This window comes from Paraburkholderia sp. BR10954, assembly GCF_040965775.1.
Lineage (GTDB): Bacteria > Pseudomonadota > Gammaproteobacteria > Burkholderiales > Burkholderiaceae > Paraburkholderia > Paraburkholderia youngii.
The window spans coordinates 1-56,781 of record NZ_JBFRCK010000008.1 but is presented as its reverse complement, the minus strand read 5'-3'; the positions used below and the strand labels follow the sequence as shown (position 1 = coordinate 56,781).

The window sequence follows — 56,781 nt, the reverse complement described above, 5'->3', positions numbered from 1 at the left end:
ATCAGCCCATAAAGCTGCACGCTCGACTGCGCGTGCGCGCCGCTTGCCCCGAGTGCGCTGACCGCGACGGCCAGCGAAAGATATTTCGCCTTCAAGATGTCTCCTCAGACTACTGCGTTGAAATTGTGTTTTCCCTGCACACGGCTGCGTGCGTCTCAAGGTCCCTGCAACCGGTTCGGTATGCGAATGCTGGCCATGCTAGTCATCCCAATCCTTCACGTTCCTTTCCCGTGTCATTTATGCAACACAGTGGCTCTACTGATGTACACAACGACGCTTGCACCGATTATTCGGATTCCTCTTGTGATACGGCGAGGACGCCCTCGACCTCTTTCGAGCTCACTAACTCGTTCGTATACGTTCTTGCCCCAACTCCAGGTGAGCTTCGTGACACTGCCCACCATGATCGTGATCTGCCGCTCTCCGCGGCTGCCGCGTGCTGCGAGGCAAGGCTGAACAACAGGCTGGAAGCCACCGCAATGACGAGACAGACTTAACTTCGATTGCGTCGGTGGCGGGATTGTCGGAGCGCCAACCCTTCTCCCGGCTTTCACGGTCAGGACCTGCATTTAGGGGATTTCCATGAAATGGCCTGCGAATTTGCTCATGGAAAACCCCCATCGGAACGTGCAGTGGCTGAAAGCGTTCAGAAGGTTCCGCGCTCCTAGAATTGCATCTTCGATTGCGGGGACTCCATCGTGATTTCAACGCCGGAACGCGATGCTGGATGAGCCCACGCAATCACAATGCTTACACCTGCTACCTGACGACGCGCATGCCGCGATAGCCGCAACATGACTAACGATGGCATCGAACACCACCTGATCCGCGGCGTGACGTCGCAGCGCAAGCTCTTCCGGCCAGGCGACTGGGCCGAGCGCCTCGCGGGAGTCGTTGCATTGTTCGTAGGCGAACGCTGCGCAGGCAACCCTATAGCCAGCGCACGGCTCGCGATGCCGGTCATGGAGCAGGACATCAAATGCCTACGTATCTCGAACGAATTGCGACGTATCTGTCCGGACGGATTTGATTTTGTGATGCGCTTCGCCAGCGACAACGACCTGATGGTCGATATCTGCCGCGCGCTGGACGATAAGCCCGGGCGAGATCCGCAACCTGAGCGGCAGACAAGGCTGATGGAGACACTCGCTGGAGTACGTTTCACCTACGCATGCGCAGCATGCGGATACCGCGGGAGCGTAGTTCGTCCGGACGCGTCGCATGCGAGGAAGCTGGCCATTTTGCGCGCGGTGCGACGGACAGGTGTGGCTCAGCGTTGATGACGCGACCGCCCGGGAGCAAGCTTCGGCAGTCTTCTCACCGCGAAGACATCATCAGACCCAAGACGCGGACGATGCAGAAGCTCTGCATTGCAAATAATTCCGAGTTGATCCGTTGTTCGATCCGGTATGGCGTATTGCCTGGGTAAGCGCGCGTGCGCCTTTCAGCCTGGGGCTTTTTGTCATTCCGGTTCCGCTCACTCATCGGATACCACTTCGACCGTATCGAAACGCGACGCCGGCATACATTCCCGGCATCAAATCAAGGAGTCGTATTTTGTCCATCACCTCACCTACGCCGAAGCACTCACCGGCGGCGGCCGCGCAGCGGCCCGACAACGTCACGCGATTCTGGCCCGAAGGCTGGTGGAAGCTGATGGAATACAGAATCGGCATCATCCCGCTGCCGGTCTATTTCATTCTGCTCGCGCTAATTACCGGGTTCGCGGTGACGGGCAAGATCCCGGGTGAGATTTCAATGGCGATCGCCGTGCTGGCGTTCTTCGGCTTCACCTGCGCGGAACTTGGCAAGCGCCTGCCGCTTCTGCGCAATATCGGCGCGGCCGCGATCTGCGCGACGTTCGTGCCTTCCGCACTGACTTACTATCACCTGTTGCCCAAGCCAATTCTCGGCCTCACGACCGAGTTCACGAAGCAGAGCAATTTCCTTTATCTGTTCATCGCGTCGATCATCGTCGGCAGTATTCTCAGCATGGACCGGCGCGTGCTGATCAAGGGCTTTCTCAAGATCTTCGTGCCGCTCGCACTGGGTTCGCTGGCCGCATGCATCGTCGGTATCGCGGTCGGCTCGGCATTCGGACTGGGCGTGCGTCATACGCTGCTGTATATCGTCGTGCCGATCATGGCGGGGGGTGTCGGTGAAGGCGCCATTCCGCTGTCGGTGGGCTATTCCGAAATCATGCATCTGCCGCAGGGCGAGCTGTTTGCACAAGTGTTGCCGCCGGTGATGCTCGGCAGCCTCACCGCCATCGTGCTCGCCGGCGCACTCGACATGCTCGGCAAGCGCTTTCCCCATCTCACCGGCGAGGGGCGCCTGCAACCTGGAGAGACAGACGAAATGGACCCGGAAGAGGAGGAGATTCGCGGTCATATCGACGTGACGCATATCGCGGCGGCCGGCATCACGGCGATCACGCTGTACCTGCTTGGCTTGATGTGCCGCAACCTGTTCGGTCTGCCCGCACCGGTTGCCATGCTGTTCCTCGCGGTGCTGGTCAAGCTGGCGCGTGCGGTCTCGCCGCAGTTGCAGGAAGGCGCATTCGTCGTCTACAAGTTCTTTTCGACCGCGGTGACATATCCGCTGCTGTTCGCGATCGGCGTCGCCATGACCCCATGGGACAAGTTGATCGCCGCGTTCACGTTGGCCAATCTCGTGACGATCGTCGCGACCGTGGCGACACTGATGGGCACCGGCTTTCTGGTTGCGCGCCGGCTCAAGCTCTACCCGATCGACACGGCGATCGTGAATGCATGCCATAGCGGCCAGGGCGGCACAGGCGACGTCGCGATCCTGACCGCGGCGAACCGGATGCAACTGATGCCCTTCGCGCAGATCGCCACGCGAATCGGCGGCGCTATCGTCGTCACGCTGACGCTGATCGTGCTCGCACATATCGGATGACGCGTTACTGGCCATGGCCCCGCGATGGTCGCGCAACGCGCATCGCGCGGGGTCCGGGGTCACACCGACCGCGCGCCGGGCGGCTCGGCTAGCGGCGCACATCCCTGCGGAGATACGCAGCGACCGCGCCCGTCACCGCGAAGCCGGGCAATTCCTGCGGCGACGCCAGATGCACGGCGACGATCTCGCGATGATCCAGCCGCAGTTCGGGTAAGTGATCGATGCGCATTTCGAAGAAATGCACCCGGTCCCTTCGCCCATCCCACTCGCCGGCTGCGCTGCCTGCCGGGAGTAACGGGTGAAACGCGAGCCCGATCTCCTCGGCCATCTCGCGCAGCGCCGCGGCAGCAGGTGTTTCACCGGCCCGGACGCTGCCGCCCGGGAACCCCCATTCGGCACGGTACGATGACTTCAGCAGCAACAGCGACTGGCCGACGTAGATAGCGACTAGCGCGCCCTCATGGCGAGGCCGGCGCAAGTGCCACCACGCGCGGGCGAGCGGAAATCCGAGGCGAAACGCGATGCGCCAGACAGAGTCGATCAGCGCAGTCAGCCGCGTGCGCTCAGAATTCGGCATCGGGTCTGTCCTTTCCTGTCATTGTCGAAAGATCTTCCGTTGCGCGTCACCTGTCCGGAGCTACCGGATTGTACGTGCCGGCTCGCACCGGACGCTTTCGACTTAGAATCGCTCCGTGCGTCGGTCCTGCCGCCAGTTTCGATTTCAGTTGGCTCGGAAATCCGGTTGCACGACCCTGAGGCCAGGCGCGCGCGTTTTGCCGGGGCCGCCCTGGCTGAAGCGATCATCTGCGGTAACGCATTGGACGGAGATATGACGATGTCGGCGATGACAAAGATTCGAGGATTCGTTGTAGCGCTAGCGCTGCTTGGCTCGGCAGCGCAAGCGCAGACCACCGACTTCTGGGGAACGCGTCTTCCCGATCAGCCGACGCAGTTCATTTTCGGCTACGGATCGCTCATCAACACGCCATCGCGTGCCGCCACGGCCGGCAAGCCGGTTGCGGCGATTCCGGTGCGCGTCTCGGCGGCGTTCGGCTATGTGCGCAGCTGGAGCGACCGCGCATCCTCCGGGTTCACGGCGCTCGGCCTGCGGCGTCCGTTCGAGGGCGAGACGCCGATGACGATCAATGGAGTGATCTATCCCGTTGCCGGCAACGACATGTCCGCGTTCGACGAGCGCGAGAAGGGATACGTGCGCGTCGAGGTGCCGCGGGCGCTTATCGAGGCGGTGTCGTGGCAGCCGCTGCCGACGCAGGGAACTGTCTGGGTCTATGTGCCGAAGGCCCAGGGCAAAGCGCCGGGAGAAGGGCTTCCGCTGCCTGACGCGAAATTCCCGCTCGTCGAGTCGTATATCGACGTTGTTATCGAGGGCGCGCTAGAGTACGGGCCGGAATTCGCGCGCGAGGTCATCGAGACGACCCGAGACTGGAGTCCCTACTGGCTCGACGACCGCACGCTCGCACGCCGGCCATGGGTGTTCAACAAACAATATGCGCAGGTCGATGCCCTGCTCGCGAGCTCGGCGCCTTGCTTCGCGCAGCGGGCGTTCTCCGAGGACTATGCCGCCGCGATCGCCAAACGCAAAAGTCCCGTGTGCATTCTGGTGAATCACGGTCGCTAGACCGGGTACCGCCCTCCGGGCATCAATGCGACCAAATTGCTCAAACACAAAGCGTTGCCGTTCGCAGCGTTCGTCGTCTGCCTTGGCTATCAGGTCCCGGCTCAAGCCGACGCCACCTGGCCCGCGACCATCAACATCGGCATCCAGAAAGGCGATCCGCTCGTCGCGTTGCGTGCATCCGGCGAATTCGAAAAAGCTTTTGCGCAACACGGTGTCGCGGTCAAGTGGATGGAGTTCGTATGTTCTCGAGCTGCCATGTCGATACCCGCGTTCCGCACGATGTGTCCCGAATCCCGGGCGAGACTCTCTACTTTCAGGCATCGAAAGCGCGGCTGATGGACGCCGCGGCACGCATCTTGCGCATCGTTTCCGCAATGTGACCGCGAACTTGTCATGAATGAATCGTTCTTCGAGCCGGGACGCAACTGCGCGAGCGTGCGTCATGCGAATCGCTTCACCCTGCTGATCGACGGAGCCGATTATTTTCGCGTGCTGCGCGAGGCGATCACGCGTGCAGAGCGCACGGTGTTCATCCTCGGCTGGGATATCGACAGCCGCATGAAGCTGACGCCCGAAGGTTCGAACGATGGCTTTCCTGAAGCGCTCGGCGATTTTCTGCACGCAGTCGCCGCGCAAAAGCGCCTGCTGCGCGTCTACATTCTCGCGTGGGACTTCGCGATGCTCTACGCGTTCGAACGCGAATGGCTACCGGTGTTCAGGATGGGTTGGCGCACGCACCGGCGCATCGCGTTTCAGATGGACGGCAAGCATCCGTTGGGCGGCTCGCACCACCAGAAAATCGTCGTAATTGATGATTGTCTCGCGTTCGTCGGCGGTCTCGATCTCACGCGGTCGCGCTGGGACACGCAACAGCATCAGGCCGATAATCCTCTGCGCCGTGATGCAAACGGCGCGCCGTATCAGCCGTCTCACGATGTCCATTCGATGTTCGATGGCGAGGCCGCACGCGAAATCGGCATGCTCGCGCGCGAGCGGTGGGCACGCGCGTGCAAGAGAAAGCACGCAATCCACGCGCAACCCGTGCCGCCGACGCAGGACCCGTGGCCGCCGTCGCGCAGCGTCGATTTGGAAAATGTCGACATTGCCATCTCGCTCACGGAGCCCGCATACCTGGGCCGCGAAAGTAAGCAGCAAATCCGCACCCAGTATCTCGATGCCATCGCGCGTGCGCGCCGCAGCATTTATATCGAGAACCAGTACTTCACGTCGGCATCGATTGGCGCGGCGCTGAGCGAATCGCTCGCGCGGGAGGATGGTCCGGAGCTGACGATCGTCGTGCCTCGCAATCAGACCGGCTGGCTGCAGAAAGTGACGATGGGCGTGCTGCGTGCGCGCCTGCACGGCATTCTCAAGGATGCGGACCAGTACGGCCGTTATCGCCTGCTGAGTCCCGACGTGCCCGGCCTGGGCGAATCCATCGTCAACGTGCACAGCAAGCTGATGATCGTCGACGACGAATTGCTGATCGTCGGTTCCGCGAACCTGAACAATCGCTCGATGGTGCTCGACAGCGAGTGCAATGTGTCGATCGATGCGGGTGCCGATGCACGCATCCGCCGTGCGATCGCGAAGATGCGCGATACCTTGCTCGCCGAGCATCTCGGCTGCGAAGTCGCGGACTTCGTGCGCGAGCGCGATGCGCGCGGCAGCGTGACAGCGGCGATTCATGCGTTGCAGCGCGATCGCGCGAAGCATCGAACGCTCGCCGATCTCGATCCGCAGGTCTCAGCCGAGCTCGATCGACTGATTCCGCCCGATGCGCTCATCGATCCCGAAACACCCATCGCCGCGAACGAGCTCATCGATCAGCTCGTGCCCGCCGAGAAAGCGCGGCCGCTGATTGGACGATATGCGTTGCTCGGCGTGCTCGCGTTGCTGGTCGTCGGGCTCGCGGCGGCGTGGCACTGGTCGCCGCTCGCCAGCTACCTCAACCTGAAATCGTTCGCGAATGCGACGCGGCAGATCGAGGCGCTGCCGCTTGCGCCGCTGTGGATCGTGCTCGCCTATGTCGCCGCGGCCGTCGTCGCCGCCCCCGTGACCTTGCTGATCGCGACGATGGGAGTCGTGTTCGGCGCGGCGTGGGGCGGCCTGTATGCGTTCATCGGCACCACCGTGGCCGCCGCGACGTCGTTCTGGATAGGCCACCGGCTCGGGCGCGATGCGGTCCGCAAACTCGCGGGCGCACGCGTGAACCGGCTGTCGGAGCGTGTGGCTAAGCGCGGAATCGTCGCGGTCGTCGTGTTGCGGCTCCTGCCGGTCGCACCGTTCGCCATCGTCAATCTCGTTGCGGGTGCATCACACGTGCGCATGCGCGACTTCATCATCGGCACGATGCTCGGCATGGGTCCGGGCATCTTCCTGACGGTTGCATTCGCGCATCAGTTGGTCGCTTCGTTGCGGCGCCCGACGGCCGGCTCGTTCGCCGTGCTGATCGGCATTGGCGCGGTGCTGATCGGATTGTCGGTGCTGTTGCAGCGTTTTCTCGGCAGATCGCGCGGGAGCGATGCGCACGAAGGCGCCCCGAGCGATGCTGACAAGCCGCGCGCGAGCGATGAAGCCGAACGCGCGCAGCGTTTGCGCGACCACAGCGGGATGCCTCGCGATACATCGGGCAAAACGTCATCACGATGTCAGGACGAGGCCAGCCCATGACACTGATGCACGACCCTGGCATCGAACGGCCGCGCATGACGCTTGCGCGCGAACGCGAACTGCGCATCGGGACTTACAACCTGCATGGCGCGGTGGGGATCGACGGCAAGTTCGCGCCGGAACGCATTGGCGATGTGCTCGCTGAAATCGATGCGGATATTCTCGCGCTGCAGGAAGTGCCATTGGGCGGTGCGAGTTCGCCCGACGTGCTTGCAGTTCTGCAACGCATGACGGGCCTGGACGCCGTCCCCGGAGCAACCTTCGACACGCCCGCGCGACGCTATGGCAACGCCGTGCTGACGCGCTATCCGGTGCGCGCGGTGCGTACGCTAGACCTGTCTTTCAGAAGCCGCGAGCCGCGCGGCGCGCTGGACGCCGATATCGATTGCAACGGCGAACTGTGGCGCGTGGTAGCGACGCATCTCGGCCTTGCCTCCAGCGAACGGCGCGCGCAAGTGGAGCAGGTGTTGCAGAGCTTCGACACGCCCGCGCTGCCCGTCATCCTGCTCGGCGATCTGAATGAGTGGTTCGTCTACGGCCGTACGCTCAGGCGGCTCGTCACACACTTCCATCGCGCGACCGCGCTGCGTACGTTTCCTACGCGCTTTCCGCTGTTCGCGCTGGACCGCATCTGGGTGCATCCGGGCGAACGGCTGTTGCGTGTCGTCGTGCATCGCACGGCGCTTTCGCGAATCGCGTCGGATCACTATCCGTTGATCGCGCATATCAGCGCGTCGGTTAATGAATGATCCGCGCGCGGCTTCCGGCTATTTGTGCAATTCGCTGCGCAACGTCGCGACGTCGTTGGCGGTGACGGGCTGCGCATTGTTGCCCCAGGCGCCGCGGATGTACGTCAACACCTGGGCGATCCCGACGTCGGCGAGGGTCGTCGCGAACGCCGGCATCGACTGACGTGGCGGGCCGCTTTCGGTCGTCGGACTGTTGCCGCCTTCGATCAGCAGCCGGATCAGCGAGGTCGTATTTTCCGCGATTACAGACGGGTTGCCGGCGAGCGCGGGAAACGCGTTCGGCACGCCGCGTCCGTCCGCGTGATGGCAACTCGCGCAGAACGACTGGTAGACGTTGAAGCCGACGCTCAGCGCGTCGGCCACGCGGCTGCCGTTCACACTCGAACGCGCGGGATCGGCGCCGCCCGCATAGGTGCCCGACGGCTGCTGGGCGGGCAGCGACTGCAGATAATGCGCGATCGCATGCAGGTCCTCGTCGGTCAGGTATTGCGAGCTGTCCTCGACCTGTTCGACCATGCTGCCGTACGCGACGACGCCCGCGCCGTGGCCGGTCTTCGAGGAGCCATGAGTCTGATGGTCCAGCGATATCGACGGTCCTGCGACGGAGAATCAGTTGAGCCGGGTTTCTCACGGCAGTGAGCTAGTCAGGGCACCAGCTTCACCTTGATCCAGCCAGGCTCCCGCCGGTCGAACTCGCGGTACGCCGCGATTGCATCGACTAGCGGCTCGCGCTGGGTCAACACCGCGAGCGGATCGAACGTGCCGTTGCGTACGAGTTCGATCAACCGCGGCGTCACCGCGCGATGGTTGCAGTTGCCCATCCGTAGCACCAGGTTGTGGTTCATCGCCTCGCCGATCGGAAACACCCGATCGGTCGGCGGATATACACCGATGATCGCCACCGTGCCCGCCTTGGCGACGGCGCGCACCGCCCACTGCAATACTTGCGACGGGCCACTCCCGGGCTGCCAGTTGTCCCCGTCGGGCCTGGTCTGCGGCGCGATCTCCCTGACCTCCTGATCGAACAGCTTCTGCTGGTCCTTCGCTTTCTGTGCGGCGGGTCCGTGCTCCGCGCGCACCGCATCGACGCCGACCGCATCGATCACGCGATCCACGCCGATGCCGCCGGTCAGTTGCAGGATCATGTCGACCGGGTCTTCGTCGTCGAAGTTGATCACTTCGGCCCCTTGTGCGCACGCCATGTCGAGCCGGGAAGCAACGCGATCGACCACCAACACCCGGCCCGCGCCCATCAGCTTCGCGCTTGCGATCGCGAATTGACCGACGGGTCCCGCGCCGAACACCGCGACCGTATCGCCGGTACGAATGCCCGCCAGTTGTGCGCCGAAATAGCCGGTCGGAAAAATATCCGACAGCATGATTGCGCGGTCGTCGTCGATCTCGTCGGGCAACCGGATCAGGCTCGCGTTGGCGAGCGGCGCGCGCGCGAACTGTGCCTGCAAACCCTGAAACGGCCCGGTCGATTTGGGACCGCCGAAAAATGCGGTGCCGGCCGCCGGCCCGTGCGGATTCGCGGTATCGCATTGGGCGGTATAACCGGCGCGGCAATACGAGCAGAAGCCGCACGAGATTGTTGACGGGATCAGCACGCGATCGCCCTGGCGCAGATTGCGCACCGAGCGCCCCACTTCCTCGACGATGCCGAGCCCCTCGTGCCCGAGGATCGTACCGGGCTCCATCTCGCCGAGCGTGCCGCGCACCATATGCAGGTCCGTGCCGCAAATCGCGCTCGACGTGAGTCGTACGAGCGCGTCGCTCGGCTGCTGCAGTTGCGGGTCCGGCACGTTGTCGAGCCGGATATCCCCGATCCCGTGAAATACCACTGCCTTCATCATTCACCTCCGATGCTCGATGGCGTTAGCGTCCGTCAGATCCTGTCCGACCGCGCGACTGCCCGGTGTTCTCGTGGTTCCGCTTGCAGCGACGAGTTCCGCTTCGTCGGAAGGGGAATCCGTTGTGCGGTCATTCATGGCGGCTCCGCGATCGACCAGGTTCTCCCGTCGAGCAAACCCCATACCGAGCCACTGGTCGCGCGGCTCGTTCCGATCTGCCGCACGGTCCGTGGATTGCGCAACTCACGTCAGGAGGTACGAGCACGGCGCGATCCCGCCCGCGTCGCCCCGTCGAGGTACGGTGGTTGCTACGTCGCTGGCTGACTAGCTGCCCCCCCCAGGCCAACCGGCGAACCCGATCTTCATGACTGACACCGACACCACGCGCGACACGTCTGCCCGTCTGAACGCGATGCGCAGGACGCTGCGCGAGGTGTTCGGTATCAGCCGGCTGCGCCCGGGCCAACGGGACATCGTCCGCAGCGTGCTCGAACAGCGCGACACGCTCGCCGTGATGCCGACGGGGGCCGGCAAATCGCTGTGCTACCAGTTGCCGGCGTTGCACCTCGACGGTTGGACGCTCGTCGTGTCGCCGCTGATCGCGTTGATGAAAGACCAGTTCGACAAGCTGTGCGAGGCCGGCATCGACGCCTGGCGGATCAATAGCGCGGTGCCGGCTGCCGAGCTGCGCGAGACTTACGAAGCGTTGCGCGACATACGCCGCGGCATCGTGTTCGTCACGCCCGAGCAGCTGACCCGGCCGGAGCTGATCCACGCATTGCAGGCGGGCTCGCGCCAGCGCATCAAACTCGTGGTCGTCGATGAGGCGCACTGCGTATCGCAGTGGGGCCACGATTTTCGCCCGGCGTTCCTGCGCATCGTCGATGCGGTCAAGGCGCTCGGCAAGCCGCCGATCCTCGCGCTGACCGCGACGGCGACGCCCGACATCCGCGAGGACATCGTGCGTTCGCTCGGCCTTCACGAGCCGCGCATCGTGAACACCGGCGTGTATCGCGACAACCTTCACTATCGAGTGACGCAGGTGTCGGTGGGTGGCGGACGACAGCGGGCATCGACGCGCGCGAGAGAGGCGAAGACGGCCGCGTTGCGCACGCTGCTCGCGAGCGAAGCCGGCCGAGGCATCGTCTACACGGCGACCGTGCGCGAAGCCGAACAACTCGCGGCAACGGTGCGCAGCTGGGAAGTTGCCGCCGCCTGCTATCACGGCCGTATGCCGGCGCGCGAGCGGCACGATGCGCAGGAGCGTTTCATGTCGGGCGACGTGCGCGTGATGATCGCAACCAACGCGTTCGGGATGGGCGTCGATATTCCCGACATCCGCTTCGTCGTCCATTACCAGATTCCCGGCAGCATCGATGCGTATTACCAGGAAAGCGGACGCGCGGGACGCGACGGCAAGGTCGCGCGCTGCGAGCTGCTGTTCGACCTGAACGATCGGCGGGTGCAGCAGTTTCTCGCGCTGGGCCGCTATCCCGATGCTGCGCTGCTGCGGCGGATCTGCGACGCGCTCGCGCAGCGCGCGAAAGCGCCCGGTCCTGGCGTAACGGCGCGCGAGCTGCTCGACGCGGTGCCGGACGTGGGCCGCAACAAGCTCGCCGTGGCGCTGAAGATGCTGACCGACTCGGGGCACGTATTGCGCAGCCGGCTGCAGCGGTATCGGCTACGCGAGCGTGGCCCCGAGCATGGCCGCGATGGCGCCGAGGACAGCGCGATCGAGGCCGCGGTCGAACGGTATGCGCAGCTCGCGACGCGCGATCGCGACGCACTCCAGCAGATCATCGACTACGCGCAAACCGGCGGCTGCCGATGGCGGGTGATGCTCGAATATTTCGGCGATGCGCAGGGATTCGAGCGCTGCGGCACTTGCGACAACTGCCTGAACCCGCTGGCGGCGACGCTAGAAGCGCAACGAGCCGCCGCCGACGATAAACGGCCGCCGCGCCACGCCAGCAGGAAAGCGCGCTTCGGCCGAGGCGATGCAGTCCGCGTGCGCAAATACGGCTCGGGCCATGTGGTGTTTTCAACCGACGAACAGGTCGCGGTGCTGTTTCCCGACGGCACGACCCGCACCTTCATGGCGACGTTCGTGAAGGCCGAGATCGCGTGATGCGCGGGAACGCGACGGACAGCTCTACACGCGAGACGCTGTGCGCATCGTCATTGGCCGCCCTTTTCCTGCGATGGCTTCACTTCGGACAGGTCTTCTTCTTTGACTTCTGCTTGCCGCACGCTCGTGCCGTCCTCGCCGGATTCGGAAATGTCCGTTTCGAACGTGCCTTCGTTGCCCGTGTCGGCGTCAGCAGGTTTCGGCGTTTTCGGCTGCTGTTGCTGGGTCGTCATGATTTGCTCCTTGCAATGTCACACGGCGCGTGATGCCGCGCGTGAACATCACTCAGCATGGACGATGCCCGGGAGCGCAAGACGTTTCATCGCGACGAAGTTCGCACTCGAAAGCAGGCGAGAATTGCCTGTCGTCTGCGCCATATGGCTGCAACTCGTATGGGCCGTACCGGATTCGAACCAGTAACCAACGGATTAAAAGTCCGCTGCTCTGCCAATTGAGCTAACGGCCCAGCCAGCCAGATCGTCACCCGCTGCCGGGTAATTCTGGCGTCGGTGCTAGCCGATGTCGATGGTTCGTTCAGTCGGTACTCACCTCGATGCGGCGCGGTCGCGCTTCGTCGCGGCGCGGTATCGTCAGCTTCAATACGCCGTCCTTCAGATTGGCTTCGATTTTCGACGCATCGAAGTCGGCGCTCATCGAGAACGCCCGCGCGAAGTGAGGCTGCCGGATCTCCGCATGCTGCAGGCGCAGTTCCGCCGGTGTCGGCACCACCGCTTCTGCTTCGATGTACAGGTTGCCATCGTGGACCTTGACGTCCAGCCGCTCCCTGGTCACGCCCGGAAGATCCGCCCACAGCGTGATGCCGTGGCTGTCCTCGAAGATGTCTACCGGCGGTGTCAACGTGATCCGGCGTTGCGACGCATCACCGTCGCGCTGGGCCACCGCCGTTTGGTCCTTTCTGGCGAGTTCAGTCGTGTCGTTCATGATGTCCTCCGTAGTTCTGCCAGCCGCTCACTGAACGGTGATCGCCCGCGGCTTTGACGCCTCGCTTTTGCCGATGCTCACCATCAGGCATCCATTGGTGTACCGCGCGCTGACCTTGCCAGGGTCCGCGTTTTGCGGGAGCTCGACCACGCGCCGGAACGTGCCAACGAATCGCTCCTGCGCATAGGTGCGCACATCGTCGCCGCGGGTTTCCGGTTGCGAGCTCGCGCGCTCGCCGCTGATGGTCAGCAACCCCTTGTCTAGCGATACGTCGAGCTTGGCCGGATCGACCCCCGGCGCGAACGCGACGATCTCGATCGAGTCGTCGGTCGAACCGATGTTGATCTGCGGGAAGGCGCCAGCGCGGCCTGAACGGATACTGGAAGGGAAGCCGCCGAAGAGGCTCGCCATCTGCCGTTGCAGACGGTCGAACTCACTGAACAGGTCGGTCCCGAAGTAAAGGTCACTCATGATCGTTTCCTCCTTGGATGCAGCACGGAAACGAACCGGCCTACGCGCTCCAGTCCGCCTGCCGGGCTGCGGCAAACAAATCGAAACACGCAGCGCGCCGCATGGCGGGCGCGACTGCCTGAGCGGAATTTAGAATAGTATGCACGGAGAAAATTTCAAGGTGGGTAGCGCAAAATTTTGTTCTTGAAATCGGCTCGCTGAGCACTATTTTTACGACACTCCGACGAACCATGCGAGGTCTTCATGGAATTCGAACATGACTGGCTCACCCTTGGGCGCCACCGAATCCGGTTGCGCTCGACGAAAGGTTTTCCAACCGAGACGATGCGCTCTGCGGCCGAAGTCATCCAATTGGCGATCGACAACAATATGAGCGCCCGCGCGCGGCTGGTCGAAGTGGTATTCCGGCAGGAATCGGCTTACGAAATCTCGGTCGGCACCACTTTCGCGGACGATCGGCTTTGCGCGCCGCAGCTGGAAGCGGCGATCGCCACGGTGTTGGGTTTGCAGCTGGACCAGATCAATATCTTCGTGACGGTGGTGACGCAGGAAGAGGTCGCTCTGCACTTCGGCGTTTATGAAAGAATGCTGGCCGAAAAGCTCGGCGTCGTGCCGCCGATCCAGTAGGGAGAGATGGATGATCGAACCAGTCGAATTTCTCACCACGATAGATACCGCTTGCGACGGTTACCGAAATGAAGTCCTGACGACCGTCAATGATCACGACGTCCATATTAGCGTGATGAATGCGCCATATTTTTGGCACATCCATCCCGACTCCGACGAAACGTTCATCGCGATCGACGGAACATTGATCATTGACTTCGACGACGGCCAGGTCGAGTTGCGGCGAGGCCAAATGCTCACGATTCCGGCCGGCATGCGCCACCGTACCCGTCCTGCCACGGAACGCTCGATCAATCTGACGGTAGAAAGAACCAACGCCACGACGGTCCGCTGCGACTCACCTGCCGACTAGCTCGTTCGGGGCGGGCATGGCGGTTGCGACCCGGCTGATACCAGCAGAAACGAGGGAGGACATCATGACGAGGCTTGATCCAAATCGAACGACCGGCGAAGCGGGCGCGCGGATAGTTGGCGGTGGCGTAGGAGAAGGACCGGGGCCGGATGTAATGTCCGCCGACACACTGGACGGCAACAAGGTAATCACCACCGACGGCGAACATGTCGGCAAGATTTCCGACATCATGCTCGACGTCCGGGGTGGTCGCGTCGCCTACGCCGTCCTGTCGGAAGGAGGTTTCCTCGGCATGGGCGACACGCTGCACGCGATTCCGTGGAATGCACTCACTCTCGACACGGCGGAAAAATGCTTCCGTGTCGACATCACCGCGCAACGGATCAAGGACGACCCAGGGTTCGACAAGGATCACTGGCCGTCCATGGCAGATCCAGCATGGGGAACCGAGTTGCATAAGTACTACAACCGGCGACCATACTGGTCGGCGCCTGACACCGGAGACTTACCGCTTGGGCCGATGGACGTATGAGGACATAAGCGGAGGCGGCTGCCCGCGAACATCAGCGGGCACCGGCCCCATCACAAGCGTCGGTCAGATGAGTTCACGGAGCTTGTAATACCACATGCCCAGAACCAAAGCCTGTGTGCGTAGCCTCTTGCCGCCCGGGAACCGTCGATGCCTGATGCGGCTAAACACGTCGAAGCGGGACGCATCGCCGCCGATCGCGTCCGCCAGAATCTTGCCGGCCATTCCCGCGAACACCAGCCCATGTCCGGAGAAGCCTTGCACATAGTAGAGGTTGTCGCCGATACGACCGAGATCCGGCGCGCGGTTCATCGTGATGTCGACATAGCCGCCCCATGCATATTCAATGTTCACGTCGGCGAGTTGCGGAAAAACGCCCATCATGCGTCTGCGCATGCGGTCGATCAGATCGCGCGGGGTGGTGGCGTCATACGATTCGCCTGCACCGAACAGCAAACGATCATCCGCACTGAGCCGGAAGTAATCGAGTATCAGATTGTTGTCGGACGCCGCGGCGCGGCCCGGCATCAGCGCGTCGGCCCGCTCACCGGTAAGCGGTTCCGTCGCGATCATGTAGGTGCCCACGGGCATGATGCGGGCTTCGATCTCCGGTGCGGGATGATCGCCGAACTCTCCCAGATAAACGTTTCCAGCCATTACCACACGGTCACACGACACCTCTCCCTCGGCTGTCTTCACCACAGGCCGAGCGCCCCGATCGAGCCGCGACACGGCGGAATTTTCGAAAATCCTGACGCCCGCGCGACGCGCCGCCTCGCCCAGACCAAGGCAATAGAGAAGCGGATGAAGATGGCCAGACCCGGCGTCGTACACGCCCGCGGCGAACCGCTGCGACGCTATATGAGCGTCAAGCGCCGTGCGGCCCAGCCATTCGAGCGGGTAGTCGTACCTGTCGCGCGTGCGCCGCACCCAGTTCATCAGTTGTTCCGCCTTCCGATCGCTGACGGCAAGCGTCAGATATCCGCGCCGATAATGGCAATCGATGCCGAAGCGCACAAGCCGATCTTCCAACAGTCGCATACCCTCCAGCGACACATCCCACGCCCTTCGCGCGACCTCGCGGGAACATTGGTGCTCGATCGCATCTTCACCCTCGTCGCCGAAGCCGACAATCGCGTGCCCACCGTTACGCCCGGACGCCCCCCAGCCGATGCGCTGCGCCTCCAGCAATGCCACGTCGAAGCCACGCTCGGCTAGCTCCAGCGCGCACGAAAGCCCCGCATAGCCAGCGCCGATCACGCACACGTCCGCGTTGAGTTTCTCCTGCAACGGAGGATGAGACTGCGCACGGGTGACGCTCGCCTCGTAATACGAGTCCTCGACAACGCCCTGTTCCTTGTTCAACAGTGACGACATAAGCCGGTCTCCGAAGGTCTGCCCGCTATGGAACGCGTATGTTGAGAAATTGCCAGGGATCGTCGTCGCACGGCGAATCGTAAAGGAGCGAGCGTTGCGCGAGCGGCGTCCATGAATCATAGACGCCAATCATCTCGCCCAGATAGGGTCGCGCGACCCGCATCACGGTTTGATAGTCGATGTCGTCCGGCTCGACTACGCCGGCGTCCGGATTCTCGAGCGCCCATACGATGCCGGCCAGGATGCCGGCCACCACCTGCAGGCTCGTTGCGTCGTTATGCGGCGCGAGTCGACGGGCTTGCGGCGTGGTCAGACGGGAGCCGTACCAGTAGACTCCGCTGTCGTTTCCCATCAAAAGCACGCCGAGTTCGTCGGCGCCATCGACGATCTCATCGCGCATGATCCGCTTTTGGTCCTGCAGGCGCCAGCCTCGTCCGGCGAACTGGTCGATCGAAAGAAACGCATCGTCGCAAGGCCGATAAGCATAGTGCACCGTCGGACGGTAGATCACTTCGCCATCCTTGCGAAGTGTCAGATGGTCGGCGATGGAGATCGACTCTCCGTGCGTAATGAGGAACCCATGATAACTACCGGCGAGCGGCGTCCAACTGCGTACGCGGGTCGCGAGTCCCGGGCGTTGCAGGTAGATCGCCGCATCACTGCCGAATCCGTGCCGACGCGCGTCCACAGGCCAATGCCGTTCATGCGTACCCCATCCAAGTTCCGCCGGTTGCATGCCCTCTTCCACGAAAGCGTCGACGGACCACGTATTGACGAACTCGTTTCGCGCCTTGCGGCACTTGGCGACCTGGAAGTCCCGCTCCGCTATGTGGATCGCCTTGATGTTCAGCCGGTGTGCGAGCGCGGCCCAGTCCTCGTAGCTGCGCGGCGCTGTTGCCTCGATGCCGCTGTTGGAGGCCATATCGAGCAGCGCCTGTTTTACGAACGCCGAAACCAGTCCGGGGTTCGCGCCTTGCGTGAGAATGGCGGTCGGACCGTCGCGCTTGTCGAGGCGAAAGGCCAGCAAAGCTTCGCGAAGCGCATAGTTGCTGCGCCTGGAGGCGGAACGATCGGGATCGGTCGACTCCCCTTCCCATGGTTCGATGGATGTGTCGAGATACAGCGCGCCACGAGACCAGCAGAAACGCACGAGCGATTCGCTCGACACGTTCACTGACAGATTCAGCACGAGGTCGCCTCTTTTGACGTAGCCAGCGAGCAGCGCCTCGAAGTTGTTCTCCGACAGCGCCTGCTCGACGACGCTCAGCCCGAATTCGCGAGCGATCGCCGTATCGTTGCCGGGCGGGCAAAACACGGTCACGTGTTTCGGGCAAACATCGATGTGCCTGAAAAGTATCGGTAGCAGCGAACTCGCGATGCTTCCTAGTCCAATGATCACGATATTGCCGTGACAAACGGCGTGCTTTGTCCAATTCACCTGCGCGCTCATCTCTGCTCCTAACCACAGCGCTTCGGTATGCGCGTGTTCTCGTGTTCGGTCTTTGTGATCCATCGTGACGGACCGTACCATCCGCCAGCATTCCGCATTCCGCATTCCGCATGCTGCATTCCGCATGCTGCTGCCCGCCTCGCGATTACGGCCGCGGCGGTTGGCCGGGAACGCGCGTTGCTAAACGTGCATCGTCAATACGAAACGCATAACGGAGACAGCCATGGGCTGCGCGCTTGTCGCGGCCGAACGGCGCGACCCGTTCAGTGGCGGGAGAAAAGCGATGTCCATTCAGGAATATGCGCCGTATCGCGGCTGCAATATCGAGGTCAACGTCACGCTATCGAAGACGCATTGGCTCGGCGGGAAATATCGCCGTTTTCGTGTGTCATGGACCGTGACCTTGCCCGGCAATCCGCACCAGGAAGTGGTCAGCTTTCCGGAACAGTTCGATTTTCTGACTGAGCGGGAGGCGTTCAGGTATGGAGAAAATCGGGCGCACACCTATATCGATTCGATGTTGTCGACGCCTTCTCAAAGGCGCAGGCTGCGCGAGCCGGTCGCGCAGCCCGGCACGCGCCATGAGGTTTGATGGCTCGAGCCGGCGCGCGCTATTTTGCTGAAGGCGGGCCAGCCGTCGCGCGAGGCGCAAGGTCACGCGGAAATCCGGTTGTAATATGCTAACCAGCAAATGCTCCGCGAGCAGCTCGGGCGACACCAATCGATCTCGACGGAGCCCCATGGAGGGACAGCATGAGAGGCTTCCTTCTGGCATTGGCATGCGCGTGTGAGCTGTCGGCGGCCACGGCGCAGGATTTATTACCTGCCCCTTCGACTTCAGCGCCGGTCGCCGCGACGGACTTTCTGGCCATGGCGAAGCGAGTGGTCGACGCCGCTTCGCGACCCGCTGCGCCCTGGAGCGGGCCGCGCAATGGCCCGCGCGCGCAATCCGGAAAGCATATCGCCGTGGTCGCAGAGGATTTGCGCAACGGCGGCATCCTCGGGGTGGTCGGTGGTGTGCTGGAGGCGGCCAAGGTCATAGGCTGGCGCGTGAGGATCTTCGATTCCGGCGGTACGGCCGAGCTCCGTCTGAAGATGCTCGCGAATGCGCTGGCAGGCCACCCCGACGGTCTGATCCTCGCCGGGGGCGACGCACATGCGCTGCTCCCCGCACTGCGGCAGTTTGCCGACGGCAACATCCCGATCGTCGGCTGGCACGTGGCGGCGCGGGCCGGACCCGTGCCAGGCACGCCCGTCGCGATGAACGTCTCGACGGATCCGCTCGAGGTTGCACGGGTGACCGCGCTCGCGGCCGTCGTGCAGTCTTCCGGACATGCGGGCGTCGTCATCTTCACCGATCCCGGTTTCCGGATCGCACAGGAAAAGGCGGACGCAATGGCTGCTCTCGTTCGCAAGTGCAGTGGCTGTACCCTGCTTGAAGTGCGCGACATGGCGATCTCACGCAGCGAGAAGCTGGTGCCAGAGGCGACACGCGCCCTGCTCGCGCGTTACGGCCCGCGCTGGACCTGTGCGCTGGGGATCAACGACATCTACTTCGACTACGCCGTGCCGGTATTGACGCAGGCGGGAATACCAAACGCCGCAATGATCATGCTGTCGGCCGGCGACGGCAGCGAGTCCGCCTTCCTGCGCATCCGCACGGGTACGTTCCAGACGGGGACCGTCGCCGAACCCCTGAATCTGCACGGCTGGCAGATGGTGGACGAACTGAACCGGCTTTTCGCCGGAGAAGGCGTAACGGGTTACGTGATCCCCGTGCATCTCGTCACGGCGGACAACATCGCCGCTGACGGCGGCGATCACCTGCTCTACGATCCCGACAACGGCTATCGCGACATTTATCGTCGGATCTGGCAACGCCCGTGAAACTGCCATTCCCACAATCGCTGACCGCTCAGTTTGCGCTCGTCGCCTCGTGCCTGGCCGCGCTGGTGGTCGTGATCGGCGCCACGTCGATCTACTCGTTGGCCACTTCGGCCTACTCGATCCGTCAGCTCGCCGAAGAGCGGCTCGCCCGCCTCGTGGATGCGCAGGATCTCGTGCAGCACACGCTGACGATCGAACGCCTCGCCTTGCAGCTGTCTAGCGACGATACGGTTGAAGCCGTGCGCGAGACGCATCGGCAGGTGCTCGAACAGTTGGCATCCTTCGACGGCCTGGTCAGCCGGCTGGCCTCGGCGACCACGAGCGAAGACCCGGGCGTCGACCCGCTGACACTTTATCGGTCGAGCCAACGCTTTCGCAACATCGTCAACATCGAGGCGCAGGTGCGCGAGACCGCGCTCGCCCGCGGGGGTGCCTCGGCGTCGGTGCAACCGGCAGGCGTGTCGCTGGCCAGCCTCGACGCGGATCTGCGCGGCGCGGCCGACGCGCTCGCCGCCGCGGCGCACCGGCAGTCGGATGATTTGACGAGCGAATACCGTGAAGCAGTCCAGGATCTGGCCGCTCGCGCAGATCGCACTCGTAAATGGGTGGCAGCCGGGCTCGCTGTCAGCCTGTTGCTCACCTGGCTAATCGCCCGCGAATTCCTCGGGCGCCATGTGGTGGCGCGCCTGCGCCGTGTCAGCCATTTTCTGCGACATGGCGATGCCGGGAACCCGCAAGCCGGCGTCCCCGTGCACGGCGGCGACGAGATTGCCGATATGGCGCGTGCTGTCGAGCAGTTCCTCGAAGACCGGCGCCAACGCCGCCAGGCCGAGCAGGCGCTAAAAGAACTCAACGCCGGACTCGAGGCACGCGTCGCCCAGCGCACGGCGGAACTCAGTACGGCGCTCGCGGGTCAAGCCGCCGAAATCGCCGAACGTCAGCACGCCGAAGATGCGCTTCGGGAAAGCGAGAACTTTCTTAACAGCATCATCGAAAACATCCCGGACATGGTCTTCGTCAAGGAGGCCGAGACCTTCCATTTCGTGCGCTTGAACAAGGCGACGGAGCAACTACTCGGCTACCGGCGCGAGGAGCTCCTCGGCCGCTCCGTCCATGACCTGTTTCCCGTCGACGAGGCCAATTTCTTCGCGCTGAAGGATCGCGAGGTGCTGGAGTCGCGGCAAATGATCGACATACCGGACGAGCCGGTTCATACGCGCCATGGACTTCGCCTCGTGCACACGATGAAGATCCCGATCGTCGATGTGCGCGGCGAGCCCCGGTTCCTGCTCGGTATCTCGCGTGATATCACGGAGCAAAAGCATGCCGAAGCGGAGTTGCGGCGCTATCGCGAGCACCTCGAAGACATGATTCGCGAGCGGACAGCGGAACTAGCCGTTGCCAAGGAGCGTGCCGATGCGGCCAATCAGGCAAAGAGTCAGTTTCTGGCACACATGAGCCACGAACTGCGCACGCCGCTCAACGGAATTCTTGGGTACGCGCAAATCCTCAAGCGCGACACGACCCTCGATCAGCACCAGCTCGACGGGCTTGCAGTGATCCAGCGCAGCGGCGAACACCTGCTTACGCTGATCGACGACATCCTGGATATCGCCAAAATCGAGGCCGGGAGAATGGAACTCAATCTGTCCGACGTCCCGCTCGAACAGTTCGTCTCTTTTATCGCCGAGACGATACGGGTGAAGGCCACGGAAAAAGGCCTGGCCTTCGTTTGTGAGATGCCGCCGGATCTGCCCGCGTGTGTGCGGGTGGACGAAATACGGTTACGCCAGGCGCTGCTCAACCTGCTGTCGAACGCGATCAGATTTACCGAGCAGGGAAGCGTGCGTCTGCGCGTCGCTTTCACACCGCCGACGCGACTATGTTTTGAAGTCCGCGACACCGGCATCGGCATAGATCAAGGGCGTCTGGAGGAAATCTTCAGTCCTTTCGAGCAGGTCAGCGAGGACCATCATCGCTTTGGCGGTACGGGCCTCGGGCTAGCCATTAGCCGGCAACTCGTGCGCCTGATGGGAGGCGAGATCCGTGTCGAAAGTCGCCGCGATATAGGCAGCGCCTTTTCGATCGAGCTGGACGTCGAGGTGGTAGCGCCTTGCGCGGCTGTCGCCACGCCCGAACGAATCGTGAGCGGCTACAGAGGGCCGCGCAAGACTATCCTCGTTGTGGATGACGTGGCGGAGAACCGTGCCGTGATGGTCGATATGCTCGGTCCGCTCGGATTCGATATGGCGCAGGCGGGTAATGGATCTGAAGCAATGGAGAAAATCGAATCCCTGCATCCTGCGCTCGTCCTGATGGACGTGGTCATGCCCGGGACGGACGGCCTCGAAGCCACGCGTCGCTTGCGCCAGATGGCCGAGTTCCGGGAGCTCCCGATCGTCGCAGTCTCCGCACGCGCGTCGAGAACCGATGCGGCGCAAAGTCTGGAGGCAGGCGCAAATGCCTTTCTGGCCAAACCGATCGACTTCGGCCAGCTTTTGTCCGTCGTCGCGGCGCTCCTGAATGTCGAGTGGATCGATGCAGCTTCAGAGGCGCAAGTCACTGAAGCGGGACCATCTGCTGTACCCGCCGTCGCGCCTCTTCCGGACGACTTGAAGGCGCCCCCGCCGGAGGAAATTCAAGCGCTGCATTACCTCGCGCGACTCGGCGATATGCGTGCCATTGCGCAACACGCGCAACACTTGACCGAGCTCGACGAGCGCTATCGACCCTTCGCAGACCACCTCAGCAGGTTGGCGAAGGCTTACCGGTCCAAGTCGATTCTCAATTTCGTCGAGCAATATCTGGAAGGAAGACAAATCCGATGATTTGCGCCGCGGGAACGTGAATCGCTGGGCCTTACCTTCCAACAGCATCGAGCGGAATGTGAATCGAAACCATGGTGCCCGCGCCGGGCGCGCTGTCGATTGAAAGCGATCCGCCGATCAGCCGCGCGCGCTCGTTCATGCCGAGCAGGCCATATGAATAGTCGCGCCTCACGACTTGCTGATCGAAGCCTCGGCCGTCGTCACGCACCTGCAGCAGGAGCTTCGCCGCTGTCGAAATAAGCGTCACCTCGACATGTGTGGCGTCGGCGTGCCGCGCGACGTTCGTCAGCGACGCCTGTGCGATGCGAAACAGGGCCGTCGCATGGGCGTCGGACAACGCGGGGTCGCCGCCTTCGATGCGCAATTCACACGCAATCGCATGGCGGCGGTTGAACTCCTCGACAAGCCATTCGAGCGCAGACACGATTCCGAAGTTGAGCGCGGCAGGCCGCAAATGGCTCGCGACATTGCGCACCATCGAGATCGTGCCTTCGACCAGTTGACGCATATCATCGGCTTTCTTCGACGCTTCCGCGTCGTGCGCTATGCGCATCTTGAGCAACGACACGTCCATCTTGAGCGCAGTCAGCAATTGGCCCAGTTCGTCGTGAATCTCCATCGCAATGCGCTTTCTCTCTTCCTCGCGGATCGCCTCCATATACGCGGACAGTTCGCGCTGCTGCTCGCGTGATTCGACGAGTTCCTGTTCCATCTGCTTGCGACCCGTAATGTCGTTCAGGCCGACATAGATCGCGGGAGCATCGTCATAAGTCGCGACGCGCGCCGTCGCCATCGCCCAGAACCGTGTACCGTCCGCACGCCGGAACTGTATCTCCCTATCGCGCAAGCTGCCCTCCATGCGCAGATGCTCGATCAGACGCTCGCGCTCCCCGCGGTCGGCGTAGAAATCCGCGATATTGGCGGACAAGCGTTCGTCCATGCCGAACAGTTCGCGCAGCGGCTGATTCGTGTACAGGATGCGCCCGTCAGGCATCGACGTGATGCACAGCGGCACCGGGCTCGTTTCGACGATCGCGCGAAAGCGGGCCTCGCTTGCCTGCAAGCACGCGTTCGCGCGCGCCAGTTCTTCCGTACGCAACGCGACACGCCGCTCGAGATCGTCGCGCGCTTGCGATAACGCAGCCTCCGTTTCCTTGCGCATGGCCACTTCCGCCAGCAGTTGCCGGTTTTGCGCGAGAACCTGCTTGTGCATCACCCGCAGCTCGAGATGCACGCCGACGCGCGCGACCATCTCGTCGACGCGCAACGGCTTGGTCACATAGTCGACGCCACCTGCAAGAAAACCTTCGACGCGGTCCTCGTTGCCCGTCAGCGAGGTCATGAACAGGACGGGAATATCGCGCGTGCGCTCATCGAGCTTGAGGCGTCGACAGGTCTCGAAGCCGTCGATGCCCGGCATCTTCACGTCGAGCAGGATCACATCGGGCTGCGAGAAGACCGCGCGCTCCAACGCTTCGATACCGTCGAGCGCCACCAGCACGCGTATGCCTCGCGCTTCGAGACTGTCGACAACTACGCCGAGATTGCCCGGCGTATCGTCGACTATCAGAATAGTGCCGGTCTGCGCGACCGGGGTGGCGAAATGGCTCATGATGCGGTGTTCCCTTTCAGAGACCGCTCAACGAGTTGCAGGCTGTCCTATTCTGCACTCGATGTCAGAGCCTGGTCTATCGCGCGCTCAAAGGTTTTGAAACGTCCGATGACACAGCCGCGCCGCGGCCTCACTGCCGCCGCACGCTGCTCGCCTCTCGCCGCTCGCACGCTTTGCTCCGCTCTTCTGCGTTTTTTGCTGCGTTGCGGCTCGCTATTGCGCCGCCTCGCCCACCACGGCCAGCAGCCGGACTGCGCGAGGCTCGGTCAGTTCGTCGATCAGGTCGGCTACTTCGCACAGCGCGCGAAAGTCATACTCGTTGATCTGCTCCGCGTGATTGCGACGCAATTCGCGCATCGTTTCACCCAGCCGTTTGAGCGCGTTGGGCGTGCTGTCGATCAGCGGCCAGCAGTGCATCAAATATGCGAGCGATTTCACGCTGCGCGCCTCGCACCACGCGTCGAACAGTCGTAGACATATCGAGTCGATCTGTTCGACGACGTTCTCCCGCTCCGACAGATAGCCCATCATGATCCATCACTTCGACATTGCATTTCGATACCTCATCATCTATGAGCAGAAGTCGTGTCGCATTCAGTGCAAGCTGGAAAACCAGGGTGACACATCCTGATTCGCGTGTCAGGAAATCCTTAGGCCATGCCGATTCCGATGGAGCAAATCCTGACGGCTAAAACCAGCCCTTCCTGAGACGACATTCCGCCGGTGCCGATTGGACGCACTCGCCGATTCGCCATAGCATCGACGCATCGTGCATCGAGGAGGGAAATCATGGCGGGCAACATATCGCTGCGTTCTCAGGTCGAAAAACTCATCGGCCCGCAGGACGTGATCCAACTGCGCGCGTGGCTCAGCGACTGGTACGACTATGTATTCGCCGTGGGCTACATCCACCCGCCCTTCACACTCGATGAGGCGACATCCGACCGGCTCGAAGGCTACTTCAAGGCGGGCCTGACGCCAGCCGAAGGTGCAATTCTGTTCTTCGGCATCGTGCATTGAGAGGCGAGCGGCGAGGTTCGAAGAGTTCGACGGATCTGCCGGCAAGCCTTGCCTCACAAGCGCCAGGAGAAACCCCCTTTGATCGCATGAGCGGGTCCGACCGCCAGTTCATCCGGCAGATCGTTTGCGACCTTTTCCTTGCGCGCGCGGACCGTGCCATTTTTCTTCGTCAAGAAGCCGATCGAATAGACGATTACGGACCGTATCATCCAGCGGCGACATGCCCAGCAGCGAGTGAAACGCGAGGCCACTGGCGGCAAAGTAGCGCAGCAACGACAAATCCGCGTCTGCCGCCTCGTCGTGCAACGCCTTCATTTTCGCTTCGTCCGACGTCTTCATTCCGTCCAGCAGGTTCGGGCTCTCGATAATCGCCGCAAGCACGGCCCGTGCGACAGAGTGCGGCTGATTGACCGATTCCCGGTAAATGGCGATCTGGGCCGCAAGGGTAGGTTCGGCTTTCGACGCGCCCTCCTTTGCCACATAGTCACGAGCAATCTGCTCGAACTGTTGCCGCTGATACTCGAGTAACGCACCAAGCACGCCTTGCCTGGTGCGGAATTGATGCAGCAGTCCGCCCTTGCTGATGCCGCTTTCGCGCGACAAGGAATCGAACGTCAGTCCGCCCACTCCTTCCCGGGTCAGGATGACGAGAGCGGCATCAATTGCTTTCTTGCGGGATATCTCCGAGCGGGTCTGGTTGTCCATTGTCGATATTGATGACGTCGCAACCGAGGCGTTGCTGGCCCGATTGCAGTCGCGTCGCGATGGTATTGGGTGAGCACCCGGCGTGGCGAATGCGTGTCGGCACACGACCCCCAACCCGTTACCGCAAGGGGGCAGTCGCCGTATTTCGGGGAATTGTACCGCCGCGGGCGGCATAAAAACAAACCGGGTAGACGGTTTACATTCAATTTGGACGATGCTACTGTTCGGTCCCATCGGTTCTCGCTCATTCAAGGCCCCGCCGCTCAGCCAGACCACCTCTTCAAGGAACACAACATGTTCACGCACCAGCTCGTCCCGCTTCTTATTTCCGTCACGGCCGCGTTATCTCTCGCGGCGTGCGTTGGTGTGCAGCCTGTCGCATACACGGCCATTTCATCGTCTTCGCAATTGAAGCAAAACCGCGATGGCGATTCGAGCAAGGTGCCCTACAGATACGCGGCGCCGGCAAACTGGTCGCGGTACACCCAAGTCATGCTGGAACCCGTCGCCGTATATCAGGGCACCGACAACCAGTTCGGCGACATGAAGAACGAAGACCGGACCGAGTTGGCCAATTACATGGCGGAGACTTTCGCGAAGAAACTGGCGAAACGGTTCGACATTGCGAAGCAGGCCGGCCCGAACACGCTGCGGATCAAGCTCACGCTGACCGGTGCGGAAAAAACGACAGCGATCGTCGGTCAGGTCATGCATTTCGACATTGCCGGCAATCTCTATAACGGTGTTCAGGCGGTCCGTGGGGGACAGGGCGCATTCAGCGGGTCGGTTTCCTACGCTGTGGAAATCTATGACGGCAGCAGCGGGAAACTGCTGAAAGCCTACGTCTCGAAGCAGTACCCGAATGCAATGAATCTCCCGGCTGCTTTCGGTTCTCTGAGCGCCGCGAGGACGGGCCTTGACAAGGGCGCCGATGCGCTTCTGGATCAACTTCACTGAATTTACGACTCCCGCGAGATCCCATCATGTCTGCACTTACCGATGTCGATGCTGCATTCGCGTGCCCGCCTTTGATGGTCGCCATCGTCTTCTCCGTGGCGTACCTGCTGGTTGGCATTCCAGTCCATTTCACGCGCGGTGCGCTCGCGAGGGACGTGCTTGGTACGTTGGCAGGCGTTTTCGCTGCACTCGTCTATATCACGTGGGTTCTCGGGTTTCATGCAAACATTCATTCCCCGCTACGGTGAGTCCGCGGAGTGCCGACCTTGCCCACGAGCGACTGCCGCTTTCCCGTAATACCCGGTCTGCTTACCCACGACCCAGACGCCTTGTCTTTTAGGCACGGCCTACAGGCTCATACGCCGGCAACCGGACACGGAGAACGGATAAAACCATGTTGATTGCCTGTCACGAATGCGACTTTCTTCAAGCGGTCACGCGACTCCCGGATGGCGGTGCGGCGCGTTGTGCACGTTGTGGCGCGGTTCTCTACAAAAGCTCGCCTGCCACATCCGGTCGCGCGCTGGCGTTCACGCTCGCTGCCGCCGTCCTGTTTGCGATCGCCAACTGCTTTCCGATATTCGGGTTCCGGCTTCACGAGACGCTCGTTGAAACCACACTTCTCGGAGCCGCTTCGTCGCTCTACGCAGAGGGCATGTGGCCCATCGCAGGCCTGGTTATCGTGACGACGCTGTTGATGCCAGCACTCAACATTGCCGCAATGATCTATCTGCTTCTCCCGTTGCATCTCGGCCGAACTCCGCAACGGCCGGAACAGGCGCTGCGGGTGCTGCGACACGTCGCCCCGTGGGCAATGATCGAGGTGCTTGTGCTTGCCATGCTCGTTGCGCTCGTCAAACTCCAGCACATCGCAGACGTCGTCCCGGGAGTCGGAATCGCTGCATTCGTCGCGCTGATGGTGTTGCTGGCCGCCGCAACCGCTGCTTTCTCCAGCCCTGAGATCTGGACGCGTATCGAGTCTTCCCCGGCGCATGTCGGCATTTCACCCGGTGGGTGGAGCACTTGCACCGGGACCACGGCGGCACGGGTTGGTCTGGCCTCCTGTCAACTTTGCGGCCTGCTCTCAAAGCCGCTCGCGCCTGACCACCCCGGAACCTGCCCGCGTTGCGGCTCGGTACTGCATCTGCGCAAGCCCGACAGTCTCGCACGCACGTGGGCATTCCTGTTGGCCGCGATGGTTCTCTACATACCGGCCGTTCTGCTCCCGGTCATGATGACAAGTACCTTGTTTGGCGCTCAATCGGACACGATCCTCAGCGGCGTTGTCTTTCTGTGGAGCTCCGGATCGCGGCTGCTCGCCGTGATCGTTTTCATCGCAAGTATCCTGGTGCCCGTGCTCAAAATCCTCTCGTTGGTTTTTCTCGCCTGGACCACCCAGACGAGATCTCCGCTCGTTCCGGGCAGGCGAACGCGGATCTATCGGCTGATCGAGTTCGTCGGCCGCTGGTCAATGCTCGACATCTACGTGATCTCGATTCTGGTGGCTTTCGTGCAATTCGGTGAAATTGCGACGATCGATGCGGGACCCGGAGCGATCGCGTTCGGGGCGGTAGTCGTGCTGACGATGTTCGCCGCATTGTCGTTCGACCCGCGACTCATCTGGGACGCCGTGGAGCCCGGAAGTGAATAACCCGTCTGGAAGGAGCGGCGAGCGCATCTTATTGAACGTACCCGTCGCAGCCGTTGCGCAACCGCCGCGTTGGCGCCTGCAGGTCGTCTGGCTGGTCCCGCTTGTCGCGCTCCTGATCGCCGGCGGGCTGGCGGTGCAGTCCATCATGCAAAGAGGCCCGAGCATCACGATCGGTTTCGCCACGGGTGACGGAATCGAGGCCGGCAAGACAAAGATCAAGTTCAAGAACGTCGATATCGGCGTGATCAAAAGCCTCGAACTCTCCGACGATCACAAGACCGTGATAGCCCACGCGGAGATGTCTCCCAATTCCGCTAGCATGCTCGTTGACGACACCCGCTTCTGGGTGGTTCGACCGCGCATATCGGGCGGCACGGTATCGGGGATCACCACCTTGATATCCGGCGCTCACATCGGTATGGACATCGGTACTTCGCACACGGCGCGCCGCGCTTTCGCCGGTCTCGAGTCGCCCCCGGTCCTCGCATCCGGGACACCCGGACGCGAGTTCGTACTGAAGAGCGGCACCATCGGTCGGCTCGCCGGTTTTCTTTCGGCGGCTCCAGGTCGGCCGGATCGTCTCCTACGCGCTCGACGCCGACGGGGCCGGCATGACCATCCACGTTTTCATCAATGCCCCTTACGACCGGTACGTGACCAATGACACACGTTTCTGGCAGGCGAGCGGCGTCGATGTAACGCTGGACACGACCGGCGTCAAAGTCAACACTGAATCGCTGGTATCGATCCTGATTGGCGGCCTCGCCTTCGAAACCCCGCCCGATTCGTCCGACAAGGTTGAAGCGCAGGCCCAACATGCCTACGAGCTTTTTGCCAGCCGCAGCGAGGCCATGAAGCGGCATGACGCCATCGTCGACAAATACGTGCTGACTTTCAACGAGTCCGTGCGCGGCTTGACCGTGGGTGCGCCGGTCGATTTCCGGGGAATCGTCATCGGCGAGGTGTCGGCGATCCGCGTGCACTTCGATCCGGCCAGGAAGGAATTCAGCATTCCCGTCGAAGTCAGCATCTTTCCCGAACGACTGGTCTCGCGAGAAGACTGGCAAAGAGACGCCGGCAGTACGCCGTCGGCGCGAAAAGCGTTTGCGGGCTACCTCGTGTCGAAGGGATTGCGCGCGCAACTGAGAACAGCGAGTCTGCTCACCGGACAACTTTATGTGTCGATCGATTTCTTCCCGGCTGCGCCCAAAGCGGCCGTCGACTGGAATGAAAAGGCGCCGCAATTGCCAACCGTGCCCGGCAACCTCCAGGGCTTACAGGAGTCGATCACGACGCTCGTCGCGAAGCTAAACAGGATTCCGTTTGACGGAATCAGCGCGGACCTGCACAAGACGCTCAGCGATGCGGACACATTGCTGAAAACCATCAATACCGATATTGCGCCTGGGGCAAAAGAGACGCTGAGCGCGGCTCGTGAGGCGCTGACCTCCGCGAACCGTACGCTGCAAAGCGACTCGCCGTTACAGCAGCAGACCGCCGAAACAATGCGTGAATTATCGCGCGCTGCGGCGTCGGTCCGCTCGCTCGCGGAATTCCTCGAACGTCATCCGGAATCGCTGATCCGTGGCAAGCGGGAGGATGCGCCATGAAAAGACTGATATCGCTATCCTTGTCGATCATCGTAACCGGCTGTCTGGTGGCGTGCACTGCCCCGCCCGCGTCGAAGTTTTACACATTGAGCCCTGTCCGGATTACCCGCACCTCACCGGCGGTCGAACGCGTTGCGATCGCGTTCGATCCGATTACGCTTCCCGAACTCGTCGATCGACCGCAGATGGTCGTGCGGCTGGAGTCGAACCGGGTGTCGATCGATGAGTTCGCTCGCTGGGCGGAACCTCTCAAGAACCAGATTCCGCGCGTATTGGCCGCGGATCTCGAGCAGATCATCCCGGGTGCGATCGTATCCACGTACCCGCAACATGCCGACGATACGGCGTACCGAGTTTCGGTTGACGTGCAGACCTTCGATTTGTCGGCGGACGGGACGGTGAAGCTGGCCGTGCTCTGGTCTGTGCGTGCGCCGAAGCTGGGCGATAGAGTAAGCGGACGCTCTGTCGTATCTGGAAATGCTCGAGGTAGGAGGTACGACGCCTTCGTGAGCGCGCACGACAGGGCGCTCGAATCCGTTGCCTGGGACATCGTCTCAGCCACGTATTCGATGGTGCATCCGTGAAAACGCAAGATTTCGGGTTCGCAAGGCGATGCGGCCCTGCGCCACGGATCTGATCATCTCCAGATACCGGCACGTTCTATCTGGCGGGTGACTAGCGGTGTAGACGCTGGTCAGTACCGCACGTAATAGCGAGCGTACTGTTCCAGCGAAACGTCGCAATTCTTCTAGCGCCGGGCCGACGCATGTATTCAAATGACGATGCACCCGCAGCCTCCGACCCGCGAATGCCAGAGCGGGCCTTGCACTGAATGGAGCATTCTCGAAACAGTGGAGCAGTTTGGCTGGACGCTGAGCCGGCCGCGGGCCGCTCGAATAGTTTTCTGCAGATCGGGATTACCGTGCAAACTTACATTGGACCATCTGAATCCACAGTTGCTAGCAAAGCGGCTCTGTTTAAGGTTGCTACCGATCGCGGTCACATCATCATGAGCGTGGACTCGGATCAAGACAAGAACGAAGAGCGCGCAATCGTTGAAGTCCGGCGCGATGCTTTGCTGGGGCTATGGCGGAACTGGACCACAACTGAAAACGAACTCGTCTGCTCGTCTCGTGCACCATCGACCCCGCTGAGAAGAAAGCTTGCGTTCGCCGACGAAGCTTTCATGCTGGGCAGGATCGCCCCTGTACCGCTGGCTGAAGTTCGATGCCGGGTGCGCCCGCAATCGATTGCTCGATCGACCAACGCATCGTCCTTTGTTCAAACGACGACCCAGCCGTATGTGTGTGTGGCCGATGGCATCGACCGCATGCTCTGGCTCACTTCGACCGGGGCACGCTGCTTTCCGGTCGTGTGCCTGGTACCCGAGGCTCCCTTGCTTTCCCGGCTGGCCGGCACGCCTCGCAGCCAATGGGTCCGGTTTTCAGAACTATTGCGACGCTGAATCGGATGCGCACGCGTGCGGGCAGTCGGTGAGAACCACCTGCGTGAAGGCGAATACGCATACGTTTCGCCACGACGCCCAAAAACGTTAGGCTCCCTCACCACCCGCGATCGCTTTAAGCCGGCGATAAAGCGTGCGCTCGCTCAAACCCAGCTGCGCGGCAAGCTCACTGCGCTTCCCGCGGAATTGCGCCGCTGCGCTCGCGAGTTCCGCATCGGTGATGCTTGCGCGGCAAGCCCAGACCCGCGACCAGCGATTCCTTGGCCGCGCCGAAAGCCTTTTCGCGGACCGCCTCGGGCAAGTGTTCCGGGCGGATCACGCCGCCGTCGGCGAGCAGATTGGCGCGCTCGAGCACGTTGCGCAATTCGCGGATGTTGCCGGGCCACGCATAGGCGCGCAACATTGCCAACGCCTCGGCCGAAATCGACGCCTTATGCGACGCCCCCGTTCGCGTCGACGCAATGCGCGTCAGGATCGAATCCGCGAGCAGCGCGATGTCGTCGACACGCTCGCGCACCGCGGGCAAATGAATCGGAAACGCACTGATGCGGAAATAGAGGTCAGCGCGAAATTGCCCGTCCGCGACCATCCGCTCTAGCGGCTTGTGCGTGGCCGCGACGAGCCGGAAGTCGGCACGCAGCATATCGGTGCTGCCCACGCGCCTGAAGGTGCCCGTTTCGATCAGCCGCAGCAGCTTCACCTGAATGGAAAGCGGCACGTCGCCAATTTCATCGAGAAACAGCGTGCCGCCCTGCGCGGTTTCGACGAGGCCCTGCTTACGGCTCGTCGCGCCGGTGAACGCACCTTTCTCGAAGCCGAACAACTCGCTTTCGAACAGCGTCTCGGTAATGCCCGAGCAATCCACCACGACGAACGGCCCCTGGCCGCGGCTGCTCGCTTCGTGCAGCGCATGCGCGAACAGCTCCTTGCCGGTGCCCGATTCGCCGAGCAGCAGCACGGGCAGCATCGAAGGCGCGACGCGCTGCAAAGCGGAAATCGCCTCGTTGAACGCGGGCGCGCGCCCGACCAGACCTTCGGAGCTTGGCCGCGCGGACGCGCTCCTGACCGTGGCGAGACGTTCGACATAGGCGACGATGCGTGCTTGCCGGTCGAAGATCGGCCGCAATTCGACGTCCACGTGCTCCGGGCCTCTCGGCGTGTGATGGATATGCAGCACGCGATCCGCACTGCGATTTTCCGTCGCGCGTTTCATCGGGCAGTGCTCGCCCGCCTGATCGCACGGCACGTCGTAGTGATGGGAAACCTGATAGCAGCGGCGCCCGATGTGCGCCTGGCCTTCGACGCCGAACTGGCGCTGATACGCGCGGTTCGCGGCCAGAATCTGATAGTGCGGATCGAGCACGATCGCTGGTTGAGGATCGTGCTCCAGATACGACACCAACGTGCTCACGTCGGGTACCACTGCGGCCACGCCGTCAGGCGCGCCAAAGGATTGCGACGGAAGCATCTGCCACCGCCCGAAAGCGATGGCGTGTCGTACATCAAGGTACCGGTCGATGCGCTGTAAGCGCGACGGCGTAATACAAACAGGAGGACCCTACATGCGGAACACAAAACTCACGGACCGTTCGAATCCAGCGGCAGACACGCTCGCCGCCGCCTCGCAACGGATGCGGCCGACGCACCGGCACGACGTGGTGATCGTCGGCGCCGGCGCGGCAGGTATCGCGACGGCATCGAGCCTGCTCGCGCGCTGTCCCGATCTCGACATCGCGGTCATCGATCCCGCCGACACGCACTATTACCAGCCCGGCTGGACGATGGTCGGCGCCGGCGTGTTCGCCCCGGAAACGACGGCACGTCCGATGACGACCGTGCTGCCCATGAAGGTGAAGCGGATCAACGCCGCCGTCACGCGCTTCGAGCCGGCGCAAAACCTCGTGATTCTCGACGACTCGCGCGCCGTCGAATACCGCCAGCTAGTGGTGTGCCCCGGCCTCAAACTCGACTGGAACGCGATCGACGGCCTCGTCGACACGCTCGGGCGCAACGGCGTCACGTCCAATTACCGCTACGACCTCGCGCCGTACACGTGGAAGCTGACGCAGCAGCTCGAAACGGGTCGAGCCATTTTCACGCAGCCGCCGATGCCGATCAAATGCGCCGGCGCGCCGCAAAAAGCGATGTATCTCGCGAGCGATCACTGGCGCCGCAGCGGTCGGCTGCAACATATCGGCGTCGAGTTCCGCAACGCCAGCGCGGCGCTGTTCGGCGTCGCCGACTACGTGCCTGCGTTGATGCAATACGTCGAGCGTTACGGCATCGCGCTGAACTTCGGCTCCACGCTGAGTGCGGTCGATGGCGACGCGAAGATGGCGAGATTCACGCACACGTTTGCCGACGCCAGCAAGGAAAGCTTCGAGACCGGCTTCGACATGCTGCACGCCGTGCCGCCGCAAAAGGCGCCCGACTTCATCCGCGACAGCGCACTCGCCGATGCGGCCGGCTGGCTCGATGTCGATCAGGCCACGTTGCGGCACAAGCGCCACGAGAACATCTTCGGCCTCGGCGATGCAACCAGCACGTCCAACGCCAAGACCGCCGCCGCCGCGCGCAAGCAGGCGCCGGTCGTCGCGCACAACGTGCTCGCGGCGCTGGGCGCGGCGCGCGGCGTCGCGACCTACGACGGCTACGGCTCCTGCCCGCTCACTGTCGAGCGCGGCAAGATCGTGCTCGCCGAGTTTCTGTATGGCGGCAAGGTCGCGCCGACGTTTCCGGCGTGGCTCATCGACGGCAGCAAGCCATCGCGGCTCGCGTGGCTGCTGAAAGAGCGAATCCTGCCGCCGCTCTACTGGCGCGGCATGCTGAAGGGACGCGAATGGCTCGCCGATCCGCAACTGGCGGACTGAGCGCTGGCACGCACTGCTCACGGGGTCTTCGATGCTGCTGTCTTTGGTTCTCGGCGCGCTGGTGGGCGCGACTCTCGGGCTGACCGGCGCGGGCGGCGGCATTCTTGCCGTGCCCGCGCTCGTGTTCGGCATGGGCTGGCCGCTACAGCAAGCCACGCCGGTCGCGCTCGTCGCGGTGGCCGGCAGCGCAGCGGTGGGCGCGCTCGAGGCGTTCCGCAAGCGGCTCGTCCGCTATCGCGCCGCGCTGCTGATGGCCGCCGCGGGGGTGCCCGCCACCGCCGCCGGCGCGCGCCTCGCGCATGCGTTGCCGCAACGCATGCTGCTCGCGCTGTTCGCCACGGTGATGCTGGTCGTCGCGTTCCGGCTATTGCGTCAGACGCTCGCGCGCCGCGCGTCGGGCGAGCCGCAATCGTCGATGTGTGTCGCCCATGTCGACCCGGCGACCGGCCGCTTTCGCTGGACCTGGCCGACCGCAGCCGCGCTCGCGGCCACCGGGTCGCTGACCGGATTGATGACGGGTATGCTCGGCGTCGGCGGCGGCTTCGTCATCGTGCCGATGATGCGCAAGCTGACCGACGTGTCGATGCACGGCATCGTCGCGACTTCGTTGATGGTGATCGCGCTCGTCGGCAGTGGCGGCGTTCTCGCGACGGCCACGCACGGCGCGACACTTCCACTCGAAGTCGCGTTGTGGTTCACTGGCGCCACCACCGCCGGAATGCTCAGCGGACGGCTCGCGTCGCATCGCATCGCCGCCCATCATGTGCAGTTGGGCTTTGCGAGCATCCTCGTGTGCGTGGCGCTCGGCCTGCTGGTCAAAGCGGCGCTGATGTAAGCGCTGCTGCTGCCCTCCAACCCACCCAACGATCAAACAGAGCGAACGATGATCGATCTCGACCATTTCACCCCGATCGCCTCCCTGTGCGGAGGCCTGCTGATCGGCGTCGCGGCTGCGGCGATGGTGCTTTTGCTGGGCCGCATCGCCGGAATCAGCGGGATAGTCGGCGGCCTGCTGCGCTGGACGAAGCGCGACGGCGCATGGCGCGCCGCCTTCGTCGTCGGCCTGGTCGTTGCCGCGCTGATCGCGCGCGCGCTCGATGCGCCCGTCGCGATCACCGTCGACGCGTCGTGGCCCGCCGTGATCGCGGCCGGCTTGCTGGTCGGCATCGGCACCCGCTACGGCAGCGGCTGCACGAGCGGACACGGCGTGTGCGGCATTTCACGCGGCGCCACGCGCTCGCTGGTCGCGACGGCGACGTTCATGGCGGCCGGCTTCGTCACCGTCTATATCATTCGACATCTTCTCGGAGCCTAAGATGGCAACAGCTGTTTCATTCGTATGCGGGCTGCTGTTCGGCTTCGGCCTGCTGTTGTCGGGCATGGCGAACCCCGCGAAAGTGCAAGGCTTCCTCGATCTCGCCGGACGCTGGAACCCGTCGCTCGCTTTCGTGATGATGGGCGCGGTGGCCGTCGCGGCAATCGGCTTCGCGATCGCGAAACGCCGCGACAAGTCGCTGCTCGGATTGCCGATGCAAATTCCCGCGTCGACGCACGTCACGGCAAGGCTGGTGCTGGGCAGTGGCGCGTTCGGCGTCGGCTGGGGAATTGCAGGGTTCTGTCCCGGCCCCGCGCTCGTCGCGCTCGGGCTCGGGTCGGCCAAAGCGTGGGTATTCGTGGCGGCGATGATCGCGGGAATGGCCATCTTCGAGTTATTCGAACGGCGCAGACAGGCGGCCTTGGCGACCGGTTCTTAACCTGACCTTAAGGTGCCGCCGTGTACGATCCGTTTCGACAGAAACCAACTCACAGGCGCCCCTATGCAAGTCTCGACTGAACACCGCTATGACATCGTCGCCCGTTTGCTCCATTGGCTCGTCGTCGGGCTGGTAGCCGCGCAGTTCGTGATCGGCTGGACGATGCCGGACGTGCACCGCGATACCGTGCCGGACGGCGAGATCGCCTGGCACCTTGGCGTCGGCACCGCATTGCTCGCGGCGATGGTGTTGCGGGTGCTGTGGCGCGTGACTCACCCGTCGCCGCCGGACAATCTGCCCCCGCTGTTTCGCGTCGCTTCCAAAGTCACCCACCTGGCGCTGTACGTGCTGCTCGTGCTGGTGCCGCTGCTCGGCTGGATCAACGCTTCGTCGCGCACGTGGACGGTACGCCTCGGCGGACTTGTTTCGTTACCCTCATTGTCGGCACCGGGCTCGTCATTCGGGCATGCAATGGGCGATGTGCATGGCGTTCTCGCGTGGGTGCTGTTCGGTGTCATCTGCCTGCATATCGCTGCGGCAATGTTTCATCAGTTCGTCTCCGGCGACCGCGTTCTACAGCGCATGAAGATCTAGCGCGACCCCGAATAACCAAAGCCGCGGCAACTCAACAAGGCCCCTCTCGATCTCCCGCCTTGCGCGTTCAAGCGCATGCGCGGGAATAAATCGGTGTGCGCGCTCGTTCTGAAGTCTGGAGAAAGCGCTTCGCGCAGGCAAGCATCAACCCCAACGCGGCATCAGCTTGCCCCACTACGCCGATGTAAATGCGACGCCGGTCATGCCGAGCGCGAAGTGCGATGCTGTCGCCCGGTTTCCGCAGTGGGCAGGGATTCGTGCGCCCTGCGCATGACCGAATGCGGAACTGGCTGTCGGGGAGACGGACATGTCAAAGGCAATTGCAAGCGACGATGCCGCCCATCGGCTGATGGGTCACTTCTGGATGCTGGCGCTCGCCGTGCTTTGCCTGCTGGTTGCTCCGGTCGTTCGAGCGCTGCCAGTTTTCGCCCGTCAAACAGGGCAAAGCTGCGTCGCGTGTCACGCGGGCGGACAATTTCCCGAACTGACGCCGTACGGTCGAATGTTCAAGCTCAATGGATATACCTTCGGCGAACGTACGGTTCCAATCGCCGTGATGGCGATGCTCGACATGACCAGGACGAGGCTCAACCATGATGCCAGCGGCAATATCGTCTCGCCCAAAGACGGTCTGCCGATCTTCGATTCAGCCAGCATCTTCCTCGCCGGCAAGATCACCGACAGGATCGGTGCGTTCACGCAATTCACCTACTCGAACTACGATCATCAGGGCAGCGACGGACACTGGATCGGCCACTGGGCATCGGACAACATGGATTTCCGTTATGTGGACAGGATCATAGGGGACGCCAGCGACCTGATTCTCGGCACCACCCTGCACAACAATCCGACCGTGCAGGATGTGTGGAACAGTTCTCCGGCATGGAGTTATCCGTACATTTCCTCTTCGATCAGCACGGTCGGCTCACCCCAGTTTCTGCCACTCCTCGAAGGCACACTCGCGCAGCAGGTCGTGGGTGCGGGCGGCTACCTCTACTGGAACCGGACGGTCTATGCGGAGGTGTCGCTGTATAGCACCGCTGATGGCATCTGGTCGTTCATGAGCAAGGGCAACAAGGCCGGCGACCCCAACCATCCGCAGATCTATCTGAAGGGTCAAAATCCGTACTGGCGTCTGGCCCTGACTCATGAGTGGGGGCCGCACAACATCATGGTGGGGACCTTTGGCATCAATGCGAACGTCTATCCGAACGACGCGAACTCGATGCCGATCTTTACCCAGGGTGTCACCCGTTATCGCGACATCGGTGTGGATGCGCAGTACCAGTACATCCTCGACCCGAACACCGTCACCGCACAGGCGCGCTACATCCATGAAAACATCAGCGATCCGAGTAACTTCGTGTTTGGCAACAGCCAGTCAGCGAATCTGAATTCCTTACGCCTGAAAGCCTCGTACATCTATCAGGCCAAATATGGCGTGAGTCTTTCGTTCTTCAACGTGACTGGCACCGCGGATAGTGTTGCGTACGCCGGCAGCGCGAACTCGTCGCCGGCCACGCAAGGGTGGATGCCTGAGATCTTCTGGATTCCGGTTCCGAACATTCGCGTCGGTCTTCAATACACGCATTTCACCAAATACCTCGGCGCCCGATCGAATTACGACGGCCATGGACGCAATGCGAGCGACAACGACACGCTATTTCTATACCTATGGGCCGCGTACTGGTGACGGTATCGGCTCACGTTCTTTAGAAGGCTCATCGATGAAACATCCAGCGAATTCCATTGAGGATTCAACGTGCCGCTTCCCACGAGCGCGATTGATCCTCGTCGCCCTATCGCTCGGCGCAACCGGCTGCCACAACCTGGAGCAGTCCAGACAGATCGACAATCCCGCGGTCGCCGGAAAGACGATCGCGTTGCAGGTATGCTCGAATTGCCATAGCGTAAATGGCGTTTCGGTATCTCCCACGTTTCCGAAACTCGCGGGCCAACCACGGGAATACCTCGTCAATCAACTGACGGACTTCAAGGCCCATGTGCGAAGCGACCCGAATGCCAGAAGATTCATGTGGGGCTTCACGCATCTGAGTGAAACGCAAATCGAGCAACTCGCCGCGTACTTCTCCAGCCAGCCGCCTCCGGTACCACGAGCGCCAGCCGATCATCGGCTCATCGATTCGGGCAGGACGATTTTTTTGCTGGGCATTCCGGACAAAGGTGTACCGGCGTGCAGTGCCTGTCACGGCCAGCGTGGGGAAGGGATAGGGGGATTTCCTCGCCTCGCCGGGCAGTACGCGGACTACGTTGAAAAACAGATACTGGTGTTCCGGAGTGCCGGGCTACGCCCCCGTGGCGAGGTGATGAAGACTATCTCCGACAATATGTCGGATCGGGACATCCGAGCCGTTGCTGCCTTCATGGAGGCGTTTCCGGCAGAGACAGAGGCGGCGGCCAGTCCCGCTGTGAATCACTAGGCGTGCGGCCTTGCCATTCGGGTTTATCGGCCAGTACGCGCCCGCCCCGTCGGAAACCAGCGTGGAAGCATGCCGACCAAGACGTCGTCCTTAAGAAACACATGATGAAAAATAGCCGCGAACGCGTGAAACCCCGCAAGCCACATAATGGCGTCGCCGAGCCAAGTGTGCAGCGATGCGATGGCTGAGCCTGCTCCATGTAAAGTACCGAGCAACGGCGGGATATCGCGAGCGCCGATCAGCGTCAGCGGATGCCCTTCTAGCCACGCGCCAGAGATGGCGGTCAGCGGTAGTGCAAGGAGAAGCAGATACAGCATCCATTGAACGGTTGCTGACATAACAACCATCCAGCGAGAAATTGGCGGTGTCTCGGGACGCGTGTCGACTAGCCGCCAAGACAGGCGGATGAGCGTGAGCGCAAATACGCACAAACCCAAAGTCTCGTGGAGTCGCCGGTCGAACTCGTGGACCGAAGAGTAGACGCGCTGCTCGGATCCACCTGGACCATAAATGAACGTCACGAGCACGAGAATTGCCGTGCACCAGTGAAGGAATTGGGCAATCGAACCGTAGCTAGTGGCAGAGCTTTTCACTGTGGCGTCTCCGATGTGCGACCTTCGACGAACGCCAGGCACAAGCGCTGGCCGGACACTGGCGTATTGGATTCGTGAATGGATTCTACGCGCAAACTCCGAGCGAATTATTAGGCCGACGGCGGCTCACATTTTGAACGTTCTCCGTCGAACCATCGGTCCGTCAGACTGCGGTCGATCCAGATTGATTCTCAAGTTCTTCGTATTGCTGCCGATACCTTCACTGAGGAGACAATAGCCCGGTTACTGCGCGCAATAACCGGTAAAAGATGCTGACGCACAGCCATGCCGCCGTCGAGTATCAATGTTCTGCACTTACGCGCGCTGATTCTGAATCGATGCAACATATTCCGAGCTTACGCATCGCTGGCGTCATTGGCCGGTGGAGGCGGCGACATGGCGTCGACCGGCAACTGATCATCACCGTCGCACTGGTGTTGACCGGTCTCGTCATTTTTGCTGTCGGCATCGGTTACACGCTGATATGGCACGAGCGGTCCGTTGCAGAGCGCATTCACGCCCTGCGTGCCCGCGATGATATCGAGACGCTGCAAGCCGTGCACATTCAGGCGAACGCCGACTTCCTGCAGGGGCTCGACAGTGCACGGGTCGCATCTTTCGCGTGGCCGGTGCAGCGTGTAGTGTTGGTCGCCACCTGCTTCGACCGGTTGGAACAAAGTTACGCAAGCGACCCGCGAAGCGAACTGGTGGTACGGCGTCTGCGCGGTGAGACGGCCGGCTGGGCGTGGCTTCTGGCCGACATCGCGGTACGTGCGCACGTCGTGGATGGCCGTGCCTCGGTCGACAGCCCTGAGCTGCTCGCAGCGAACCGCATGCTGGCGAACATCGTCACCCAGTTGGTGACCCTCCGCGACGCGCAGACCGCTTCCCTGAGGGCTGCAGCCGACAGCGCGACGCGCCACCTGGTGATAGAACGGACTGTGCTTGCAACCACGGCGCTGGCGGCATGTTTGCTTCTTTGCTATGCGCTGATCGCTCACTATCGCGCCCGTCTCGCGCGGCAACGCGCGCGCGTCATCGCTACAGAAAGCGAGCGCCGGTTCCGTCAGTACTTTGATCATCATCCACTGCCGATGTTGATTTTCGACGTCGAGACGCTATCGATCCTCGCTGCGAACCGCGCGGCCGCATCGCAATACGGACGCACGCGCCGCCAGCTATGTTCGCTCGAGATGGCCGCCCTGTATGCGCAAGCCGACTTGCCGTCGTTTCTGCGCGATCTGCACGCGCTGCTGGCCGCGGCCACCACAAGCGGCTCGGCCGGTGTATGCAGGCATCGACACAGCGACGGCACGCCCGTCTACGTCGAACTGTCGTACCACTTCCTGACCTATGGCCGTCATCGAGCGTGCTTCATCACAGCTGTTGACGTCACGGAGCGAAAGAACGCCGAGCTCGCGCTATTGCTGCGAAGCCGTGCCCTCGACGCGATTGGCAACGGCGTGCTCATCACTCGACCCGATCCGAACGGCGACATGGTCGAATACGCGAACCCGGCATTCGAGAAAATTACCGGCTATGAGCGCCCGCAGAATTCAGGCGATCACTCCGCGCGGCCGGAAACACCCGGATTGTGGCAACAGATCGGTGCGGCGATTGCCGAGAAACGCGAGGCCACCACGCTGACGAAAAGCCAGCGCGCAAACGGAACAGAGTTCTGGTATCAGCTATACGTTGCACAAGTGAGCGACGAGTCCGAAAAGGTTACGCATCACATCAGCGTGGTGAGCGACCTGACGGAGCTCATCGAGTCGCGCGATCTGCTGGTTAGGCAGGCGCGCCGCGATGCGCTGACGGACTTGCCGAACCGCGTGACGCTGCGCGAACTGGTCGACACGGCGATCTTCGAGGGTCGTGAGTTCGCGCTGCTGTTCATCGACCTCGATCATTTCAAAGACATCAACGACAGCCTGGGCCACGGCGCAGGCGATCGCCTGTTGCAGGAAGTCGCGCGGCGGCTGTCGGCATCGGTCGGATCGGATGGCGTGGTCACCCGCTATGGCGGCGACGAGTTCGTGACGATGTTGAAGGGTTCAACCGGCGATGCCGAACTCTGCGCGCTGTTGGCGCGCGTGACGCAAACGCTGGATGAGCCGGTGCAAATCGACGACATGCAACTGCGGGTCCGGATGAGCGTTGGGGTCAGCTGCTATCCGCAGGACGGCTCGGACTGCGAAACCCTGCTGAAACACGCCGACCTTGCAATGTATCGGGTCAAGGCAGGCGGGCGCAACGGCGTCGAGCGATTTGCGCCCTCGCTCGCACATGAAGCGGCTCAGCGCATCGCGCTATCGCACAAGCTGCGCAACGCCGTCGAGCAGAACGGCTTCGAGCTGGTGTACCAGCCGCAAGTGGACATACGCAGTTACCGGCTGAGCGGGGTCGAGGCGCTGATCCGATGGCACGACGCGGACTTCGGCACGGTCAGCCCGACGACGTTCATCCCCTTGGCCGAAGACATCGGTTTGATCGCGCCAATCGGAGAATGGGTGCTGCAAACTGCCTGTGTACAGGCAAAGCGCTGGGAAGAAGTGCTGCCGGGGCTGCGCATGTCGGTCAACGTGTCGCCGAGCCAGCTTACGTTGAGCGATTTCGGCGCCGTCGTGCGCCGTGCTCTTGCTGCGTCGCAATTGGCCGCGGACCGGCTGGAACTGGAGATTACCGAAGGAGGTCTGGTTGCCCCTGGCGCCCTGCCCACGCTGCGCGCGCTGCACGACATTGGCGTGTCCATAGCGATCGACGACTTTGGCGCCGGTTACTCGAGCCTGGCTTATCTGCGCAGCTTCCACGCCGACCGTCTGAAGATCGACATGTCGTTCATCCGCGGCATTGGCAGCAGTCGTGCGGATGAGACGATCATCGGTGCGATCATCGCACTTGCCCGCAACCTGCGATTCGAAGTCGTCGCGGAAGGCGTCGAACGAGCGGAGCAGTTGGCTTTTCTTGCCGAGGCCGGCTGCGAGATCGTTCAGGGATACTACTTCGCCGCGCCACAGCCAGCGGGGAATATTCCGGCCTACGCGGCGAGCCTGCTCAGCGAGTTGCACGAGTTGCAAAATGCCTCATCGTGAGGGCCCCGCGCGCGACGACTTCACTTCGGCTTTGCGACGCCAAAGAGCGGCGCCTCGCCGCTCTTCGGCCCGTCGCCTTTAACGCGGATCCGACAGCGTCTGATTGAGCGTCTGCCCAGCGATGATCACGTTCTGCAACGTGATGTCGTGCACGTTGTAGAGGTAGATCGGTCCCGGCGTGCTGGCGCTAGCAGGCCCCGCGGCCGCGGGTGTGCCGAAATCACAGTTGGAAATCGTCACTCCGGTGATTGCCGGAACGGTCGGCGCAGGCGCCGGACCGTTGTAGTCGAACGCAACTGGACCTTGTGCAACGATGGCCTGGAAACACGAGCCTGTTGTGCTGCCCAATGTCACGTTCGCGGCATTGACGTTCGTGATGTTGACGTTGTCAATGAGCGCGGGGCGGGTGCGGATGGCATCGGCAGCAGGCTGGTAATCGCAATCGAACGTGATCAGGCCGCCTTGCGACGCGGACGGATTAGCGGCGGTTGCGGTGGCCACACCGATGGGCACAGTGCTGTTGATCGGACTGCCTGTCAGCATCTTGCTGCCGTAGCCGCCGCCGGTGAGGCTCACCCCGTGCGGGAGCGTGACGCCGTTCACATAGAAGTTCTTGACGTAGCCTCCGCGGTTCATGTTCGTCTTGATACGGATCGCAATGTTCAGCGAATTGGTTGCCCAGAACTGGTTGAGCATGGTCAGGTTGCGTGCGTAGATGTTCTGCACGCCGCCACCCATCTCGCTGCCGAGCGTAATGCCGCCGTGACCGCTATTCATCATGCAGTTCTGGATCACATGGTTCTGCGCCGGTCCGTACTCCGTGTCGAGATCCTTGCCTGACTTGATGGCGATGCAGTCGTCGCCCGTGTTGAACGTGACGCTGTCGCACAGAACCGTGTTGCAGGCGTCGGGATCGAAGCCGTCGTTGTTCGGTCCGATGCTGTCGGCTGTCACGCCGCGGATCACGACGTTCGTGCAGTCCGTCGGATGATGCTGCCAGAACGGCGTGTTGTTGGTCCGGTAGTTTTCCATCAGCACGTTCGTGCAACCGAGGAATTCGACCATGCACGGCCGCAGATAGTGGCCAAGACCGAAGATTCGCTGCGCGACTGGCACGCCCGCTTCGGAGAGCGCTGGCAGGTAGTTCTGGTCCTGCTGCCAGGGCGTAGCCGGATTGGTCAACTGCGCGTACAGCGAGGCCGAAATGGTGGGGACGGCCACCATCAGATCGACGTTGTTCGGGTTCGTATAAGCCTGCGACGGCGTGGACGACCCGGCGCAGCCGTATGCGCCACTGGTACCCTTGTAGGTCCACCAGCAAGTGCTGGTGTTTCCGCTTCCGGCGAACGGCGTCATCGCCTGACCGTTCAGCACCGACGTCGGACCTTCGCCAGTCAGCGCGATATTGTTGGCGTTTCGCGCGTACACGGGCGAGCCGAAGTTCAGGCAGTCGTTTGCCTGCCAGCGGCTGTAGTACAGGTTGCCGTTGGCGCCGCAGTTGACGGGGCCGTCTTTCGCGTAGTCGGCAGGATTCGGGCTGAAATAGATCGTGCAGTTCGCGCTCAGATGGAAGTTGACGTTGCTCTGCAGCACGATCGGACCCGCGCAATACCACGTGCCGGCCGGCACCACGACCCTGCCGCCACCGGCGGCACTGCACGCCGCGATTGCCGCGAGGAAAGCGGGACGTGAATCGAACGATCCCGGTGCGTTGGTCGCGCCAGCACCGGTACTCACCGGCGATGAACTGCCCGTATAAGGGCTGGTCTGCGCGATGACCGCGCACGGTTGCGCACCGTACTGTTCAACCGGGAAATCGACGGCCGGGAAAGCGCTCTGGGTGATTTTCTGCAGCGCATTGATGATGTTCGTCGCCGAGCCGTCAGGGCCCCAGATCGGGTCGGCCGCGGCCGTTGACGGCGTGCTTCCGGCCGCTGGCGTCGAACTGCCGCCTCCGCCCGCGGCAGCGGAAACGCCGCCGCCGCCGCACGCCTGCAAGAGTGCGCTGCCCGCCAACGCGCCTCCCAGCCCAATGAAGCCACGGCGCGAAATGCGCAAGGTGTCGCCCGTTGCGGGCGCATTTTTATCAAAGTCGCACGACAGCCTGGACATCGGGTCCCCTCCGGACAAATTGCATCGGTTGTATGACAAGTCTGGAAGAGTAAAGACAAGATTCGCGGCAGTACACATGGTGGATACCCTGATTCCTACACACCCCGGACACGGCAGGAAGTGACCGGAGGCGTTGAGAGAGTTCGAACTTCTTTTGGAATTTCGCGCGAGACGGTTCGACTAGAATGATGTCGACGCGCGGCTCCGCACTCGATGCACTACACCCGTCATCAGGTATCGCGATGAACAACGGCAGGCTCGTATTACATGCGCGATGGCATCGCTTGCAACGCGACGCGCGCACCTGGTCGCCGCAGCCTGCTGCCGGTAGGCTCAGCGCTTTGCATGAAAGCGATCGATGAAACCGCGATCCGCCGACTGCGCTGCCGTCCTGATGACCGCGTCGTGCATCGCGGGCCTCATGCAGACCTCACCCGTAGCCGCACAGGCATGGCGCGATGTCGCGCCTCAACCCGCCCCGCGCGCGCCGCGAAGCGCGCCGCCGCCCTCCTCCCCGGAGACGCAGGCCGAGTCCGCACGGATCGCGGTCGAGCGGCTTGCCGGGCTCGTCTTCGAACCGGCCGCCGCGTCCGCGACGGCATCACCGACGCAGCAACAACGCATCGTCGCGCAAGGACTGCCCGTACTCGACGACGCGTTCCTGCAGAGCTTCGCCACGGACCTGGACAAGCCGCTGACTTTCGGCCGCCTCGCCGAGATTCGCCGCGCCGTGGTCGCGCGGTATCGGGCAGCGGGAAAGCCGCTCGTCGACGTCTACGTGCCGGAACAGGACGTCAGCTCGGGGGTCGTGCGTATCGCCATTGCCGAGTTCAAGCTCGGGCGGGTTCATGCCAGCGGCAACACCTACTTTTCGAGCAGCCTTCTCGAACGTGAAATGCCGCTCGAGCCCGGCGCACCGATCCCGCAAGCGACGGTCTCGAAGGGACTCGCCGTGCTCAACGCGAATCCTTATCGACGGGTCGATGCTGTGTTTGCACCCGGTGAAGCAGCGGACACGACCGACGTCGTGCTGCAAACCGAAGACCGTCTGCCGCTTCGGGTCAGCGCGGGTTACGACAATGAAGGCGTGCCGGACCTCGGCCGTGACCGGTTCTTTGCGGGCATCGGCTACGGCAACCTGTTTGGGCTCGATCAGCAGATCGCCTATCAATTCACGGCCAGCAACGATTTTTTCAGCGGCAATCCGGATATCGAAGGCCGGCCGAAGCGCGCCCGCTTCACCGCGCACGCACTGAACTATACGGCGCCGCTGCCCTGGCTCGACACGATCGAGTTGTTCGGCGTCTACGCGCAGAGCACGCCACGCCTGCCCGACACGTATGGGCAAACGGGCATTTCCGCGCAGCTTAGCTTTCGTTATGACTTGCGACTGCCGACCATCACGGACACGACCCAACTCGTCCAGATCGGATACGACTTCAAGCGGAGCAACAACGATCTGGAATTCGGCGGTTCCCAGGTTTTCAACTCGAATACGCACATCCATCAGTTCGTGTTGGCTTACAGCATCAGCAAACCGACCGACGCGGGCACGGCGCATGCCGCGGCGACACTCGTCGCCAGTCCGGGCGGATGGGATGGCAGTAACCAGGACGCGGCATTCAACGCCGCGCGGCAGGGCGCGACGGCCCGCTACATCTATATGCAGTTGACTGCGTCGCGCGCCACCGCGCTTGGGGCGGGCTTTACACTGATCACGAACGGAACGTTTCAGTGGACGCCGAACACGTTATTGCCGAGTGAGGAGATGGGGCTCGGCGGGGAGTCCAGTGTGCGAGGCTACGACCCATACGTGACGCTCGGCGATCGCGGCTGGAACATCCAGACCGAGGTGCGCACGCCTGCGATCGCTCTCGGCGCGAGCAACGCAGTCGTGCAACCCTTTGTGTTCTTCGATGCCGGGCGCGTATGGACCACCATCGATCAGCCAGCGGAGAATAATCCCGGTCTGCTCGCGGGTGTCGGCGCGGGCGTGCGCTTCCAATGGTCGAGATTCGTGGATTTTCGCTGCACCTACGGCGCGCCATTACGCTCGGCGACGCCAAATGGTTCGAAGGCACCGATCGTGCTCTTGTACGTGTCGCTCGGAACATGAGCCATCGACACGTCATCTCCCGACCGTCAACGACGCCTGAGCGCTAGTCTCACTGCGCGACCCGTTGCTCGTCGGCGCGGCCGTCATCTAGCCGTCTCGCCCCTTCCACGCTTTCGATCGGATGCCCGCGGCGCCGAAGCCGCGCTCGATGTCCGTCGCGATGCCTCGGCCGGCCGGCGCGTCCAGTGCCGGCGGGCCGTCGTCCGGAAGCGGCGGCGCCACGTCCGCGACGCGACGCGACGAGCGCCGCTTCGTCGCCTTCGCATCGAACCACGCGACGTCGCGGCGCAAGCCGACAACATAGGCACGCCAGCCTCGCGGATGGTCACTGAACAGAGACGCGCGCACGGATGCGGCCAGCGCGTCCCTGTCGAGCGGGTCGTCGAGCAACCCTTGCGGCCACCGGCAGAACGCGTGAAGCGCACGGGTCCTGAACGCGTCCACGGGCATATCGGGGCGCAGCTGCGCGAGCAGCGGCTCGTCACCGAGAATCGGGTATCGCGCGATCAGCTCGCCAATGGTTGCCGCGCTCGGCGCCATATCGTCGAGCCGAACGATCAATTGCATCACGCGCCCTAGATGAAGCAGCAGCGCGCGCCTTTCGAGAGCGTCTTCCATGATTTGCGGTGCCTTCGATCAAGACAGTCGAATTGCATCCGGTCAATCGCGTCGTCTTGCTGGCCGCTGTTTGACCGGCGTTCCCTTACAAGCCTACGGCGCCTCGCGGCGCGGACGTTGATCCGGGTCACTGCATGCACCGGGTCGGCGTCACGCGCGGTTCTTCTCTTCGATGTGGGGCTGGCGATCCGTCACCAGCGATAGCTCCGACAGAAGCCCAGCCACCGCCTCGAGCAGATCGTCGAGCGTCACGATGCCGGTGAGCGCGCCTGCGGTGTCGACGACCGGCAGGCGCCGCACGCCGTTCAGACGCATTCGCGAGGCGGCAAGCCAGAAATCGTCCCCCTCGGCGACGAGCGCCGGCGGCGACGACATCACGTCGTTCACGAAAATCTTCTCGGGGTTGGCCTGTTTGGCCACGATGGCCAACACGATGTCGCGATCGGTCAGCATCCCGACAGGCACGCTGTGCCCGCCGATCGTCTCAACCACCACGAGGTCGCCGACATGCTGTTCGCGCATCAGCTGCGCGGCCTCGAGAACCGTCGCTTGCCGTCGGCAGACGGTGACGTCCCGCGTACAAATGGTTCCTGCATTCACGATACATGCCCCACGTTCGACACGGCCTGCCGCCGTGTATCCGTTCGCTGCGTCGTCACCCGACCGAGTCCGAGCTCTGTTCGGGCTACCAACCGCGCGCCGCAGCGAGACACGCACGGACTTCTTCATCGCTCGTCTGGTCGAAATTCACATAGAACCCGCCGATCCCCATCAGCAAGTCCGGCTGCAACACGCTGACGAACGCGTCCGCGATTCCTTCGAATGACATCGCCGCATCGGATTGCGACACCGGGACCGCCACCACGATCCGGGCAGGATGTCTGTCACGGAGTGCGTCGATCGCCGCATGCATCGACGCCCCCGTCGCGATGCCGTCGTCGACCACGATCACCGTCTTGCCCTGCACTGCCGCCGGGGGGCTGTCCCCACGGTACGCGACTTCCCTGCGCGCGAGTTCCGCCCTTTCGCGGGCGATCACATCGGTCAATTGGGTGTCACTGATCTGCAGTTCGCGAAGTACCGACCTCTCCAGATGGAGGGCGCCCCCGGAAGCGATGGCGCCCATCGCCAGTTCCTCGTCTTGAGGCGCGCCCAGCTTTCTGACGACCAGAACGTCGAGCTTCGCGCGCAGCTCCCGCGCGACTTCGAACGCGACCGGAACGCCGCCGCGCGGCAGGGCCAGCACGACCAGATCGCCGCGCCCCTGATAGTCGCGCAGCGCGTGGGCTAGCTGTCTGCCCGCGTCGACGCGGTCGCGAAACCGGTTGCCCATCACTTTTCCTCCCCGCAACGCCCGAGCACGTTGCCTCGGTCACTATGCCATCGATCGGCAGCATCAAGCGTTCCTCGACGCAGCGCAATCAAAGCGCATTTCGATTGACGTAGGTCAGTAGTTGGTCCGAACCGGCGGCCGATCATGAATACCGACAACACGCGAGACGCGGAGGCCGACGTGTTCTCCAACATTCTGGTCGCGGTGGACGGCGGCGGGAGCGCCGCCCAGACGTTCGAGACAGCGACATGATCCGCAATAGAGACAATGGAAGTCGTCATGAATGGAGAGGTTACCGAACTCCGGGATCATGCATTCGCCTGCGCCGCGGACGCGACTGCGCGTAAAGACACGGATTCGGCGCAACTGTCCGCGGCGATCCGCTACGAAGCCGCCACGCGGGCTCGGGTTGCCATATCCCATCAACGTCTGCTGCGGCAACAGGCGCTCGTGCGTCGACTTGCTGTTGGCGGAGTCGATCATTCCATCGCGCGACAGTGCCTGCAGGGACTGGAAGACTCCTTTCATGTATTGAGCCTGATCTGGGAGATGCGCCTTCACAAGCTCAATGCGCTGCTAGACAGCGAAGCCCAGTGACGGGACCGAAGCACCCGTGTTCACATCGGCGTGAACGGGACCGGGTATTCCAGATGATCCTTTACTTCTTTTACGCCTGGCGCGCGCGCGGCGGCAGCGAGGATCGCCTGGCGCTCTTCCTCGGAGCGTATCGGTCCCCAGCAATGAGCGACGCCATCCGTGACGATCAGGTCGTCGGCGTCCAGCGCCCAACGCTGTCCTTCGAGTTCCTTCATGATCGCGGCGCGAATCTGCTCGTCCGACGGTTGCGAATCGAGCTGCGCGGGTGCGCAACTCGCGAGAGCCCGCACCAGATTAGCCCTGCTGACGATGCCGACGAGCTTGCCGTCGCGCAAGACCGGTAGACGCTTGATGTGCTTGCGCCCGAGCAGTTCGGCGACCGCCGTCAGCGGCGCGGATTCGTCGACGGTGACGGCGGGGGCGCTCATCACGTCACGCACCCGAACCGAACGCTCTTTCAGATACTCGACCGCGAGTTGACGCGTAGGCGCGATGAACTGGGCGAGCCACGAGCGCCGCGGCGTTTCGGTGCCGGTTTCGACGCGCCGGAGCAGATCGCCCTCGCTGACGATGCCAATCACGCTGCCTTTGTCGTCGAGAACGGGCATGCCGCTGATCTTGCTGTCGGCGAGCAGCTGTGCCGCGTCGTAGACCGAGCTGTCCGGTGCGATCGACACGACCTGGGTCGTCATGATGTCCGAGGCTTGCATAGTGACCTCCGTATCGAGTGCCCTGCGCTGCCGCACATCGATGCAGGCAGGCACGAGGCGACGCAATGGACAGGCGCTGAAGGACGCGTCGCCGTGTTCCCTTCGGCACCCACTTCGAATCCGCTCGCCCGGCGTGTCGACCAGTCGTTGCAACGCGTCGATTCCGCCGTGCGCCTATCACAAAGAACCGGCCACTGATGATCGGCCCCCGGTCCAGTACAGCCCAATGATCGATGCGCAGCGACCGGCGATCGTTGACTTGTATCAAGCCGCCCCCGCTGACCAACCGACGATGCAGCAATCGATTACCGGCCACCCGCCCCCCGAGATTCGCCGCAAAACGCGATGCTGAACGCTGCCGCGAATTCGTCGAGCCGCGCGCGATCGAGCCCGTCGATACCGGCGGCGGCGACCCTGCCGTTTCCGCCGAACTTTCTGCAAAGTACGTCGGCGCCACGCGGGCAATCGAGCGGAGCCCGCACGCTGCCCGTGTATCGGCCATCGGCGCCGGCTGTCAGTACAGCGTGCGCTCGCGCCGGGTCGCGCCGCGCAACGAGATTCGCGAAATCGCCTCGCACGCGCCGCGCCCAAGCCGCGTCGGGGAGAATGTGCAGCGTTGCATTGGCGAGCCGCCGGACTTCCACGAGTCCCAAGGCCAGCTCGAGGTCTTCCGTGCGCCGCGTCTGCAGTTCGGGCAGCACGCTGGTCGACGCAATGAACTCGAGCGGGTCCGAATAGGGTTGGATTGAGCGATACATGTCGACGGGATCGACCGCAAGATCGGCCACGCTATCCCCGTACGCGTTGTAGTTGATCGCTTCGCCAAGTTCACGCAGCTTGCGCTCGTCGGACGAGTTCATCGCGCACGCGGTGGCGGCCCGGTGCGCTGCCGGATGCAGGTTGTCGCCATAGGCCGCGACCACCGCCCAGCGCCTGTACCGGCCTTGCAGATGGCGGTCCACGAGCAGCGCCGTGCACGTATCTGGTGACGTATCGATATGCGTCGTCAGCAACGCGTTTGCGGGTATCGGTCCCGAGAAATGATGATCGAAATAGTCGATCTTTACCCCAAGAGCCAGCAACGCGAGGAGTGGATCGCGGTTCGCATCGAGCGAAATATCCAGCACGGTCACGCTGTCGCCCGGCTGCGCGTTCGCGCGGTGCAGCAGCGTGACGTCGCGCTTGGCCCCGGTGATCAGGATGGTGTCGGCAGGCTCGGCAAGTCGCAACTGATGCAGCGCGCAAATGCCATCCGCATCGCCATTGAAAATATCGAATCGCTTCATCCGCTGCTCCACCCGTGCGTCGCTGCCACGATCGCACGCGGTTCGACCGGGGTCAAACGGTGCCCCTGCTCCACTTCATATGGAAGCGTACGCCGGTATTGTCCGCTTGACCGCCTCGTCGATATAGATCAAGCCGGTTACCATACGCGATGACTTAAATGAATGAGTAGACGATTTGGCTCGCGCGCAAGGCGGGCGCCGGCGGTCCAACGATGTGGAGGTCAACCGTGTGGAATCAGACGCTCGTGTTTCCCCATGTCACGCGGCCCGGCGCGCCGCTCGCCACGACATGGAGCCTGGCATGAGTTCGCCGCCGAGCCGCAAGCCTTCCAGACGCCGAGCTGATGCCACACTCCACGGCATCCTTCATGTCGCCAACCGAATGCGCGCCGCGCGTCGCAGCCTGCGCGGACTGGACGCGACGCTGCGCAGGCCGGGCACCTACCGTCATCCGGCGGGCGGGATCGTCAGAATCGAAACGCATATATCCGTCGTGTATCTCGCCGGGCGCTTCGCGTACAAGATCATCAAACCCGTCGCACCAGGCTTCGCGGACTTTACCTCCGCCTCGACACGCCAGCGCTGCTGCGAAGCCCAGCTCCGCCTGAACCGGCCACTCGCGCGAGGTATCTACGCCGCCGTGATACCGATTGCGCGCCGTGCCGGCGTGCTGGCGCTCGGCGCCGGCGGCGTCGCCGTCGAGCACGCGGTCAAGATGCGCCGCTTCGACGAGGCGATGCTCTTTTCGAGTCTCGCGGCGAACGGAGCACTGACGCCGCACGACATCGACGGCGCGGCGAAGCGGCTCGCCGACTATCACCTGAGCGCACCCCGCAACGCGCCCTCGTCGCGCTACGGCAGCGCGACGCTGGTGCGAACCCAGATCGAAACGATCAACGCACCGCTGCTGGCCAATTGCAGCCATCCCGCGCTGCCCGGCATTGCCGCGTGGTGCGCGCGACAGCTCGACGAACTCGCGCCGCTGATCGAGCGGCGCCGCGCCGAGGGTTTCGTGCGCGGCTGCCACGGCGATCTGCATCTCGACAACGTGGTGCGCTGGCGCGGCGCCATCGCGATGTTCGACTGTATCGACTTCGACGATGCGCTACGCTGGATCGACGTCGCGGCGGATGTCGCGTTTCTGGTGATGGACCTGTGTGCGCGAGCGGAACCGCGTCTGGCCAATCGCCTGTTGAACCGTTGGCTGGAAACGTCGGGCGACTATGCGGCGCTGTCTCTGATGCCTTTGTACATCGCCTATCGGGCGCTGGTGCGGGCGTGGGTCGCGTGTCTGAAAGCGGGGCACGTGGCCAGCCGCAACGTCGCGGTCCCGCAACCGGCCCTGCGCTACCTCGAGGTCGCGCGGGCGCAAACGCAGAAGCCGCGACCCGTTCTGCTGCTGTGTCATGGCTTTTCCGGTTCGGGAAAATCGGTCGCGAGCCGCGCTCTCGCGGACCTCTGCGGCGCGGTACGCGTGTCGAGCGATGCGGAACGCAAACGCGTGCGGCCAGCGTCCGACGCGCAAATGGCGCTCGGCGCCGAACACTACACGCAAGCTGCGCGTCACGCGATCTACGATCACCTGCTTGGACTCGCGCACGGCGTGCTGCAAAGCGGCCACAGCGTGATCGTCGACGCGACCTTTCTCGAATCGAGTCAGCGCGGCACGTTTCTCGCGCTCGCCGAACGGCTTGGCGTACCGGCCCGTATTCTCGACTTTCGTGCCGACCCAGCGGTGCTCGAGCAACGCATCGAAGCGCGCCGGCGCGGTCCGCGCGATCTCTCCGACGCGGACACCGCCACGCTCGCGCGTCAACTCGCGAGTGCCGACGCACTGACGCCGGCGGAACAGGCGCTGACCTTGTCGTTCGACACCGCGGTACCGATGGCAGCGTTCGACTCACCCGCGTTCTGGCGAGCGGTGATCGAGTTGATGCAGCCCGGTATCGAAAGCGTCGCGGCTGCGTCGCGTGTTACGGATACCGCTCGTTAGCCGGGCAAGCGGTCAGTGGATCGCGGATCGTGAACGAGCCGCCGATCGCGAAACCCCTGGAGCCAACGGTTACGAAAAGCCGACTAAAATCGATTTGCGCGAACACGCGTCGATGCCCGGCGATTCCATGCGCATCGACACAGCGCAAAGCGCGAACTTCGCGATTGCTTCAGGTTTTCCTGCCAATGGATGCGACCGGAAGAGATCACCCGATGATCAAGGTGTTGCTGGCCGACGACCACACGCTCGTGCGCGACGGACTGCGCCATATCCTGCAGCAAGCGAACGGCTTCGAGGTAGCCGGCGAAGCGTGCGACAGCGCGACGACGATCGCGCTGATCCGCGCGACCCAGGCACACGTGCTCGTGCTCGACCTGTCGATGCCGGGGCGCAACGGCATCGAACTGATCAAGCAGATCAAGGAGGAAAAACCCGATCTGCGGATTCTGGTGCTGACGATGCACGCCGAGCAGCAATACGCGGTGCGCGCGTTCAAGGCGGGTGCATCAGGCTATCTGACCAAGGAAAGCGCGAGCGCGGAACTAGTCGGCGCGGTGACGAAAGTCGCGTCAGGGGGCGTCTATGTGAGCCTCGCGATGGCCGAACGCTTCGCGCAGAATCTGAACGAGCCGGCCGACACGCTGCCGCACCAGCGCTTGTCCGACCGCGAATTCGACGTGTTCCGGCGCCTCGTCGAAGGCCAGAGCATCACCGGGATCGCCCATGAACTCTGCGTCAGCGTGAAAACGATCAGCACCCACAAGACGCGCATCCTCGAAAAAATGCAGATGCCGAACGAGAACGGGCTGGTTCGCTATGCGATCCGCCACAAGCTGTTCGACGACGAGAACGATTTGTAGTGCTTCCCGGCCGCGGCGCCCGGTGACACGATAGCGGCACGAACCGCGTGCTTGCGGCCCTGATCCGACAGGAGCCTTCAAGATGAGCGATGCCGCGCAACATGATGCCTGGGAAATCGGCGAACCGCACTTCCCCGCCTCCACGCCAGTGGAACAGCAATTGCGCTTTGCGCTGCACTACGCGGTACTCGCGCCGTCGAATCACAACACGCAACCGTGGCGGTTCATCGTCGACGGCGAGACCGTACAGATCTGCGCCGACCGCATGCGCGCGCTTCCCGTGGTCGATCCTTTCGATCGCGAACTTCTGATGAGCTGCGGTGCGGCTTTGTTCAATCTTCGCGTGGCGCTGTGCCGCCTCGGTCTCGCTTATGCGATCACGCTGTTTCCTGCGGAAGCGGATCCCGACATCGTGGCGCTCGTACGTGTGTCGCGCGACGGGCCTCGCGACCCGCACCTGCATGATCTCTTCGACGCGCTGACGGAGCGCGTGACGACGCGTGCGTAGTTCGTCGATAACCCTGTGCCCGCCGCCCTGCAACGCAAGTTCAGCGACGCCTGCGACGACGAGGGCGCGCTTGCCTGCTGCGTGGAGCAGAAAGCCGCGCGCGAGGCGCTCGCGCGCCTGATCGCCGATGCGGATCGAGCGCAGTTCGCTGACCCGCGTTTCAGGCGCGAGCTCGCCAGCTGGATTCACCCGCGGCGACGCGACGATGGCATGCCCGCTTACGGTACCGCTGTCGGCATCGCGACGATGCGCGACGACCGCGAGGCATGGCTCGCGGCGGGACAGGCGCTCGAACGGATGCTGCTGGTCGCGGCATCGGCGGGATTGACCGCTTCCTACCTGAACCAGCCGATCGAAGTGGACGCGCTGCGCGAGCGGCTCCGGACGCTGCTGCGCATGGACGCGTTTCCGCAGCTCCTGCTTCGCGTCGGGCGCGGCCCGCGGGTCCGTCATGCGCCGAGGCGGCCGCTCGCCGATTCGGTGTCGTGAAACGCACGGGGCGTTTGCTGAGGGCGATGCCAGCCCGTGAGCTACACCGTTACCACGATCTTGCCGAACTGCCCGTTGGTTTCGAGGTAGCGGTGCGCGTCGACGATCTCGTCGAACGCAAAGGTGCGATCGATGACCGGCTTCAGCGCGCCGCTTTCGAGGCCCTTGAGCACGAACTCCACCGCGGCCTTCCGGCGCGTCGGGTCGCCACTCGTCAACCAGATGTTGTGCGCCTTCACGGAATTCATCCTGGCGATCATCTGCAGCACCGGCAGCGTCGTAGCACGCTCGTCGAGCGCGCCGTACAGATACGCGATTCCCTGGAAGGACAGCGCCTCGATCAGTTTCGCGAAGTTCGGGCCGCCGACCGGATCGAATGCGACGCGAGCCCCCTTTCCATCCGTGATCCGCATGATCTCTTCGAAAAGGTCCGACTCGTCCGTCACTATCACGTGGGCGGCATCCGCGTCGAGCAACTGCTGTCTCTTGCCGGCATGGCGCGTGACCGCGATCGACGTCGCGCCCGCGTAATTCGCCAGTTGGATCGCCGCCAGTCCCACGCTGCTCGAAGCGGCCGGTACGACGACATGGTCGCCGGCGCCTACCCTCGCATCTTCGATCAGCGCGCCATAAGCGGTGACGAACATCATCCACACCGAAGCGGCCTCGGCGAAGGAAAGCGACTTCGGATGCCTGACAACCGCATGGTCCGGCACGATGATGACTTCGCCGTAGGTGAAGTACTGATTCATCGAGAACGACGGGATCACGCTGACCTCGTCTCCGGGCGCGAAATCGACGACGCCCTCGCCCACCGCATCGACGATGCCGGCCGCCTCGTACCCGAGCCCGGCCGGAAAGCGCACCGGTTCGATGTACCGGTCGGTGCGCCACATCGCTTCCGCGCGATTGAGACCAATCGCCTTCACATTGATCCGAACTTCACCGCGGCCTGGGCCGCGGACCGATTCTTCGACGAATCGAAGCACTTCGGGCGCACCGGCCTCGGTAAACCTGACAGTCCGTGACATCACTACCTCCTGGATGGATTGACGGTAGAGCAATCTCGCCCGCGTGCACAGATGGCCCGAGGGTATCCCCGATCCTATTCCACTTATCGACCGAAAGTAAAATTCAATTGACCGACCGGTCGGTTAATTTATACTGCGTCACATTGCCACTTGTTCTGGATGGTGCAGATGTACACCCAATCCCTCGATATCCCCGGCCACGTCGCCCCGCTGGACGCGGACGCGAATTCGCCCGAACAGGCGCGCTTCGACGCGGTCATGGCCGCCGACGGCAAGATCGAGCCGCAGGACTGGATGCCCGACGCGTACCGCAAGACGCTGGTGCGGCAGATCTCGC

The 56,781-nt window shown here is 62.9% G+C and carries 49 protein-coding genes, 1 tRNA gene and 6 pseudogenes (1 of these 56 only partly in view); 34 read left to right on the top strand and 22 right to left on the bottom strand.

Annotated features, from left to right (window positions below; all coding sequences use genetic code 11):
* Window positions 1-95 carry the 5' end (the start) of a porin gene (locus AB4Y34_RS14265; RefSeq protein WP_368716370.1) on the bottom strand. It extends 1,033 nt beyond the left edge of the window, so only the first 95 of its 1,128 coding nucleotides appear in the window; it begins with the start codon at window positions 93-95; its stop codon lies beyond the left edge, outside the window.
* 699 nt (window positions 96-794) lie between these two features.
* Here AB4Y34_RS14265 and AB4Y34_RS14260 point away from each other — a divergent pair.
* Window positions 795-1,076, top strand: a pseudogene (locus AB4Y34_RS14260) (DUF3579 domain-containing protein); the annotation flags it as partial.
* 487 nt (window positions 1,077-1,563) lie between these two features.
* Window positions 1,564-2,922, top strand: a complete 1,359-nt coding sequence (locus tag AB4Y34_RS14255; RefSeq protein ID WP_368716475.1) for a 2-hydroxycarboxylate transporter family protein — start codon at window positions 1,564-1,566, stop codon at window positions 2,920-2,922.
* A gap of 88 nt (window positions 2,923-3,010) precedes the next feature.
* Here AB4Y34_RS14255 and AB4Y34_RS14250 read toward each other — a convergent pair whose 3' ends face one another.
* Complete coding sequence (locus tag AB4Y34_RS14250; RefSeq protein ID WP_368716369.1) at window positions 3,011-3,499, bottom strand: NUDIX domain-containing protein; 489 nt, start codon at window positions 3,497-3,499, stop codon at window positions 3,011-3,013.
* A 258-nt stretch (window positions 3,500-3,757) separates the two neighbouring features.
* On the opposite strand from AB4Y34_RS14250, the gene AB4Y34_RS14245 reads away from it, so the two are divergent.
* Genes AB4Y34_RS14245 through AB4Y34_RS14230 form a run of 4 tightly spaced genes read left to right on the top strand, consistent with a single transcriptional unit; the run spans window position 3,758 to window position 7,983 of the window.
* On the top strand, window positions 3,758-4,561 hold the full coding sequence (locus AB4Y34_RS14245; RefSeq protein WP_368716368.1) for a gamma-glutamylcyclotransferase family protein: 804 nt from the start codon (window positions 3,758-3,760) through the stop codon (window positions 4,559-4,561).
* A 36-nt stretch (window positions 4,562-4,597) separates the two neighbouring features.
* Window positions 4,598-4,897 carry a hypothetical protein gene (locus AB4Y34_RS14240; protein WP_368716367.1) on the top strand — a complete coding sequence of 100 codons (300 nt, stop codon included), beginning with the start codon at window positions 4,598-4,600 and terminating at the stop codon, window positions 4,895-4,897.
* A 57-nt stretch (window positions 4,898-4,954) separates the two neighbouring features.
* Entirely contained in the window at window positions 4,955-7,234 is a 2,280-nt protein-coding gene (locus AB4Y34_RS14235) for a VTT domain-containing protein (protein ID WP_368716366.1), read from the top strand.
* Window positions 7,231-7,983 (top strand): endonuclease/exonuclease/phosphatase family protein, encoded by a 753-nt coding sequence (locus AB4Y34_RS14230; RefSeq protein ID WP_176381809.1) that lies wholly within the window; start codon window positions 7,231-7,233, stop codon window positions 7,981-7,983. The genes AB4Y34_RS14235 and AB4Y34_RS14230 overlap by 4 nt, the downstream gene beginning before the upstream one ends.
* 18 nt (window positions 7,984-8,001) lie before the next feature.
* Here AB4Y34_RS14230 and AB4Y34_RS14225 read toward each other — a convergent pair.
* Window positions 8,002-8,538 (bottom strand): annotated as a pseudogene (locus AB4Y34_RS14225) (cytochrome c); the annotation flags it as partial.
* Window positions 8,539-8,627: 89 nt separating this feature from the next.
* Window positions 8,628-9,836: a zinc-dependent alcohol dehydrogenase gene (locus AB4Y34_RS14220; RefSeq protein WP_368716474.1), complete on the bottom strand. Its 1,209-nt coding sequence runs from the start codon at window positions 9,834-9,836 to the stop codon at window positions 8,628-8,630.
* A 364-nt stretch (window positions 9,837-10,200) separates the two neighbouring features.
* On the opposite strand from AB4Y34_RS14220, the gene AB4Y34_RS14215 reads away from it, so the two are divergent.
* Window positions 10,201-11,964 (top strand): ATP-dependent DNA helicase RecQ, encoded by a 1,764-nt coding sequence (locus AB4Y34_RS14215; RefSeq protein WP_368716365.1) that lies wholly within the window; start codon window positions 10,201-10,203, stop codon window positions 11,962-11,964.
* Window positions 11,965-12,014: 50 nt separating this feature from the next.
* On the opposite strand, the gene AB4Y34_RS14210 is transcribed toward AB4Y34_RS14215, so the two are convergent.
* From AB4Y34_RS14210 to AB4Y34_RS14195, 4 genes are all read right to left on the bottom strand, one after another.
* Window positions 12,015-12,197, bottom strand: coding sequence for a hypothetical protein (locus tag AB4Y34_RS14210; RefSeq protein WP_176381805.1), 183 nt, complete (start codon window positions 12,195-12,197; stop codon window positions 12,015-12,017).
* 160 nt (window positions 12,198-12,357) lie between these two features.
* Window positions 12,358-12,430 (bottom strand) — tRNA-Lys (locus AB4Y34_RS14205).
* A gap of 68 nt (window positions 12,431-12,498) precedes the next feature.
* Window positions 12,499-12,906 (bottom strand): Hsp20/alpha crystallin family protein, encoded by a 408-nt coding sequence (locus AB4Y34_RS14200; protein WP_176386124.1) that lies wholly within the window; start codon window positions 12,904-12,906, stop codon window positions 12,499-12,501.
* A 27-nt stretch (window positions 12,907-12,933) separates the two neighbouring features.
* Window positions 12,934-13,377: an Hsp20/alpha crystallin family protein gene (locus AB4Y34_RS14195; protein WP_368716364.1), complete on the bottom strand. Its 444-nt coding sequence runs from the start codon at window positions 13,375-13,377 to the stop codon at window positions 12,934-12,936.
* A 243-nt stretch (window positions 13,378-13,620) separates the two neighbouring features.
* Here AB4Y34_RS14195 and AB4Y34_RS14190 point away from each other — a divergent pair, with 243 nt between their 5' ends.
* The 3 genes from AB4Y34_RS14190 (at window position 13,621) to AB4Y34_RS14180 (ending at window position 14,888) form a co-directional block, all read left to right on the top strand.
* The gene (locus AB4Y34_RS14190) at window positions 13,621-14,004 is read left to right on the top strand and encodes a hypothetical protein (protein ID WP_368716363.1); all 384 of its coding nucleotides are present in this window, start codon (window positions 13,621-13,623) and stop codon (window positions 14,002-14,004) included.
* 10 nt (window positions 14,005-14,014) lie between these two features.
* Window positions 14,015-14,356, top strand: a complete 342-nt coding sequence (locus AB4Y34_RS14185; RefSeq protein WP_176385259.1) for a cupin domain-containing protein — start codon at window positions 14,015-14,017, stop codon at window positions 14,354-14,356.
* Between the two features lie 64 nt (window positions 14,357-14,420).
* Window positions 14,421-14,888, top strand: a complete 468-nt coding sequence (locus AB4Y34_RS14180; protein ID WP_176385261.1) for a PRC-barrel domain-containing protein — start codon at window positions 14,421-14,423, stop codon at window positions 14,886-14,888.
* A 63-nt stretch (window positions 14,889-14,951) separates the two neighbouring features.
* Here AB4Y34_RS14180 and AB4Y34_RS14175 read toward each other — a convergent pair whose 3' ends face one another.
* Window positions 14,952-16,262, bottom strand: a complete 1,311-nt coding sequence (locus AB4Y34_RS14175; RefSeq protein ID WP_176385263.1) for an FAD-binding oxidoreductase — start codon at window positions 16,260-16,262, stop codon at window positions 14,952-14,954.
* A gap of 25 nt (window positions 16,263-16,287) precedes the next feature.
* The gene (locus tag AB4Y34_RS14170; RefSeq protein WP_368716362.1) at window positions 16,288-17,712 is read right to left on the bottom strand and encodes a homospermidine synthase; all 1,425 of its coding nucleotides are present in this window, start codon (window positions 17,710-17,712) and stop codon (window positions 16,288-16,290) included.
* Window positions 17,713-17,995: 283 nt separating this feature from the next.
* Here AB4Y34_RS14170 and AB4Y34_RS14165 point away from each other — a divergent pair, with 283 nt between their 5' ends.
* The 3 genes from AB4Y34_RS14165 to AB4Y34_RS14155 all read left to right on the top strand — a co-directional run bounded on the left by AB4Y34_RS14165 (window position 17,996) and on the right by AB4Y34_RS14155 (window position 22,427).
* Window positions 17,996-18,304 (top strand): hypothetical protein, encoded by a 309-nt coding sequence (locus tag AB4Y34_RS14165; RefSeq protein ID WP_368597754.1) that lies wholly within the window; start codon window positions 17,996-17,998, stop codon window positions 18,302-18,304.
* Window positions 18,305-18,465: 161 nt separating this feature from the next.
* Window positions 18,466-19,599: a substrate-binding domain-containing protein gene (locus AB4Y34_RS14160; RefSeq protein ID WP_368716361.1), complete on the top strand. Its 1,134-nt coding sequence runs from the start codon at window positions 18,466-18,468 to the stop codon at window positions 19,597-19,599.
* Window positions 19,596-22,427 (top strand): ATP-binding protein, encoded by a 2,832-nt coding sequence (locus AB4Y34_RS14155; protein WP_368716360.1) that lies wholly within the window; start codon window positions 19,596-19,598, stop codon window positions 22,425-22,427. The genes AB4Y34_RS14160 and AB4Y34_RS14155 overlap by 4 nt, the downstream gene beginning before the upstream one ends.
* A 31-nt stretch (window positions 22,428-22,458) precedes the next feature.
* Here AB4Y34_RS14155 and AB4Y34_RS14150 read toward each other — a convergent pair whose 3' ends face one another.
* Together AB4Y34_RS14150 and AB4Y34_RS14145 are read right to left on the bottom strand one after the other, a co-directional pair.
* Window positions 22,459-24,039 (bottom strand): response regulator, encoded by a 1,581-nt coding sequence (locus AB4Y34_RS14150; protein ID WP_368716359.1) that lies wholly within the window; start codon window positions 24,037-24,039, stop codon window positions 22,459-22,461.
* Window positions 24,040-24,252: 213 nt separating this feature from the next.
* Entirely contained in the window at window positions 24,253-24,570 is a 318-nt protein-coding gene (locus AB4Y34_RS14145; protein ID WP_176385274.1) for a hypothetical protein, read from the bottom strand.
* Between the two features lie 258 nt (window positions 24,571-24,828).
* Between AB4Y34_RS14145 and AB4Y34_RS14140 the strand changes: the two genes are divergently transcribed.
* A complete protein-coding gene (locus AB4Y34_RS14140) occupies window positions 24,829-25,059 on the top strand; it encodes a hypothetical protein (protein WP_368716358.1) in 231 nt (76 codons plus the stop codon).
* Window positions 25,060-25,167: 108 nt separating this feature from the next.
* Here the strand turns inward: AB4Y34_RS14140 and AB4Y34_RS14135 are convergent, their stop codons facing one another.
* Entirely contained in the window at window positions 25,168-25,764 is a 597-nt protein-coding gene (locus tag AB4Y34_RS14135; RefSeq protein WP_176110718.1) for a TetR/AcrR family transcriptional regulator, read from the bottom strand.
* Window positions 25,765-26,058: 294 nt separating this feature from the next.
* Here AB4Y34_RS14135 and AB4Y34_RS14130 point away from each other — a divergent pair, with 294 nt between their 5' ends.
* From AB4Y34_RS14130 to AB4Y34_RS14105, 6 genes and pseudogenes are all read left to right on the top strand, one after another.
* Window positions 26,059-26,721 (top strand): DUF3313 domain-containing protein, encoded by a 663-nt coding sequence (locus AB4Y34_RS14130; RefSeq protein ID WP_368716357.1) that lies wholly within the window; start codon window positions 26,059-26,061, stop codon window positions 26,719-26,721.
* A gap of 26 nt (window positions 26,722-26,747) precedes the next feature.
* The gene (locus tag AB4Y34_RS14125; RefSeq protein WP_176110716.1) at window positions 26,748-26,969 is read left to right on the top strand and encodes a hypothetical protein; all 222 of its coding nucleotides are present in this window, start codon (window positions 26,748-26,750) and stop codon (window positions 26,967-26,969) included.
* Window positions 26,970-27,115: 146 nt separating this feature from the next.
* A complete protein-coding gene (locus tag AB4Y34_RS14120; protein WP_368716356.1) occupies window positions 27,116-28,372 on the top strand; it encodes a paraquat-inducible protein A in 1,257 nt (418 codons plus the stop codon).
* 25 nt (window positions 28,373-28,397) lie between these two features.
* Window positions 28,398-29,982 (top strand): annotated as a pseudogene (locus tag AB4Y34_RS14115) (intermembrane transport protein PqiB).
* Window positions 29,979-30,566: a membrane integrity-associated transporter subunit PqiC gene (locus AB4Y34_RS14110; RefSeq protein WP_176385282.1), complete on the top strand. Its 588-nt coding sequence runs from the start codon at window positions 29,979-29,981 to the stop codon at window positions 30,564-30,566. Before AB4Y34_RS14115 ends, AB4Y34_RS14110 begins: the two are co-directional and overlap by 4 nt.
* 248 nt (window positions 30,567-30,814) lie before the next feature.
* Window positions 30,815-31,447 carry a hypothetical protein gene (locus AB4Y34_RS14105; RefSeq protein ID WP_368716355.1) on the top strand — a complete coding sequence of 211 codons (633 nt, stop codon included), beginning with the start codon at window positions 30,815-30,817 and terminating at the stop codon, window positions 31,445-31,447.
* An 87-nt stretch (window positions 31,448-31,534) separates the two neighbouring features.
* Here the strand turns inward: AB4Y34_RS14105 and AB4Y34_RS14100 are convergent.
* Window positions 31,535-32,915: pseudogene (locus AB4Y34_RS14100) on the bottom strand (sigma-54 interaction domain-containing protein).
* 94 nt (window positions 32,916-33,009) lie between these two features.
* On the opposite strand from AB4Y34_RS14100, the gene AB4Y34_RS14095 reads away from it, so the two are divergent.
* The 7 genes from AB4Y34_RS14095 (at window position 33,010) to AB4Y34_RS14065 (ending at window position 39,106) form a co-directional block, all read left to right on the top strand.
* The gene (locus AB4Y34_RS14095) at window positions 33,010-34,317 is read left to right on the top strand and encodes an FAD/NAD(P)-binding oxidoreductase (protein ID WP_368716354.1); all 1,308 of its coding nucleotides are present in this window, start codon (window positions 33,010-33,012) and stop codon (window positions 34,315-34,317) included.
* Between the two features lie 31 nt (window positions 34,318-34,348).
* Complete coding sequence (locus AB4Y34_RS14090; RefSeq protein ID WP_368716353.1) at window positions 34,349-35,152, top strand: sulfite exporter TauE/SafE family protein; 804 nt, start codon at window positions 34,349-34,351, stop codon at window positions 35,150-35,152.
* Between the two features lie 48 nt (window positions 35,153-35,200).
* Complete coding sequence (locus tag AB4Y34_RS14085) at window positions 35,201-35,632, top strand: YeeE/YedE family protein (RefSeq protein WP_368716352.1); 432 nt, start codon at window positions 35,201-35,203, stop codon at window positions 35,630-35,632.
* Between the two features lies 1 nt (window position 35,633).
* Window positions 35,634-36,071, top strand: coding sequence for a DUF6691 family protein (locus AB4Y34_RS14080; protein ID WP_176385290.1), 438 nt, complete (start codon window positions 35,634-35,636; stop codon window positions 36,069-36,071).
* 63 nt (window positions 36,072-36,134) lie between these two features.
* Entirely contained in the window at window positions 36,135-36,665 is a 531-nt protein-coding gene (locus AB4Y34_RS14075; RefSeq protein WP_176385292.1) for a cytochrome b, read from the top strand.
* A 307-nt stretch (window positions 36,666-36,972) separates the two neighbouring features.
* Complete coding sequence (locus tag AB4Y34_RS14070) at window positions 36,973-38,358, top strand: cytochrome C (protein WP_368716351.1); 1,386 nt, start codon at window positions 36,973-36,975, stop codon at window positions 38,356-38,358.
* Between the two features lie 91 nt (window positions 38,359-38,449).
* Window positions 38,450-39,106 carry a cytochrome c gene (locus AB4Y34_RS14065; RefSeq protein WP_255209083.1) on the top strand — a complete coding sequence of 219 codons (657 nt, stop codon included), beginning with the start codon at window positions 38,450-38,452 and terminating at the stop codon, window positions 39,104-39,106.
* 23 nt (window positions 39,107-39,129) lie between these two features.
* Here the strand turns inward: AB4Y34_RS14065 and AB4Y34_RS14060 are convergent, their stop codons facing one another.
* Window positions 39,130-39,699, bottom strand: coding sequence for a cytochrome b (locus AB4Y34_RS14060; protein ID WP_368716350.1), 570 nt, complete (start codon window positions 39,697-39,699; stop codon window positions 39,130-39,132).
* A gap of 338 nt (window positions 39,700-40,037) precedes the next feature.
* Here AB4Y34_RS14060 and AB4Y34_RS14055 point away from each other — a divergent pair, with 338 nt between their 5' ends.
* The gene (locus AB4Y34_RS14055) at window positions 40,038-42,791 is read left to right on the top strand and encodes a putative bifunctional diguanylate cyclase/phosphodiesterase (protein ID WP_368716349.1); all 2,754 of its coding nucleotides are present in this window, start codon (window positions 40,038-40,040) and stop codon (window positions 42,789-42,791) included.
* A 78-nt stretch (window positions 42,792-42,869) separates the two neighbouring features.
* On the opposite strand, the gene AB4Y34_RS14050 is transcribed toward AB4Y34_RS14055, so the two are convergent.
* Window positions 42,870-44,903 (bottom strand): glycoside hydrolase family 28 protein, encoded by a 2,034-nt coding sequence (locus tag AB4Y34_RS14050; RefSeq protein WP_368716348.1) that lies wholly within the window; start codon window positions 44,901-44,903, stop codon window positions 42,870-42,872.
* A 394-nt stretch (window positions 44,904-45,297) separates the two neighbouring features.
* Here AB4Y34_RS14050 and AB4Y34_RS14045 point away from each other — a divergent pair, with 394 nt between their 5' ends.
* A complete protein-coding gene (locus AB4Y34_RS14045; protein WP_176385318.1) occupies window positions 45,298-47,019 on the top strand; it encodes a ShlB/FhaC/HecB family hemolysin secretion/activation protein in 1,722 nt (573 codons plus the stop codon).
* Window positions 47,020-47,106: 87 nt separating this feature from the next.
* Here AB4Y34_RS14045 and AB4Y34_RS14040 read toward each other — a convergent pair whose 3' ends face one another.
* The 3 genes from AB4Y34_RS14040 to AB4Y34_RS14030 all read right to left on the bottom strand — a co-directional run bounded on the left by AB4Y34_RS14040 (window position 47,107) and on the right by AB4Y34_RS14030 (window position 48,970).
* The gene (locus AB4Y34_RS14040; RefSeq protein ID WP_368716347.1) at window positions 47,107-47,637 is read right to left on the bottom strand and encodes a hypothetical protein; all 531 of its coding nucleotides are present in this window, start codon (window positions 47,635-47,637) and stop codon (window positions 47,107-47,109) included.
* 150 nt (window positions 47,638-47,787) lie between these two features.
* Window positions 47,788-48,237 carry a CBS domain-containing protein gene (locus tag AB4Y34_RS14035; protein WP_368716473.1) on the bottom strand — a complete coding sequence of 150 codons (450 nt, stop codon included), beginning with the start codon at window positions 48,235-48,237 and terminating at the stop codon, window positions 47,788-47,790.
* Window positions 48,238-48,322: 85 nt separating this feature from the next.
* Window positions 48,323-48,970, bottom strand: a complete 648-nt coding sequence (locus AB4Y34_RS14030; protein ID WP_176385304.1) for a phosphoribosyltransferase — start codon at window positions 48,968-48,970, stop codon at window positions 48,323-48,325.
* A gap of 267 nt (window positions 48,971-49,237) precedes the next feature.
* Between AB4Y34_RS14030 and AB4Y34_RS14025 the strand changes: the two genes are divergently transcribed.
* Entirely contained in the window at window positions 49,238-49,567 is a 330-nt protein-coding gene (locus tag AB4Y34_RS14025; protein WP_176385306.1) for a hypothetical protein, read from the top strand.
* A gap of 20 nt (window positions 49,568-49,587) precedes the next feature.
* Here the strand turns inward: AB4Y34_RS14025 and AB4Y34_RS14020 are convergent, their stop codons facing one another.
* Both AB4Y34_RS14020 and AB4Y34_RS14015 read right to left on the bottom strand, forming a co-directional pair.
* Window positions 49,588-50,277: a CBS domain-containing protein gene (locus AB4Y34_RS14020; protein WP_176110700.1), complete on the bottom strand. Its 690-nt coding sequence runs from the start codon at window positions 50,275-50,277 to the stop codon at window positions 49,588-49,590.
* A 305-nt stretch (window positions 50,278-50,582) separates the two neighbouring features.
* Window positions 50,583-51,563, bottom strand: a complete 981-nt coding sequence (locus AB4Y34_RS14015; RefSeq protein ID WP_368716346.1) for an acetyltransferase — start codon at window positions 51,561-51,563, stop codon at window positions 50,583-50,585.
* A gap of 301 nt (window positions 51,564-51,864) precedes the next feature.
* Between AB4Y34_RS14015 and AB4Y34_RS14010 the strand changes: the two genes are divergently transcribed.
* The 3 genes and pseudogenes from AB4Y34_RS14010 (at window position 51,865) to AB4Y34_RS14000 (ending at window position 55,413) form a co-directional block, all read left to right on the top strand.
* Window positions 51,865-53,556, top strand: coding sequence for an AAA family ATPase (locus AB4Y34_RS14010; RefSeq protein WP_368716345.1), 1,692 nt, complete (start codon window positions 51,865-51,867; stop codon window positions 53,554-53,556).
* Window positions 53,557-53,768: 212 nt separating this feature from the next.
* Complete coding sequence (locus AB4Y34_RS14005) at window positions 53,769-54,416, top strand: response regulator (RefSeq protein ID WP_368716344.1); 648 nt, start codon at window positions 53,769-53,771, stop codon at window positions 54,414-54,416.
* Window positions 54,417-54,498: 82 nt separating this feature from the next.
* Window positions 54,499-55,413 (top strand): annotated as a pseudogene (locus AB4Y34_RS14000) (nitroreductase family protein).
* A 41-nt stretch (window positions 55,414-55,454) separates the two neighbouring features.
* Here the strand turns inward: AB4Y34_RS14000 and AB4Y34_RS13995 are convergent.
* The gene (locus AB4Y34_RS13995) at window positions 55,455-56,444 is read right to left on the bottom strand and encodes a zinc-dependent alcohol dehydrogenase family protein (RefSeq protein ID WP_368716343.1); all 990 of its coding nucleotides are present in this window, start codon (window positions 56,442-56,444) and stop codon (window positions 55,455-55,457) included.
* A gap of 168 nt (window positions 56,445-56,612) precedes the next feature.
* On the opposite strand from AB4Y34_RS13995, the pseudogene AB4Y34_RS13990 reads away from it, so the two are divergent.
* Window positions 56,613-56,781 (top strand): annotated as a pseudogene (locus AB4Y34_RS13990) (1,2-phenylacetyl-CoA epoxidase subunit A); the annotation flags it as partial.

Bases quoted from the DNA above. Each gene is read 5' to 3' on its own strand.
- AB4Y34_RS14250 (WP_368716369.1), bottom strand. From the start codon at position 3,499: ATGCCGAATTCTGAGCGCACGCGGCTGACTGCGCTGATCGACTCTGTC.
- AB4Y34_RS14245 (WP_368716368.1), top strand. From the start codon at position 3,758: ATGTCGGCGATGACAAAGATTCGAGGATTCGTTGTAGCGCTAGCGCTG.
- AB4Y34_RS14235 (WP_368716366.1), top strand. From the start codon at position 4,955: ATGAATGAATCGTTCTTCGAGCCGGGACGCAACTGCGCGAGCGTGCGT.
- AB4Y34_RS14230 (WP_176381809.1), top strand. From the start codon at position 7,231: ATGACACTGATGCACGACCCTGGCATCGAACGGCCGCGCATGACGCTT.
- AB4Y34_RS14220 (WP_368716474.1), bottom strand. From the start codon at position 9,836: ATGAAGGCAGTGGTATTTCACGGGATCGGGGATATCCGGCTCGACAAC.
- AB4Y34_RS14215 (WP_368716365.1), top strand. From the start codon at position 10,201: ATGACTGACACCGACACCACGCGCGACACGTCTGCCCGTCTGAACGCG.
- AB4Y34_RS14210 (WP_176381805.1), bottom strand. From the start codon at position 12,197: ATGACGACCCAGCAACAGCAGCCGAAAACGCCGAAACCTGCTGACGCC.
- AB4Y34_RS14200 (WP_176386124.1), bottom strand. From the start codon at position 12,906: ATGAACGACACGACTGAACTCGCCAGAAAGGACCAAACGGCGGTGGCC.
- AB4Y34_RS14195 (WP_368716364.1), bottom strand. From the start codon at position 13,377: ATGAGTGACCTTTACTTCGGGACCGACCTGTTCAGTGAGTTCGACCGT.
- AB4Y34_RS14190 (WP_368716363.1), top strand. From the start codon at position 13,621: ATGGAATTCGAACATGACTGGCTCACCCTTGGGCGCCACCGAATCCGG.
- AB4Y34_RS14185 (WP_176385259.1), top strand. From the start codon at position 14,015: ATGATCGAACCAGTCGAATTTCTCACCACGATAGATACCGCTTGCGAC.
- AB4Y34_RS14180 (WP_176385261.1), top strand. From the start codon at position 14,421: ATGACGAGGCTTGATCCAAATCGAACGACCGGCGAAGCGGGCGCGCGG.
- AB4Y34_RS14175 (WP_176385263.1), bottom strand. From the start codon at position 16,262: ATGTCGTCACTGTTGAACAAGGAACAGGGCGTTGTCGAGGACTCGTAT.
- AB4Y34_RS14170 (WP_368716362.1), bottom strand. From the start codon at position 17,712: ATGAGCGCGCAGGTGAATTGGACAAAGCACGCCGTTTGTCACGGCAAT.
- AB4Y34_RS14165 (WP_368597754.1), top strand. From the start codon at position 17,996: ATGTCCATTCAGGAATATGCGCCGTATCGCGGCTGCAATATCGAGGTC.
- AB4Y34_RS14160 (WP_368716361.1), top strand. From the start codon at position 18,466: ATGAGAGGCTTCCTTCTGGCATTGGCATGCGCGTGTGAGCTGTCGGCG.
- AB4Y34_RS14150 (WP_368716359.1), bottom strand. From the start codon at position 24,039: ATGAGCCATTTCGCCACCCCGGTCGCGCAGACCGGCACTATTCTGATA.
- AB4Y34_RS14145 (WP_176385274.1), bottom strand. From the start codon at position 24,570: ATGATGGGCTATCTGTCGGAGCGGGAGAACGTCGTCGAACAGATCGAC.
- AB4Y34_RS14140 (WP_368716358.1), top strand. From the start codon at position 24,829: ATGGCGGGCAACATATCGCTGCGTTCTCAGGTCGAAAAACTCATCGGC.
- AB4Y34_RS14135 (WP_176110718.1), bottom strand. From the start codon at position 25,764: ATGGACAACCAGACCCGCTCGGAGATATCCCGCAAGAAAGCAATTGAT.
- AB4Y34_RS14130 (WP_368716357.1), top strand. From the start codon at position 26,059: ATGTTCACGCACCAGCTCGTCCCGCTTCTTATTTCCGTCACGGCCGCG.
- AB4Y34_RS14125 (WP_176110716.1), top strand. From the start codon at position 26,748: ATGTCTGCACTTACCGATGTCGATGCTGCATTCGCGTGCCCGCCTTTG.
- AB4Y34_RS14120 (WP_368716356.1), top strand. From the start codon at position 27,116: ATGTTGATTGCCTGTCACGAATGCGACTTTCTTCAAGCGGTCACGCGA.
- AB4Y34_RS14110 (WP_176385282.1), top strand. From the start codon at position 29,979: ATGAAAAGACTGATATCGCTATCCTTGTCGATCATCGTAACCGGCTGT.
- AB4Y34_RS14105 (WP_368716355.1), top strand. From the start codon at position 30,815: ATGGAGCATTCTCGAAACAGTGGAGCAGTTTGGCTGGACGCTGAGCCG.
- AB4Y34_RS14095 (WP_368716354.1), top strand. From the start codon at position 33,010: ATGCGGAACACAAAACTCACGGACCGTTCGAATCCAGCGGCAGACACG.
- AB4Y34_RS14090 (WP_368716353.1), top strand. From the start codon at position 34,349: ATGCTGCTGTCTTTGGTTCTCGGCGCGCTGGTGGGCGCGACTCTCGGG.
- AB4Y34_RS14085 (WP_368716352.1), top strand. From the start codon at position 35,201: ATGATCGATCTCGACCATTTCACCCCGATCGCCTCCCTGTGCGGAGGC.
- AB4Y34_RS14080 (WP_176385290.1), top strand. From the start codon at position 35,634: ATGGCAACAGCTGTTTCATTCGTATGCGGGCTGCTGTTCGGCTTCGGC.
- AB4Y34_RS14075 (WP_176385292.1), top strand. From the start codon at position 36,135: ATGCAAGTCTCGACTGAACACCGCTATGACATCGTCGCCCGTTTGCTC.
- AB4Y34_RS14070 (WP_368716351.1), top strand. From the start codon at position 36,973: ATGTCAAAGGCAATTGCAAGCGACGATGCCGCCCATCGGCTGATGGGT.
- AB4Y34_RS14055 (WP_368716349.1), top strand. From the start codon at position 40,038: ATGCAACATATTCCGAGCTTACGCATCGCTGGCGTCATTGGCCGGTGG.
- AB4Y34_RS14050 (WP_368716348.1), bottom strand. From the start codon at position 44,903: ATGTCCAGGCTGTCGTGCGACTTTGATAAAAATGCGCCCGCAACGGGC.
- AB4Y34_RS14045 (WP_176385318.1), top strand. From the start codon at position 45,298: ATGACCGCGTCGTGCATCGCGGGCCTCATGCAGACCTCACCCGTAGCC.
- AB4Y34_RS14040 (WP_368716347.1), bottom strand. From the start codon at position 47,637: ATGGAAGACGCTCTCGAAAGGCGCGCGCTGCTGCTTCATCTAGGGCGC.
- AB4Y34_RS14030 (WP_176385304.1), bottom strand. From the start codon at position 48,970: ATGGGCAACCGGTTTCGCGACCGCGTCGACGCGGGCAGACAGCTAGCC.
- AB4Y34_RS14025 (WP_176385306.1), top strand. From the start codon at position 49,238: ATGGAAGTCGTCATGAATGGAGAGGTTACCGAACTCCGGGATCATGCA.
- AB4Y34_RS14020 (WP_176110700.1), bottom strand. From the start codon at position 50,277: ATGCAAGCCTCGGACATCATGACGACCCAGGTCGTGTCGATCGCACCG.
- AB4Y34_RS14015 (WP_368716346.1), bottom strand. From the start codon at position 51,563: ATGAAGCGATTCGATATTTTCAATGGCGATGCGGATGGCATTTGCGCG.
- AB4Y34_RS14010 (WP_368716345.1), top strand. From the start codon at position 51,865: ATGAGTTCGCCGCCGAGCCGCAAGCCTTCCAGACGCCGAGCTGATGCC.
- AB4Y34_RS14005 (WP_368716344.1), top strand. From the start codon at position 53,769: ATGATCAAGGTGTTGCTGGCCGACGACCACACGCTCGTGCGCGACGGA.
- AB4Y34_RS13995 (WP_368716343.1), bottom strand. From the start codon at position 56,444: ATGTCACGGACTGTCAGGTTTACCGAGGCCGGTGCGCCCGAAGTGCTT.